General features: G+C 71.7%; 47 protein-coding genes (1 of these 47 only partly in view). 14 read left to right on the top strand and 33 right to left on the bottom strand.

The genetic code is table 11. The features are described 5' to 3' along the window. From ACZ45E_RS20815 to ACZ45E_RS20795, 5 genes are all read right to left on the bottom strand, one after another. On the bottom strand, positions 1-780 hold the 5' portion of the coding sequence (locus ACZ45E_RS20815) for an NAD(P)/FAD-dependent oxidoreductase (RefSeq protein ID WP_468222553.1). 408 nt of this gene lie to the left of the window's left edge; 780 of the gene's 1,188 nt are visible here — the first part of the coding sequence; it begins with the start codon at positions 778-780; its stop codon lies off the left edge, out of view. Between the two features lie 159 nt (positions 781-939). Continuing rightward, the gene (locus ACZ45E_RS20810) at positions 940-1,170 is read right to left on the bottom strand and encodes a phosphopantetheine-binding protein (protein WP_468222551.1); all 231 of its coding nucleotides are present in this window, start codon (positions 1,168-1,170) and stop codon (positions 940-942) included. Between the two features lie 31 nt (positions 1,171-1,201). Further along, positions 1,202-2,755, bottom strand: a complete 1,554-nt coding sequence (locus tag ACZ45E_RS20805; protein ID WP_468222550.1) for an amino acid adenylation domain-containing protein — start codon at positions 2,753-2,755, stop codon at positions 1,202-1,204. A 16-nt stretch (positions 2,756-2,771) separates the two neighbouring features. Then, complete coding sequence (locus ACZ45E_RS20800) at positions 2,772-3,467, bottom strand: LmbU family transcriptional regulator (RefSeq protein ID WP_468222548.1); 696 nt, start codon at positions 3,465-3,467, stop codon at positions 2,772-2,774. 93 nt (positions 3,468-3,560) lie between these two features. Beyond that, positions 3,561-3,776 (bottom strand): MbtH family protein, encoded by a 216-nt coding sequence (locus tag ACZ45E_RS20795; RefSeq protein WP_468222547.1) that lies wholly within the window; start codon positions 3,774-3,776, stop codon positions 3,561-3,563. A 365-nt stretch (positions 3,777-4,141) separates the two neighbouring features. Between ACZ45E_RS20795 and ACZ45E_RS20790 the strand changes: the two genes are divergently transcribed. The 3 genes from ACZ45E_RS20790 (at position 4,142) to ACZ45E_RS20780 (ending at position 6,979) form a co-directional block, all read left to right on the top strand. Next, complete coding sequence (locus ACZ45E_RS20790; protein WP_468222545.1) at positions 4,142-4,888, top strand: thioesterase II family protein; 747 nt, start codon at positions 4,142-4,144, stop codon at positions 4,886-4,888. Positions 4,889-4,947: 59 nt separating this feature from the next. Then, positions 4,948-6,123, top strand: coding sequence for a serine hydrolase domain-containing protein (locus tag ACZ45E_RS20785; RefSeq protein WP_468222543.1), 1,176 nt, complete (start codon positions 4,948-4,950; stop codon positions 6,121-6,123). 247 nt (positions 6,124-6,370) lie between these two features. Next, positions 6,371-6,979 carry an LmbU family transcriptional regulator gene (locus ACZ45E_RS20780; RefSeq protein WP_468222541.1) on the top strand — a complete coding sequence of 203 codons (609 nt, stop codon included), beginning with the start codon at positions 6,371-6,373 and terminating at the stop codon, positions 6,977-6,979. A gap of 56 nt (positions 6,980-7,035) precedes the next feature. On the opposite strand, the gene ACZ45E_RS20775 is transcribed toward ACZ45E_RS20780, so the two are convergent. Continuing rightward, the gene (locus ACZ45E_RS20775) at positions 7,036-7,680 is read right to left on the bottom strand and encodes an FMN-binding negative transcriptional regulator (RefSeq protein WP_468222540.1); all 645 of its coding nucleotides are present in this window, start codon (positions 7,678-7,680) and stop codon (positions 7,036-7,038) included. A 240-nt stretch (positions 7,681-7,920) separates the two neighbouring features. On the opposite strand from ACZ45E_RS20775, the gene ACZ45E_RS20770 reads away from it, so the two are divergent. Further along, positions 7,921-9,273, top strand: coding sequence for a lysine N(6)-hydroxylase/L-ornithine N(5)-oxygenase family protein (locus ACZ45E_RS20770; RefSeq protein WP_468222538.1), 1,353 nt, complete (start codon positions 7,921-7,923; stop codon positions 9,271-9,273). 17 nt (positions 9,274-9,290) lie between these two features. On the opposite strand, the gene ACZ45E_RS20765 is transcribed toward ACZ45E_RS20770, so the two are convergent. The 8 genes from ACZ45E_RS20765 to ACZ45E_RS20730 form a co-directional block, all read right to left on the bottom strand. Beyond that, positions 9,291-10,124, bottom strand: coding sequence for a 4'-phosphopantetheinyl transferase family protein (locus ACZ45E_RS20765; RefSeq protein WP_468222536.1), 834 nt, complete (start codon positions 10,122-10,124; stop codon positions 9,291-9,293). A 35-nt stretch (positions 10,125-10,159) separates the two neighbouring features. Then, positions 10,160-11,914: an acyl-CoA dehydrogenase gene (locus ACZ45E_RS20760; protein ID WP_468222535.1), complete on the bottom strand. Its 1,755-nt coding sequence runs from the start codon at positions 11,912-11,914 to the stop codon at positions 10,160-10,162. Positions 11,915-12,183: 269 nt separating this feature from the next. Beyond that, positions 12,184-15,933: a DUF5302 family protein gene (locus ACZ45E_RS20755; RefSeq protein WP_468222533.1), complete on the bottom strand. Its 3,750-nt coding sequence runs from the start codon at positions 15,931-15,933 to the stop codon at positions 12,184-12,186. A 50-nt stretch (positions 15,934-15,983) separates the two neighbouring features. Then, positions 15,984-16,247: a phosphopantetheine-binding protein gene (locus ACZ45E_RS20750; RefSeq protein ID WP_468222532.1), complete on the bottom strand. Its 264-nt coding sequence runs from the start codon at positions 16,245-16,247 to the stop codon at positions 15,984-15,986. 104 nt (positions 16,248-16,351) lie between these two features. Beyond that, complete coding sequence (locus tag ACZ45E_RS20745; RefSeq protein WP_468222601.1) at positions 16,352-17,308, bottom strand: aromatase/cyclase; 957 nt, start codon at positions 17,306-17,308, stop codon at positions 16,352-16,354. A 34-nt stretch (positions 17,309-17,342) separates the two neighbouring features. After that, positions 17,343-18,125: a 3-oxoacyl-ACP reductase FabG gene (fabG, locus tag ACZ45E_RS20740; protein WP_468222530.1), complete on the bottom strand. Its 783-nt coding sequence runs from the start codon at positions 18,123-18,125 to the stop codon at positions 17,343-17,345. Between the two features lies 1 nt (position 18,126). Next, complete coding sequence (locus tag ACZ45E_RS20735) at positions 18,127-19,893, bottom strand: FAD-dependent oxidoreductase (protein ID WP_468222529.1); 1,767 nt, start codon at positions 19,891-19,893, stop codon at positions 18,127-18,129. A 43-nt stretch (positions 19,894-19,936) separates the two neighbouring features. Continuing rightward, the gene (locus ACZ45E_RS20730) at positions 19,937-21,538 is read right to left on the bottom strand and encodes a class I adenylate-forming enzyme family protein (protein WP_468222527.1); all 1,602 of its coding nucleotides are present in this window, start codon (positions 21,536-21,538) and stop codon (positions 19,937-19,939) included. 161 nt (positions 21,539-21,699) lie between these two features. Here ACZ45E_RS20730 and ACZ45E_RS20725 point away from each other — a divergent pair, with 161 nt between their 5' ends. Further along, positions 21,700-22,185, top strand: coding sequence for a nuclear transport factor 2 family protein (locus ACZ45E_RS20725; protein ID WP_468222526.1), 486 nt, complete (start codon positions 21,700-21,702; stop codon positions 22,183-22,185). 47 nt (positions 22,186-22,232) lie between these two features. Here ACZ45E_RS20725 and ACZ45E_RS20720 read toward each other — a convergent pair whose 3' ends face one another. The 11 genes from ACZ45E_RS20720 to ACZ45E_RS20670 all read right to left on the bottom strand — a co-directional run bounded on the left by ACZ45E_RS20720 (position 22,233) and on the right by ACZ45E_RS20670 (position 35,055). Next, a complete protein-coding gene (locus ACZ45E_RS20720) occupies positions 22,233-23,150 on the bottom strand; it encodes an MBL fold metallo-hydrolase (protein WP_468222524.1) in 918 nt (305 codons plus the stop codon). A gap of 11 nt (positions 23,151-23,161) precedes the next feature. Continuing rightward, entirely contained in the window at positions 23,162-23,425 is a 264-nt protein-coding gene (locus tag ACZ45E_RS20715) for an acyl carrier protein (protein WP_468222522.1), read from the bottom strand. 100 nt (positions 23,426-23,525) lie between these two features. Further along, the gene (locus ACZ45E_RS20710; protein ID WP_468222521.1) at positions 23,526-24,782 is read right to left on the bottom strand and encodes a beta-ketoacyl synthase N-terminal-like domain-containing protein; all 1,257 of its coding nucleotides are present in this window, start codon (positions 24,780-24,782) and stop codon (positions 23,526-23,528) included. Continuing rightward, positions 24,779-26,044 (bottom strand): beta-ketoacyl-[acyl-carrier-protein] synthase family protein, encoded by a 1,266-nt coding sequence (locus tag ACZ45E_RS20705; RefSeq protein ID WP_468222519.1) that lies wholly within the window; start codon positions 26,042-26,044, stop codon positions 24,779-24,781. Before ACZ45E_RS20705 ends, ACZ45E_RS20710 begins: the two co-directional genes overlap by 4 nt. A gap of 62 nt (positions 26,045-26,106) precedes the next feature. Next, positions 26,107-26,865 (bottom strand): thioesterase II family protein, encoded by a 759-nt coding sequence (locus tag ACZ45E_RS20700; RefSeq protein ID WP_468222517.1) that lies wholly within the window; start codon positions 26,863-26,865, stop codon positions 26,107-26,109. 80 nt (positions 26,866-26,945) lie between these two features. Next, complete coding sequence (locus tag ACZ45E_RS20695) at positions 26,946-27,767, bottom strand: AfsR/SARP family transcriptional regulator (protein WP_468222516.1); 822 nt, start codon at positions 27,765-27,767, stop codon at positions 26,946-26,948. Positions 27,768-28,163: 396 nt separating this feature from the next. Further along, the gene (locus ACZ45E_RS20690) at positions 28,164-29,000 is read right to left on the bottom strand and encodes a 4'-phosphopantetheinyl transferase family protein (RefSeq protein WP_468222515.1); all 837 of its coding nucleotides are present in this window, start codon (positions 28,998-29,000) and stop codon (positions 28,164-28,166) included. 13 nt (positions 29,001-29,013) lie between these two features. After that, positions 29,014-29,757 carry an acyl carrier protein gene (locus ACZ45E_RS20685; protein ID WP_468222514.1) on the bottom strand — a complete coding sequence of 248 codons (744 nt, stop codon included), beginning with the start codon at positions 29,755-29,757 and terminating at the stop codon, positions 29,014-29,016. 78 nt (positions 29,758-29,835) lie between these two features. Beyond that, on the bottom strand, positions 29,836-30,477 hold the full coding sequence (locus tag ACZ45E_RS20680) for a ScbR family autoregulator-binding transcription factor (protein WP_468222512.1): 642 nt from the start codon (positions 30,475-30,477) through the stop codon (positions 29,836-29,838). Positions 30,478-30,525: 48 nt separating this feature from the next. Then, positions 30,526-31,356 (bottom strand): AfsR/SARP family transcriptional regulator, encoded by an 831-nt coding sequence (locus ACZ45E_RS20675; protein WP_468222511.1) that lies wholly within the window; start codon positions 31,354-31,356, stop codon positions 30,526-30,528. 432 nt (positions 31,357-31,788) lie between these two features. Continuing rightward, positions 31,789-35,055 carry a condensation domain-containing protein gene (locus tag ACZ45E_RS20670; RefSeq protein WP_468222510.1) on the bottom strand — a complete coding sequence of 1,089 codons (3,267 nt, stop codon included), beginning with the start codon at positions 35,053-35,055 and terminating at the stop codon, positions 31,789-31,791. A 415-nt stretch (positions 35,056-35,470) separates the two neighbouring features. Between ACZ45E_RS20670 and ACZ45E_RS20665 the strand changes: the two genes are divergently transcribed. Continuing rightward, positions 35,471-36,280 (top strand): dimethylarginine dimethylaminohydrolase family protein, encoded by an 810-nt coding sequence (locus ACZ45E_RS20665; RefSeq protein WP_468222508.1) that lies wholly within the window; start codon positions 35,471-35,473, stop codon positions 36,278-36,280. A gap of 114 nt (positions 36,281-36,394) precedes the next feature. Here ACZ45E_RS20665 and ACZ45E_RS20660 read toward each other — a convergent pair whose 3' ends face one another. The 3 genes from ACZ45E_RS20660 to ACZ45E_RS20650 all read right to left on the bottom strand — a co-directional run bounded on the left by ACZ45E_RS20660 (position 36,395) and on the right by ACZ45E_RS20650 (position 38,995). Further along, positions 36,395-37,036 carry a ScbR family autoregulator-binding transcription factor gene (locus ACZ45E_RS20660; RefSeq protein WP_468222507.1) on the bottom strand — a complete coding sequence of 214 codons (642 nt, stop codon included), beginning with the start codon at positions 37,034-37,036 and terminating at the stop codon, positions 36,395-36,397. A gap of 71 nt (positions 37,037-37,107) precedes the next feature. Further along, the gene (locus ACZ45E_RS20655; protein ID WP_468222600.1) at positions 37,108-38,688 is read right to left on the bottom strand and encodes an acyl-CoA carboxylase subunit beta; all 1,581 of its coding nucleotides are present in this window, start codon (positions 38,686-38,688) and stop codon (positions 37,108-37,110) included. 118 nt (positions 38,689-38,806) lie between these two features. Continuing rightward, positions 38,807-38,995, bottom strand: coding sequence for an acyl-CoA carboxylase subunit epsilon (locus tag ACZ45E_RS20650; protein ID WP_468222505.1), 189 nt, complete (start codon positions 38,993-38,995; stop codon positions 38,807-38,809). Positions 38,996-39,265: 270 nt separating this feature from the next. On the opposite strand from ACZ45E_RS20650, the gene ACZ45E_RS20645 reads away from it, so the two are divergent. Then, entirely contained in the window at positions 39,266-40,249 is a 984-nt protein-coding gene (locus ACZ45E_RS20645; protein ID WP_468222503.1) for a ScbA/BarX family gamma-butyrolactone biosynthesis protein, read from the top strand. Positions 40,250-40,355: 106 nt separating this feature from the next. Here ACZ45E_RS20645 and ACZ45E_RS20640 read toward each other — a convergent pair whose 3' ends face one another. After that, positions 40,356-41,213 (bottom strand): NAD(P)H-binding protein, encoded by an 858-nt coding sequence (locus ACZ45E_RS20640; protein WP_468222502.1) that lies wholly within the window; start codon positions 41,211-41,213, stop codon positions 40,356-40,358. Positions 41,214-41,385: 172 nt separating this feature from the next. Here ACZ45E_RS20640 and ACZ45E_RS20635 point away from each other — a divergent pair, with 172 nt between their 5' ends. Then, the gene (locus ACZ45E_RS20635; protein ID WP_468222500.1) at positions 41,386-42,051 is read left to right on the top strand and encodes a ScbR family autoregulator-binding transcription factor; all 666 of its coding nucleotides are present in this window, start codon (positions 41,386-41,388) and stop codon (positions 42,049-42,051) included. Here the strand turns inward: ACZ45E_RS20635 and ACZ45E_RS20630 are convergent. After that, positions 42,044-43,588 carry an FAD-dependent monooxygenase gene (locus ACZ45E_RS20630; protein WP_468222499.1) on the bottom strand — a complete coding sequence of 515 codons (1,545 nt, stop codon included), beginning with the start codon at positions 43,586-43,588 and terminating at the stop codon, positions 42,044-42,046. The genes ACZ45E_RS20635 and ACZ45E_RS20630 overlap by 8 nt on opposite strands. 426 nt (positions 43,589-44,014) lie before the next feature. Here ACZ45E_RS20630 and ACZ45E_RS20625 point away from each other — a divergent pair, with 426 nt between their 5' ends. Next, positions 44,015-45,448: a DNA primase family protein gene (locus ACZ45E_RS20625; protein ID WP_468222498.1), complete on the top strand. Its 1,434-nt coding sequence runs from the start codon at positions 44,015-44,017 to the stop codon at positions 45,446-45,448. A gap of 39 nt (positions 45,449-45,487) precedes the next feature. On the opposite strand, the gene ACZ45E_RS20620 is transcribed toward ACZ45E_RS20625, so the two are convergent. Genes ACZ45E_RS20620 through ACZ45E_RS20610 form a run of 3 tightly spaced genes read right to left on the bottom strand, consistent with a single transcriptional unit; the run spans position 45,488 to position 48,542 of the window. Continuing rightward, on the bottom strand, positions 45,488-45,895 hold the full coding sequence (locus tag ACZ45E_RS20620) for a DUF6009 family protein (protein WP_468222496.1): 408 nt from the start codon (positions 45,893-45,895) through the stop codon (positions 45,488-45,490). Further along, a complete protein-coding gene (locus ACZ45E_RS20615; protein WP_468222494.1) occupies positions 45,892-47,430 on the bottom strand; it encodes a DNA primase family protein in 1,539 nt (512 codons plus the stop codon). Before ACZ45E_RS20615 ends, ACZ45E_RS20620 begins: the two co-directional genes overlap by 4 nt. Next, positions 47,427-48,542 (bottom strand): bifunctional DNA primase/polymerase, encoded by a 1,116-nt coding sequence (locus tag ACZ45E_RS20610; protein WP_468222493.1) that lies wholly within the window; start codon positions 48,540-48,542, stop codon positions 47,427-47,429. Before ACZ45E_RS20610 ends, ACZ45E_RS20615 begins: the two co-directional genes overlap by 4 nt. Before the next feature lie 4,220 nt (positions 48,543-52,762). Between ACZ45E_RS20610 and ACZ45E_RS20605 the strand changes: the two genes are divergently transcribed. From ACZ45E_RS20605 to ACZ45E_RS20585, 5 genes are all read left to right on the top strand, one after another. Then, positions 52,763-53,689: a ParA family protein gene (locus ACZ45E_RS20605; RefSeq protein ID WP_468222491.1), complete on the top strand. Its 927-nt coding sequence runs from the start codon at positions 52,763-52,765 to the stop codon at positions 53,687-53,689. Further along, positions 53,686-54,330, top strand: coding sequence for a hypothetical protein (locus ACZ45E_RS20600; RefSeq protein WP_468222490.1), 645 nt, complete (start codon positions 53,686-53,688; stop codon positions 54,328-54,330). The genes ACZ45E_RS20605 and ACZ45E_RS20600 overlap by 4 nt, the downstream gene beginning before the upstream one ends. A 206-nt stretch (positions 54,331-54,536) precedes the next feature. Further along, positions 54,537-55,523 (top strand): Gfo/Idh/MocA family protein, encoded by a 987-nt coding sequence (locus ACZ45E_RS20595; protein WP_468222488.1) that lies wholly within the window; start codon positions 54,537-54,539, stop codon positions 55,521-55,523. After that, positions 55,520-56,527 carry a Gfo/Idh/MocA family protein gene (locus tag ACZ45E_RS20590; RefSeq protein WP_468222486.1) on the top strand — a complete coding sequence of 336 codons (1,008 nt, stop codon included), beginning with the start codon at positions 55,520-55,522 and terminating at the stop codon, positions 56,525-56,527. Before ACZ45E_RS20595 ends, ACZ45E_RS20590 begins: the two co-directional genes overlap by 4 nt. Positions 56,528-56,630: 103 nt before the next feature. Then, entirely contained in the window at positions 56,631-57,194 is a 564-nt protein-coding gene (locus ACZ45E_RS20585) for an NADPH-dependent FMN reductase (RefSeq protein ID WP_468222484.1), read from the top strand. The last annotated feature ends 92 nt before the right edge of the window (positions 57,195-57,286 follow it).

The raw sequence follows: 57,286 nt of genomic DNA, 5'->3' as shown, positions 1-57,286 counted from the left end.
CAGCTGCTCCTCGCGCCTGCCCGCGAGCATCCGCTCGTACAGCTCGGGCGCCGTCGTGCGGAAGGCGTCGAGGTAGGCGGGCTCCACGTCCTTGCGGATCTGCGCGAAGTCCTGCTGCGGGAAGTAGGCCATGAGCAGCGTGAGGTCGTCGTTGGTGGGCAGGACGCCGATCCAGCGCCCCGGCCGCTCGTACAGCTCGAAGTGCGCGGGGACCCCGGACCAGTAGCTGTAGTAGGTGCAGGTGAGCCGCGCGTGCTCGATGACGTTCGGCGCGCCCGCCTTGCGGGCCACCAGCGAGCGCATGCCGTCCGCGCCGACGACCAGGTGCGCCCGTTCCGTCGCCTGGGCGCCGCCGGGCGTCGTGTACCGGACCCCGGTGACCCGGTCGCCCTCCCACACGAGGTCGTTGACGGCGCAGCCCTCCTGGAACTCCACGCCGGCCGCGACGGCGCCGTCCGCGAGGATCGGGTCGAGCACGTACCGCCGGGGCGCGTACGTGGTGCGCAGCCCGTCGATCGGCAGGGAGAAGCCGTCGACGCGGACGCCGGGCGCCTCGTAGCTCTGGTGGTCGATCGGCCGGCAGCCCGCGTCGCGGAGCCTGTCGAGCAGCCCCCACCGCTGGAGCAGAGCCACACCCTGCTGATGGATGTAGTGCGAGGAAAGCGTGTCCTGCGGGAATCGCGCTTTCTCCAGGAGCAGGACGCGATAACCCTTCTTCGCGAACAGCATGGCCGTCGGCGAGCCCGCACAACGGGCACCTATGACAATTACGTCGTACATGGCGCCTCTCTTACCAGGTAGTTTATTGACCCAGCGCGAATTTGATGCTAGCCGATACGGACCAGCCACCTGAATACAATCAGAAGGAGAAATGCGCGTCGATGCTCTGCCGTGTCCCGCCGGCGGGACACGGCAGGGCTCGACCCGGCCGGACCGGCTCTACGGGGCCGCCGCGCCCAGGGTTTCGATGTACGCGGAGATCGACGCGACCGTCGGATGGAGGAACATCTGGTCCATCGTGACCTCGACTCCGAGCTCCTCGATGAAGGCGCCCTGAATTCTGGTCATGATCAGCGACTGGCCGCCGAGGGCAAAGAAATCGTCGTCGGCCGATATGTCGTCGCGCTGGAATTCCCGGCACCAAATTGCGTGCACACTTTCGGCGGTCATCACAGCCCTCTCTGTCGTCGAGGTCCGTCGACTACGCCGCGCCGACCAGTGCCGCGCGGTCGACTTTCCCGTGCGGACTCAACGGAATCCGCGGAATATTGATGAATCTGGCCGGCACCATGTTCCGGGGCAGCGTCTCCAGGAGGCGGCTGCGCACGTCGTCCGCGTCGAGTCCGTCGCCCGCAGGGACGAGGAAAGCGGTCAGCTCGGCCTCGCCGGAACCGGTGTACGTGACCACCACGGCGGCCTCCCTGACCCCGGCCAGCCTGCCGAGGGCGCGCTCGATGTCGGTGGGGTCGATTCGCATCCCCCGCACCTTCACCTGCGCGTCGATCCTGCCGAGGACGACCAGCTCCCCGGCCTCGCTCACATAGCCACGGTCTCCCGTGCGGTACAGCCTGCGCGGCTCGCCGTCGACCACGACCGTCGTGAACTTCTCGTTCTCGGGGCCCGCGGCGCCCAGGTAGCCGGCGCCGACGCCCGCCCCGGAGATGCAGATCTCGCCGCACTCCCCCGCCGCGACCCCGTGCGACCGCTCGTCGAGGAGGTGGATGTCGGTGTTGTACGCCGGCTTGCCGACCGGCGCGACGTCCTGTTCGCCGGGCCGGTACGCCGCCAGGTCGTACGAGGTCGCGACATCCGTGCACTCGGCGACGCCGTACTGGTGCAGGAGCGTGCAGGTGTTGCCCTCCTGCCGCGCCCACTGCGTGAGCCGTTCGGCCTTCAGCGGCTCCCCGCCGAAGAGCACGTAGTCGAGGCGGGCGAGCGCGTCCCCGCCCCGGGCCCGCTCCCACTCCACCAGCAGGTACAGCGTGCTGGAGGCGCAGTGCACCACCCGTATCCCGTGCTCGGCGAGCATGCGGTGGGCCAGCATGGCGTCGAAGTTCCGGCTCGCCATCAGGTGCTGGGTGGCGCCGCAGAACAGCGGTGTCATCAGGGCGCGTTGGGAGAGGTCGAAGCCGAACGCGCTGACGACCAGGTGGTGCGACCCGCTGTGCAGGCCGTACTCGAGCGTCAGCCAGTTCATCAGGTTGAACCAGCCCTCGTGCCGCACCGCGGTGAGCTTCGGTGTGCCGGTCGAACCGGACGTGAAGACCGCGTAGCACACGTCGTCGCCGGTGACGGTGGTTTCGGGGGCGGTCGCCGGGAGCTCCGCCAGCTGGTCGGCGAGCCGCTCCAGGTCGACGACCTCGACGGTCGCGGAGCCGACGAGCGCGGCCGTCGCAGGGGAGGCCACGATCAGGGCGAGACCGGGGATCTGCCCCAGCAGCAGCCGGAGCCGCTCCGAGGGGTAGGCGGGGTCGAGCGGCACGTAGGCCGCGCCCGCCTTCAGCGTGCCGAGGATGGCGACGAGCATGTCGGTCGAGTAGTCGAGGCAGACGCCGACCTTCGCGCCCCGGCCGTGTCCGCGCGCGGTGAGGAAGTGCGCGAACCGGTTGGCCGCCGCGTCCAGTTGCGCGTACGTCGTCCGCCGGCCCGCCCAGAAGACGGCGACGGCGTCGGGGGTGGCCTTCGCGTGTGCCTCGAACCGCTGGTGGACGACGGGCACCGGGGGCAGGGCGACCCGCTTTCCCTGAAGGATCATCAACTGACTCCGGCTTCTATGCGGTGCGCTTCTCGGCGGCGGGCGGCTCGGCGGTCTCCAGGACCTGGGTCACCCACTTGTCGACGGGCAGACCGTGCGCGGCGGCGGCCTTCGAGAGGTACTCCAGCTGACCGGCGGTGAGCTCGATGGTGAGCGTGGTGACCTTCCTGCGGCGCTTCTCCGCCGCCGCCGACGTGGCAAGCCGGGGCACCTCCTGCCGGTCGGCGACGCTCTCCGGCGGGGTCTCGGCCGCCGCCTCCTCCTGCGCGGCCAGGCCGGCGCGGACCGCCCTGCGCAGCTCGTTGCGCGACCACTTCTGCTGTTCGGCCTTGCGCAGCCAGTAGTCCTGCTCCGGTGGCGCCAGCCGGGTCACCTCGGCGTGGTGGGCGAAGCTGAGACTGTCCCGCCTGCGGTGGTGCTCGAACCGGCGGGCCACCCACGCGTAGTTGCGCAGGGTCTGGTAGTCGAGCCCCGTGCGCTCGATCGCCTCCTTGTAGCGGCGCCAGCCGTAGGTGGTCTCCCCGAAGATCAGCCAGTCGCCGAGCCACCACGCCGAGGAGTTCACCAGCTCGCGCAGGTTGGCCCCGATCCGTTCCCAGGACCGCTCCGGCAGGTTCTGCGGGAAGATCATCCCCGACTTCCGCACGGTGGCCTGCGACCCGACGAAGGGCAGGACCACATCCCGCTGCGCGGGCTCGCCGCTGTCGGCCACCGGCCTCGCCTTGTACCTGCTCGCGGTTCTCACAGCGCCCGTCACCACTTCATCTCCCCCATTCAGAGTCTCTTCCCGGGATCCGGCCGGCGTTCAGTCCGCCGCCATGGCCTCCCGCAGGCCCTTGGGGCGCAGGTCGGTCCAGTTCCGCTCGACGTACTCCAGGCACTCGGCCCGGGCCGCCTCACCGAAGACAACCCGCCAGCCCGCGGGCACCTCGGCGAACGCCGGCCACAGGGAGTGCTGCTCCTCGTCGTTGATCACAACGTAGAAGCGGCCGGTCTCGTCATCGAAGGGGTTCGTGCTCAACTGGCACCGTCCTTAAGCGTCGTGGTGTGTCCGGGAATGGGGCATCGCCTGGCCGGATGCGGGACCGCACCGGGCGTGGACGCGCCGATCGGCGTTGTCCGGTCGACGGGACACCCGGGCGTCCGGTCGAGCAGGACGCCCGGCGTCGGTGGCGACCCCGGCGTGCCTCGTCACCGTAAGGAACCGGCCATCGGCGCTACAAGGGCGGCAGGCCCGCCGGGTGCCCGATCCCTGCCCGCATCCGCACCCCGCCGGGATTTCCTGTACCGGCCCGGGATCGTGTGCCACGATGCCGGTCCCGTGGCCCGAGGACCGGCCCGTCGTGGGCTCTGGCAGGCCGCGACGGCCCGATCCGAGGGAGCGCCATGGAGACCGCACGACCTGCCTTGCGGCTGTTCGTCCTGCATCACGCGGGAGGTTCGCACCTGCTGTACCGCAGCTGGCCGGCCGGGCTGCCGCACACGTGGGACGTGCGGCTGCTCGACGCTCCCGGCCACGGTCTGCTCCTCGACGAACCGCAGATCGCGGACGCCGGCCGCCTCGCCGACTTCCTGCTGCGCGCCATCGAGCCCGAACCGGCCGTCCCCTACGCTCTTTTCGGGCACAGCATGGGCGCCCTGGTGACGTACGAGATCATCCGGCGGGCCGCCGACCGGGGTCTGCCGCTGCCGGTGTGGGCCGGGGTCTCCGCGCGCTCCGCACCGGGGGCGGCGGGGCCGGGGACCCGTCTGCACGAGCTGTCCGGCGCCGAGTTGCGGACGCGCCTGAAGAACCTCGGCGGCACCCCCGACGAGGTCTTCGACGACCCCGAGCTGTGGGCCCTGTTCGACCCGATCATCCGGGCCGACCTGCGCCTGGTGGAGACCTGGCGCCCCGCGCCCGGCGGTGGCCCGCTGCCCGTCGCGCTCTCCGCCTTCGCGGGCGCCGATGACCGCTCGGCCGCACCGGCGCTGATGACCGGCTGGGCGGAGCACACCACGCACTTCCTCGGCCTGCGGGTCCTGGACGGCGGCCACTTCTACTTCCAGGACGACCCCGGTCCGCTGCTGCGGCAGATCGAACGGGACGCGGCCACGGCGCTCGACGCGGCGGGCGCGACCCGCTCCCGCTGAACCCGCACTCCCCCACGCACATACGCATTCGAAGACGGACGACTCCCAAGGAGCGGAACATGAGAACAGGCAAGAGACCGAGGGCCGGCGTGGTGGGTCTGGCGGCAGTGGCGATCACCGCCACCGCCTTCACGGGTCCCGCCCGGGCGTGGCAGGAACCGGCTCCCGCGGCGGCCGGACACCAGGCGACGCAGCGCGCGATCGACGCGGCCGTCGCGGCCGGGGTGCCCGGCGTCACCGCGGAGGTACGGGACGCCGACGGGGTCTGGAAGTCGTCCTCCGGCGTGGGCGATCTGCGGACCGGCGCGCGCCGCGGCCCGAACGACCGGTTCCGCGTCGGCAACATCACCAACACCTTCGTGGCCACCGTCCTGCTGCAGATGGTGGCGGAGAAGAAGCTCGGGCTCGACGACACCGTCGAGCGCCATCTGCCCGGCCTGGTGACGGGCCACGGCAACGACGGCCGCGAGATCACCGTACGACAGCTCCTCAACCACACCAGCGGCCTCTTCGACTACCTCGCCGACACGGAGTACGCCGAGACCTACCTGATGGGCGACGGCTACCTCCAGCACCGGTACGACACCGTCACGCCTGAGCAGCGGGTGCGGGTGGCGCTCTCCCACGAGCCGCTGTTCCGGCCCGGTGCCAGGCACGGGTTCTCGCACACGAACGACGTCCTGGCCGCGCTGCTCGTCGAGCGGATCGGCGGCAGGTCGTACGAGGAAGAGGTGCGCGCGCGCATCATCAGGCCCCTGGGGCTCACGGCGACGTCCAATCCGGGCACCGGTGCCACGCTGCCCCGGCCGAGCGGCCGCGGCTACTCCAAGCTCTTCGGCGCGCAGCCGGACCGGATCGACGACGTCACCGAGGTGAACGGGTCGCAGAGCTGGGGCAACGGCGACATCATCTCCAGCGTGGGGGATCTGAACCGGTTCTACAGCGCCCTGATGCGCGGGAAGCTGCTGGCGCCCGAGCAGTTGCGGGCGATGCGCACGACCGTCGACAACCCCGGCTTCCCCGGCTCCGCCTACGGGCTCGGCATCGAGCGGCTCACGCTGAGCTGCGGCACGACCCTCTGGTACCACGACGGCGGCGCGGTGGGATGGCTCTCCCTCGCCGCCTTCACCGAGGACGGCAGTCACCAGCTCGCCTTCAATTACAACAGCAATTGGGGAGCGGAGACCATCCTTTCCGTGCTCAACGCCGAATACTGCGTTACGCCGTCCGGCTGAGCGGGAAGATAACCGAGCCGTCTCACCGGCGGGAATTCCTCTATTCGCCGTGCAGGCGTTTTCAAGCGCCGCTCAAGACCGCACGGCAAGACTTCTCGCCGGTTATGTGCACCCTTCTCATGGAGGCATGATGGCGCGTCAGGCCGGACAATCCGCGGGGTCGCATGGCGGCCCGCCAACCGTTCTCCCACCACCACCCCCGCCGCGGCAGCCCCTCACGCCTGGCCCCGCCCCGCGCCGCGGCCAGGTGCTGACCACCAAGGTGGGCCTGCAGATGCCGGCCGGGCTGGTCTACGACGAGTGGGAGCGGGCCGGGCGTCAGCTCGCCGACGTCCTCGACTCCTCCTCCTGGTGGCTGGGCGACTGGCTCGTGTACGGCAAGGACCATTACACCGACCGGTACCAGCGCGGGATCCGCGCCGCCGGTCTCTCGTACCAGACCCTGCGCAACTACGCCTGGGTCTCCCGGCGCTTCGACCACCACCGGCGCCGGGCCGCCCTGAGCTTCCAGCACCACGCCGAGCTGGCCTCCATGCCCGTCGAGGAGCAGGACCTCTGGCTCGACCGCGCCGAGCAACGGCGGTGGAGCACCAAGCAGTTGCGCGGCGCCCTGCGCGCCACGCGCCAGAGCGAGCAGCAGCCGCGCGCCGCGGTCGTGCCGAGCCGCAGCCTGGAGGTGCCCGGCAGCCGGCTCCAGTGGTGGAGCAAGGCCGCGGAGCGGTTGGGCGTCGACTTCGAGCAGTGGGTGACGGCCACGCTGGACAGCGCCGCCGCCAGCGCTCTGGAGAGCCTCGGCAAGCCGGCGGAGCGCGAGGACCTCGCCGAGCGGACGCGGCCGGTCGCCATCAGCGCCTGATCCGTCCCGCCCGGACCGTCAGCGCCCCGGGTCCCCGCCCCGGTGCCCCCGGCCCGTCACGGCAGTTGGCTCATCAGCCCGGCCGTCTCGCGCTTGTACGTGCACGCGCTCTGTCCGAACGACTCCCGCACCCGGGCGCGCACCTCGCCCGGCTGCTCCTGGCTGAGCTTGAACATGCCCTCGGCCCCGGTCACCGTGAACCGGAAGGCGCCCACGGCCGGCACGATCTTGCGGAAGTAGTCGAGCGACTCGGTCATGTCCCAGCCGTTGCCGAACGCCCCCTCGAAGGCGCGCACGGTCGACTGCACCACACCGAGCGTCTCCTCGGTCGAGTCGATCTTCTCCACCACCCCCCGGACATGCACCGACGTGAAGTTCCACGTCGGGGCGGCCGGGGTCTTCTCGTACACGGTGGGTGACACATAGGAGTGCGGGCCGGTGAACGTCAGCAGCAGGACGCCGCCCGTCTCCAGCGCCGCCCAGTGCGGGTTGGCCCGGTTCATGTGCCCGAGGAGCGTGACCCCCGGCAGTTCACCGGTGTGGTCGCCGGACGTCTCGGGGTCGAAGATCACCGGCAGGTGCGTGGCGAACGGACCGTCCTCGGGGCGGCCGTTGGAGGCCGCGAGCGCCAATGGGTTACCGCGGATCAGGTCCACCATCCAGGAATTGTCCGGTTCGCGGTAAAAGCTGGGCACGAACATCCGTATCCACCCTTTCAGCAACCATCGGCCGCATCGTGCGGGGATGTTGAAAATTTGCGCCGACCGTACCGCCGTCCCGTCGACGGGACAACGCTTTCGGATATCGAGCGCCTCGATCGGCACTCGATCACCGCTCGTGCCGTCTTCGAGTTGATTTCGAGGCGCTCCACGGGGCAACACTGGGGAACGGGTCTCTCGGGCCACCGGACGAGTTTTCCAGACGCAAACGGGAGAAGTTCTATGGGCATAACGGGTAGGCGCAGTCAGGAGATCTACGACGTGGTCGGTATCGGGTTCGGCCCGTCCAACCTGTCGCTCGCCATCGCCCTGGAGGAGCACGGGACGAGCTCTCCGCAGCATCCGGTCAGGTCGCACTTCTTCGAGCGGCAGCCCTCGTTCGGCTGGCACCGGAACATGCTGCTGCCGTCGACGACCATGCAGATCTCGTTCCTGAAGGACCTGGCGACGTTCAGGAACCCGATGTCCCGGTTCAGCTTCGTCTCGTATCTGCACGCCTCGAACCGGCTGGTGCAGTTCGTGAACAACCAGGACTTCTTCCCGACCCGGAAGGAGTTCCACCAGTACCTGGAGTGGGCGGCAGCCGGCCTGCGCGACCGGGTCAGCTACGGCGCCGAGGTCACCTCGATCAGGCCCGCCACCGAGTCCGGGGTCCCGGCGCCCGACCTCCTGGAGATCGAGGTGCGCGACGGCGACGGCGCCACCAGCGTGGTCAGGGCCCGCAACGTGGCCATCTCGACGGGCCTGGTGCCGCGCCTGCCGAAGGGGGTGACCGCCGACGAACGGGTGTGGCACAGCTCGGAGTTCCTGAGCAGGTTCAACGCGCAGGCCCCGGACGATCTCAAGAGCGTGGCGGTGGTCGGCGCCGGCCAGAGCGCGGCCGAGATCACCCGGTTCCTCTACGACGCGCTGCCGCACGCCCAGGTCTCCGCGATCGTCCCGTCCTACGGGTACTCCGTCGCCGACGACACCCCGTTCGCCAACCAGGTGTTCGACCCCGGCGCCGTCGACGAGTACTACTTCGGCACCGAGCAGGCCCAGGACGCGTTCTGGCGCTACCACCGCAACACCAACTACTCGGTGGTGGACGCCGACGTCATCCGCGCCCTGCACCAACGCGCGTACGACGAGCAGGTGCAGGGCGAGCGGCGGCTGCGCTTCCGCAACCTCACCCGGGTCGCGGAGGTCAAGCGCGCCGGCAGTGGGACGCGCGTGGTCCTGCGTTCGCTGCTCGACGACCGGACGGAGGAACTCGCCGTCGACGCGCTGGTGTTCGCCACCGGCTACGACGGCCTCGACCCGTCCCATCTGCTGGGCGACTTCGACCAGCACTTCGCGCGCGACGCGGCCGGCCGCCACCGGGTGGAACGCGACTACCGCCTCGTCTCCGCCTCGGGTCTGGCCTGCGGCGTCTACCTTCAGGGCGGCACCGAGCACAGCCACGGCCTGTCGTCGTCGCTGCTGTCGAACATCGCGGTACGCAGCGGCGAGATCGCCGATTCGATCGTGCTGCGGCGCACCGAGCGGGAGCTGGAACGCGCCTGCCCCCTGGAGGCCGCGCCCTCGACCGCCTGAGACGGGCGCGCCGGGCGTCAGTCCAGGAGTTCGCTGACGGCGCCCATGAACCCCTCGTCGAGCATGGTGCGGGCCGCCGTGTCGCGGGAGCTGTCCAGGCCCGCGTCGTGGCGGGCCACGCTGAGCACGTAGCGGCCGAGGACGCGGTGCGTGGCGAAGGCCCATTCGCCGCGGGCGGCGGGGCTGCCGTCCGGGGCGAGCAGGTCACCGCTGTCCACCCCGAAGCCGAACTCGGTGAAGCCGAGCCGCAGGCCCTGCCCCAGCGCCTTGGTGTAGGCCTCCTTCAGGGTCCAGACGCGCAGCATGGCCGCGGTGCGCCCGGCGTCGTCCAGGTGGTCGAGGGCGGCGCGTTCGGCCGGGGTGAGGACATGCCCGCTCAGCAGGTCGTACGACATCCGGCGGTCGGCCGGTTCGGCGTCGACACCGATGCGCCCGTCGCGGCTGACACCGACCGCGATCAGGTCGTCGGTGTGGGTGAGGCTGACGTCGATCTGGTCGAGGCCGCGCAGGTACGGGCGGCCGCCGATCTTGTACGCGAGGTCGAGCTCCACCGGGTCGGTCTGCAGGGCGGCGGCGGCCGTGTACTTGGTGGCGAGGCGGGAGGCGACGAAGCGGTAGCGGACGGTGGGGTCGGCGGTGCGGCGGTAGCGCTGCCAGTCGCGGCCGAGCAGCGGGCGCAGGGCGGGCTCCGCGAGGGCGGCGGTGAGCCATTCGCCCCAGGTGGTGTGGACGACGGCGTTGCCGTAGCGGTCCATGGCCTCGCGCACCCGGTGCCAGGGGGCGCCGGGGCCGCTGACGTGGACCGGCGCGCTGATGCGTTCCGCGCCGTCGGTGGGGGTGAGGGTCGTCAAGGGGCCTTCCTTCCCTGGAGCGTGGTGCCGGCGGGTCACGGCGCGTAGGAGACCGCGTCGAGGTCGCAGCTGCGGCCCTCCCGGTAGCGGCGGAGGAGTTCGTCGAGCACCTGCTCCTGGACGCCGTCGGGCAGGTCGGGCGCCGGGACCCCGTGCCGGCCGGCGAGCCGGGTCAGGGCGAGGACGGCCCAGGCCGGGTCGGCGAGGAACGGGTCGCTGCCGTCCTGCTGCTCCCAGAAGCCGAGGACCCCGGCGGCGCCGACGACTCCGGCGTAGCGGTCGCTGAGCACGGCCACCGCGGGGTCGGCGAGGGCGGCGCCGGAGGTCGGCAGGCGCCGGCACTGCTCGCGCAGGGCGCGCAGTTCGGTGACGAAGGCCTCGGCGAGCCCGGCGAGGGCTCCGAGGGCGCCTCGGCCGCCCCGCGCGGGGCCGAGCCGGGCGGCGCTGCCGACGAGCGAGGCGGCCATGAAGTCGCCGCCGCCTGCGATGCCGAGCAGCCCGTGCTCCAGGTCGGGCAGGTCGCTGCCGGACCGGAACAGCTCGGGCGGTGGCTCCTCCTCGGCGAACCAGGACCGTTCGGCGAGGCCGCGCAGCTGGGGCACGAGCACCGCCTGGCAGGAGGCGCTGCCGGCATGGCCGAGTCCGGCCACGGGCAGATCGCGGACGAGCTTGTCGAGCGCCCCGTACGCGGGGTCGGCGTGGTCGTAGCCGCGGGCACCGAGGACCGCGGCCAGTTCCTCCAGGTCCTCGCGGAGCAGGTCGGGCACGACGTACTTGACGGCGGCGGCGTAGAGATGGGCCTGCGTGGGCAGCAGCGACAGGGCCCGCAGGACGATCGTGGCCATGGCGTCGCAGGCCAGCAGGTCGGCGAAGACGCCGGTGAGCGGCTTGTGCCAGCGCTTGGCCACGGGCCCCGTACGGCCGTCGGTCGTGGCCCGCACGGCCGAGTGCAGCACGGTGCCGACGGCCGAGGTGACGACGCCGCAGATCACGCTCCGGTTGACCTGGAACACCCGGAGCGCGACGCCCACTCCGTCGCCCTCGGCGCCGACCAGCGCCGTGGCGGGGACGGGGCAGTCGGTGAACTCCAGGCCGGAGAAGAGCGCCCCGCGCATGCCGGGCATCGCGACGCGCGGCAGGTGCCGCACGTGGCCGGCCCCGTCCCGGGCGGGGTCGAGGAGCAGCACGGAGTGGCTGCGCGGTCCGCGGGCGGTGTCGGTGCGTGCGTAGACGACCCGGAGGTCGGCGCGCGCGGCGTTGATGATGACGTCTTTGCGGCCGTCGAGCCGGTAGCCGCCCGCGGTGCGGCGGGCGCTGAACTCGTGGCGCAGGATCGCGTTGGCGTGTGCGAGTTCGTGGTGCAGGATCGTCGCACGCCCGCCGCCGAGCAGCAGGTCGGCGACGTCCTGGCGCTGGCGTGCGGTGCCCGCGGTCCAGACGGCGCCCGCGGCGAACAGGGACGTGATCCCGTAGCCGAAGCCGAGCGCGACGTCGCGCCGGAAGACGGGGCGCAGGGCGCGCGCCAGCAGGTCGGCCCGGGTGAGCAGGCCGCCGTGGGCGGCGGGCACGAGCTCGGCGCCGAACCCCGCCCCGGCGAGCAGTGCCTCGGTCTCGGCGGGCGGTTCGCCCCGGTCGTCCGCGGCGAACAGCGCCCGCAGGCCGTGGGGGTTGCCCGGGTCGTACGGGTCGCCCAGCAGCGCCTCGAGCCGCGCGGCCCGCGCGCGGGCGTCCGCCTCCGTCCGTCCGAACGGCGCGCCCGGGGGGTGGATGTTCTCGGCGGTGATGGTCATGGCGGCGGTGGTCAGCTCCCTCGTCGCGGTACGGGGCGCAGCGTGCGCACCCGTACCCAGACCCTGAACGCCTCTCCTTGAGCCCGGGTGGAGGTGCTCTCGACACATCCTCCGGTGTTCCTGCGGCGGGGCTCCGACGCGCCGGAGGCGTTTCTCCGTCGTTTCTCGAGCGGTCTCGATCGGCGCTGACGGGTCCTGCGCGGCGCTCTTCGGCACACGAAAAAGCCGCGGCACCCCGTGGTCGGGGTGTCGCGGCGTCCGGGCTCCGGTCAGCCGGTCTTACGGCGGAAGTTACGTTTCTGACCTGCGGGGTTGCCCATGTTCTTGACCTTCGCGCGGCCCTCTTCGTGCGCCTGCTTGGCGCGTGAGACCTGCGACTTGCGCTCCAGTGCCTCTTTGAATTTGGCGCGTACCGGGTCCGCGTCCGCGTTGTCGCCGCGGTTGCTCTTCGGAGTGTCAGTCATACGGTTCTCCTTGCCGTAAAGAACAGCTTTGCCGGAGTTGCACGGCAGCACCACTGTCACGACCGGAGCTGGACGGTCACTCGAGCGGCGCTGGAAGGCGTAGGTCGGCAGATCGACCGGGACGCCGGTGCCGAAGACCCGCTCCCAGCCGATGTCCTGCCCGGCCACGTGCAGCGTGCCCAACGCCCTGACCATGGAGCGCACTTCAGCCGTGGGTCCGTCCGGCTCGCGCGCGGTGCCCTGCGACGCCACGAACACCGCGGGCTCTCGCACGCAGGACGCGCCCATCGTGGTCAGCACCTCGGCGGGACCGCACTCCACGTAGCGGCCCACCCCCGAGCGTTCCAGGGTGCGCACCGCGTCCGCGAACCGCACGGGGCCGCGCGCCTGCCGCATCCAGTACGCCGGGTCCGACACCTCACCGGCCGTCCCGGTGCGGCCCGTCACCGTGGACACCCACGGGATCGACGGCGCGTGGAACGCGCACTCCGCCACGGCCCGTGCGAACTCCCCCAGCATCGCGTCCATGTGCGGGGAGTGGAACGCGCGCGGCGCCGTCAGCCGCCGCACCCGGCGCCCCTCCCCCACGCACCAGGCCAGTACCGTCTCGACCGCGTCCGCGTCGCCGCTGACCACGGTCTCCGCTCCGTTCACCGCGGCGACCGACACCCGGCCGCCGATGCGCGTCAGCACCTCGATGGTGTCGGACTCCGAGGCCAGGACGGCGGCCATCGCCCCGCCCGGCTCGCACGCCTGCATCAGCCGGCCCCGCGCCGCCACCAGGCGCGCCGCGTCGGCCAGTTCCAGCACTCCCGCCGCGTGCGCCGCCGCCACCTCGCCCACCCCGTGCCCGGCCACCGCGGCCGGCACCACGCCCCAGGACCGCCAGAGGCGGTACAGCGCCACCTCGACCGCGAACAGCGCCGGCTGCGCGAACTCCGTCTCGTGGACCAGCGCCGCGTCCGGGCCGTCCTGCGCGGCGAACAACACCGCGACCAGCGGCAGCCGCAGGTGGGGGTCGAGCGCGGCGCACGCCTCGTCCAGCGCCCGCCGGAACGCGGGGAACGCGGCGTACAGCTCCCTGCCCATGCCGGTGTGCTGGCTGCCCTCGCCGGTGAAGAGCAGGGCGAGGTCCTCTCTCGCGGCGGCCGCACCCGCGACGAGGGCGGGGTGGGCGCGGTCGTTGGCCAGGGCGCGCAGGGCCGCCGCCGCCTCCGCCGACGAGGCGGCCACGACGCTCGCCCGGTGCTCCAGGTGGGGGCGGTGCCGGGCGGCGGTGTACGCCACGTCGGGCAGGCCGGCGTCGGGGGTGCCGTCGAGCCGGCCGGCGAGCCGGGCCGCGTTCTCGGCGCGGGCCCGCGCGGTGCGGCCCGAGACGGTGAGGGCGACCGGGGCCGAAGCGGCGCGGCGGCGACGGCCGGTGACGGCGCCCCAGTCCACGTCGGACCCGTCGCACCACAGCGCGGCGGCGACGTCCTCCAGGGCCCGGCGGGCGGGCCGGTCGCGGTGGCCGGTGCTCAGGACGTCCGGCTGGTCGCCGCCGAGGGAGTCGAGGCCGCGTCGCAGCGCGTGGCCCGCCACCGGGTGCGGCGTGATCTCGACGACGCGCAGGCGCCGCCGGTCGCCGAGCGCGCGGGCGGCCTCGGCCAGGCGGGGGTGGGTGCGCGGGGCGCGGGTCCAGTAGGCGGCGTCGAGGTCCGTGCCGTCGACGTAGCCGCCGGTGACGGTCGACCAGAACGGCACGGTGGTGGGGCGGGGCCGCAGGGCGTCCAGGGCTTCGGCCGCCTCCGGTGCGGGCCGGGACCTGGCGGCGATCAGGCGGGCGCCGTCGGTGAGCGCCAGCGCGCCCGCGAAGACGGCGGCGGCCACCTCGCCCGTGCCCTGCCCGAGGACGACGGTGGGCTCGACGCCCCAGGCGCCCAGGGTGCGGGCGAGGGCCGTCTGGAGGGCGAACAGGACGGGCTGGACGACGTCGGCGCGCGCCAGGCGGGACGTGGCCCGGTCCGCGAGGAGTTCCGCGGTGACCGACCAGCCGGTGAACGGCCGCAGGGCCGCGTCGCACGCGTCGAGGGCGGCCCGGAACGCGGGTTCGCCGAGCAGGTCGCGCCCCATGCCGAGCCACTGCGAGCCGCGGCCGGAGAAACAGAGGGCGAGCGCGTCCGGCCGCACGGCGCGGTCCGGGCCGGTGGGTGCGGCGAGGCCGGTGCGCAGCGCGTCGGCCAGTTCACCGGCGTGGCCGACGGCGGCGACCGTGCGGTGCCCGCCGGTGGCGCGGCCGAGGAGTTCGGGCGCGTACCAGGCGCCGCCCGCGCGGATGCGGCCGGTGAGCTCGTCGGCGGCGGTGCGCAGGCCGGCCGCGCTGTCCGCGGCGAGCGGCACGAACAGCCGTCGCCGGTGCGGTGGTTCCTCCAGCGCCACCTGGGCGTCGGCGCCGTCGGGGCCGATGCCGCCGACGGCCGCGTAGCGGCGGCCCCCGCCCGGCCATGGCGTGCGCTCGGTGACGACGTGGAGGCGGTGCGCCCCGGCGTCGGCGCGTGGGGCGCGGGTGGCGGGGAGTTCGCCGTGGTGCAGGGCGAGCGCGGTCTTCATCAGGGCGACGACTCCGGCGGCGGCTTCCAGGTGGCCGAAGTTGGCCGTGGCGGAGCCGACGCGCACCGCTGCGGTGCGGGCGCCGGTGAAGACGGTGCCGAGGGCCTCGGTCTCGGCGGGGTCGTCGGGGGATCCGTCGCCGCCGTGGGTCTCGGCGTAGGAGACGTGTCCTGGGTCGACGCCGGCGTCGGCCCAGGCGGCGCGCATCACGTCCGCCCGGCCGCCGGGGGCGGCGGCGACGGCGCTGCCGCGGATCACGGCGTAGACGCGGTCGCCGGCGGCGAGCGCGTCGGTCAGGCGGCGCAGCACGAGGACGCCACAGCCCTCGCCGCGTACGGGCCCGGCGGCGTGCGGGCCGAGCAGCACGTGGACGCCGCCCGCGAGCGCCAGGTCCACCGCGCCGTCGCGCAGGGCGCGGACGGCCAGGTGGGCGGCGGTGAGCGAGGAGCCGCAGGCCGTGGCGACGGCGAGCGGCCGGCCGTCGCGGCCGAGGGCGCGCGCGATGTCGGTGGGGACGGCTCGCGCCGTGGTGCCCATGAAGACTCCGGTACGCCCCTGGGCGAGGGCGTCGTGGACGACCCGGGCGTCCTCCAGCGCGGCCCAGGCGGTCTCCAGGGCGATGCGCCGCGCGGGGCCCATCCACCGGGCCTCGTCGGGCGGGATGCCGAACAGGCCCGCGTCGAACCCGGTGATGTCGTCGAGGAAGGCGCCGCTGCGGGCGGCCGCCGTACCGGAGGGCGGGGCGTGCCACCGGCCCGCGGGCACCTCGCCGACCGTGGTGACGCCGTCGAGCAGGCCCTGCCACAGGGCTCCTGGGGTGTCGATGCCGCCCGGCAGCCGGCAGCCGATGCCGACGATCGCGACCGGCTCGGGGGTGCGCGTGGCGCCGCGGGCGGGCCGCGCGGCGGGCGTGGGGTAGCGCCATACGGTCGAGGTGGGCACGGGCCGCTCCAGCCACTGGGACATCTGCGCATCCTTGAAGTTCGTCGAACCGGACCGTCGGGACATGGCCCGGCCTAACCCGCCAGGGAGGCGGAGAGCTTGCGCAGGACGAAGGCGTCGAGGGCGCTGATGGAGCGGAAGTGGTCGAGGTCCAGATCCTCGTTCCCGACGGTGATGCCGAACTCCTGCTCGACGAAGGCGACGAGCTGCATCGTGAACACCGACGAGACGAAGCCGAGTTCGAAGATGTCGGCGTCGTCGTCGAGGGCGTGCACCGGGAAGAAACGGGAGAGGTACTGCGCGATCCGGTCCCGAGGCTCGGTGGTGTCCGTGTGCATGTCTGGTTCCGCCCTTCCGCCGTGTCGTCGTCCGTGACCAGGCCGGTACCACCGGCGTCACCAGCCTGGTCGCTACGGCTCGAGCGCGACCGGAGCGCGGGATGTCACAGCACGCGGATCGCCGACTCCGCGTGCGCCCTGGCCAGTTCCATGGTGGCGGTGGAGTTGCGGCCGAGCGCCTGGCGCACGTACCGGCGGGCCGTGGTCAGGTCGGCGGCCGGGCCCAGGACCCGGGTGACCGCCTCCTCGCGCAGCACCACGCTGTGCTGCGAGTAGACCGTCACGCCCGTCTCGTCGGGTACGACCGACCATTCGCCCGTGTGCGCCTCCATCAGCGCCGGCGTGGCCGTCTGCTTGTAGACGATGCGTCCGGCGTGCGGGAAGCAGACCCGCACCGATTCAGTGGTGTGCCTGCTGCCGTCGGCCGTCAGTGTGTCCATGGACATGGTCTGGACGCCGGGGCTCTCCTCGGTCAGGTCCACGCGGGAGACGTGCGGGATCAGGTCGGGCCAGTCGCCCACCCGGTACAGGAAGTCGTAGACCAGCTCGGCCGGCCCCTTGACCCGTACGGAGTCCTCGAAGGACAGGACCAGCTCGTCCAGGCGCGTCCAGCGCTCCGCGAGCCGCTTGATGTTGTCCAGTTCGGCGCGGGAGTTGCTGTCGCAGGCGCTCTCCACCCACGCCACGTCCTCGGGGCGGTCGCCGGGGACGGTGAAGTCGTGCAGCAGGGTCAGCAGGCTGGCGCCGCCGGGCCGTTCCTCGACGATCCAGGTCCCGTGCATGGTCTGCACCGGCGCCTGCGGCCGGGTCTGGTGGAACTCGATCCGCCGCGTCCGGGGGTCCTGCTCCCGGTGCGAGATCCATGACCGGACCTCGCCGTTGGCGAGGGCCCACATCCGCAGGCGTTCGTGTGTCCCGTCGAACTCCAGCCGTTCCACGTGCACGTTCGGCGGGAAGTACAGCGGCCACTGCACCGCGTCCGAGATCAGCCCGTAGACGACCCCGGGTCCCGCGTCCACCTCGACGGAGTGCACCGTGCGGTGCACGCGCTCGCTCGTCACCACGTTCACGTCTTCCTCGTTTCCTTGACGGAGGTCAGTAGTTGCCCAGGCCGCCGCAGACGTTGAGCGCCTGCGCGGTGATCGAGGCCGCGGGCCCGGAGGCCAGGTAGGCGACGAGGGCGGCCACCTCCTCGGGCGTGGAGTAGCGGCCGAGCGGGATCTTCGCCTCGAACTGCGTCTGTACCTCCTCCTCCGTGGTCTCCCAGGCGGCCGCGTACCCCTGGCGCACGCGCTGGGCCATGGGCGTCTCCACGTAGCCGGGGCAGACCGCGTTGACGGTGATGCCGCGGGGGGCGAGCTCCCGGCCGAGCGCCTTGGTGAAGCCGACGACGCCGTGCTTCGAGGCGCTGTAGGGGGCGCCGAGCAGGACGCCCTGCTTGCCCGCGGTGGAGGCGATGTTGATGATCCGGCCGTACGCGGCGTCGGCGAGGCCGCCGTTGCGGAGCACCTCGCGCGTCACCAGGAACACGCTGTTGAGGTTGGTGTCGATGACGTCGTACCAGAGCTCGTCGGTGAGGTCGGCGGTGACCCCGCCGCCGCTGCGCCCGGCGTTGTTGACGAGCACGTTGACCGGTCCGTACGTCTCCACGGCCGCGGCCACGAGGGCGGCCACGGACTCGCGGGAGCGCACGTCCGCCGCCTCTCCGGCGACTTCGAGGCCCTCCGCGCGCAGATCCTCCACGGTCTGCTTGACGTCCTGGGCCGTGCGGGCGCACAGGAAGACCCGGTGCCCGGCGCGGGCCAGCTGCCGGACCGACTCCAGGCCGATGCCGCTCGTGGCTCCGGTCACCAGGGCGACGGGGTGGGTGGCAGACATGTCAGTGCTCCTCGAGGTGGTGGGTGGCGGCGCGCAGGGCGAGTCCCGGCTCACGCCGTGCCGCGTCGGCGAGCGGTGCCGGCGGCACCAGCGGGGCCAGGGCCCGGCGCAGGGACGGCCGGGTCAGCAGGGAGCCGCGGGCCGCGACATAGCCGTCGGGGCGTACGAGGACCCAGGCGCCGGGCGGCAGGCCGAGCGCGGTGCGCAGCCGCCGGTCCGGGTCGGCGAGCGGTGCGGGCCCGTCGGAACCGGCGCCGCCGACGGTCCTGACCGACAGCCACTCGCCGTACTGGGCGGCCGCGGTGACGGCGACGCCGACGGGGACGTCGCCCGGCCCCTCACCGCCCGCGGCGAGCAGCAACGTCCAGCGCGGGTCGCGCAGTTCGGCCCGGAAGGCACGGAAGGCGGGGTCGGGTTGGTCCGGCGTCGCGACGGCGGTGACACGGCCGCCCGGGCCGGGGACCGGGGCCGGGGTCCGGGCGCTCATCAGGACGGATCCGGCGTCCGCGAGGTAGCCGAACCGGTCGGTGTCCGGGGTGGTCAGCGACGAGGCCGCGTACCCGATCTTCAGCCCCGACATGCCGCCCAGCACCTTGCGCTGCACGGCCCTGCGCAGCGGCCGCACCGTGTTCACGACGCGCAGTGCGATCGGCAGGACCACGCCCGCGAGCGCGTTCTTCAGCTGCACCAGGGTGGTGGCGGTGCTCGTGGAGCCGAGCAGGGCGGCGCCGACGGGGACCCGCTCCTCGCTGTACGTCTCCAGCAACTCCTGCCCGGCGTGGCCCTGTTCGACCATGGCGAGCTTCCAGGCGAGGTTGTACGCCTCCTGGATGCCGGTGTTCATGCCCTGTCCTGAGGCGGGGCTGTGCACGTGCGCGGCGTCACCGGCCACGAGGACGCGGCCGTCCTGCATGCGCTCGACCATCCGCTGCTGGAAGGTGAAGACGGACGTCCAGGACGCCTCGCCGATCCGTACCCGGTGGCCGAGGCCCGCGCTGAGCTTGGCGGCGAGCAGCTCCTCCGCGCGGCCCGGCAGGTCCGCGCCGGCGGTGGGCACGGTGTCGAGGATGCGCCAGTGCCCGTCGCGGGCGAAGGGCACCATCATCAGGGCCTGCCCGTCGGTGTGCGCCCAGTAGATGCTGTCGGGTTCCACCTCGGTCTCGACCGGGACGTCCGCGAGCATCCACGTCTCGCTGCTCTCGCCGACGAGTTCGAGGCCGAGCTGTTTGCGTACGGTGCTGTGGCCGCCGTCGCAGCCCACCAGCCAGGACGTCGTGCAGGTCTCCTCGCGGCTGTCCGCGTGCACCAGGCGTGCGCGCACCTCCCCCGCGTTCTGCGACAGTTCCGCGAGGCGTACTCCCCATTCGACGCGGACCCCGAGCCGGGCCACCGCCGAGCGCAGCACGGCCTCGGTCTCGGTCTGCTCGATGACCAGGGTGAACGGGTAGCGGGTGGGCATCGTCGCGTAGTCGGCGCGCAGGCGGACCCGGCGCCGACCACCGGCGTACATGGTGAACGCCCGGTTGCGCCGTCCCCGGGGCAGCACGTCGTCGACGATGCCCATCTGGTCGTACGTCTCCAGGGTGCGGGGGTGCGTGGCGACGGCGCGGCTGGTGCGGGCGGGTCCCGGTGCGGCGTCGATCAGCCGCACGCGAAGGCCGCGGCGCGCGAGTTCGTGGGCTGCGGTCAGCCCGACCGGGCCCGCGCCGACGACCAGCACCTGGGCCGAAGGGGTGGGCTCGGCGGACCGGCCGGCGGGGTTCACCATGGTGTGCTCCAGGGTCGGTTGCGGGTCGCGGGGGCGGGGCCGGTCATGCGGCGGCCCGGTGTCTCAACTGCGCGCGCACGGAACGCCGTTCGGGTTTTCCGGTGCGGGTGCGCGGTACCGCGTCGATGGCCTCCGTGAACCGGATCCGCTCGAAGGAGGCGAGGTGTTCGTTGGCGCGCGTGGTGATCGAGTCGAGGACGTCGAGGATGCCGAGGCCCACCAGGTCGTTCCCGGCCGTGTGGGCGTCGGCCGCGGCGCCGTCGGTCAGGATGATGCCCGCCCAGACCACCGCGCCGTGCTCGGCGTCGGGCCAGTCGGCCACGATGCAGTCGGCGACGCGCGGGTCCTCGCGGATGACTTGCTCGACCCGGCTGGGCGCGACGATCTCGTTGTCGTGCTTGAAGACGTCGGCGAGCCGGTCCACCAGCCGCAGGGCGCCGTCGTCGTCGAGGTAGCCGACGTCGCCGGTGGAGAACCAGCCGTCCGCGTCGATCCTCTCCTCGTGCCCGCCTTCGAGATACCCGGCCATCACCTGCGGCCCTCTGACCTGGACCTCGCCGGTCGCCCAGACGTCGACGGGGCGGCGCGTGGTCAGGTCGACGAGCCGGCACTCGGTACCGGGCACCACGTCGCCGACCATGCCGGGGCGGTAGTGGTCGGGCTGCTGGCAGTGGGTGAGCGGGGAGAGCTCGGCCATGCCGTAGCCCTGGATGACGGGCACGCCGAGCCGTTCGCGCAGCGCGCTCGCCACCTGCGGGGCGAGCGCCGAACCGCCGGACAGCACGGCGGTCAGCCGCGGCCCGGGGCGGACCGCTTTGGTGAGGCGTCCGTCCCTGGCCAGGGCGTGCAGCCGGGCGGGCAGACCGTAGTAGTGGGTGGCGCCCGCCTCTGCGGCGGCAACGAGGGACGCGACCGGGTCGGGGTCCTGGCACAGCACCTGGCGGGCTCCGGCGTACATACCGGAGTTGAGGTGCATCACGTGGTAGAGCGGCAGGTGGTTGAGGGTGACCGAGCCGGCGTCCAGCCGGTGTGCGAGGGCGGTCTGCTTGGCGTTGGCGACCAGGTTGCGGTGGGTCAGGAGCACGCCCTTGGGGCGGCCGGTCGTCCCGGTGGTGAACTGCACGCAGGCGACGGCGCCCGGGTCGGCCGGTGTGCCTGCGCGCGGGGCCCGTACCCCGGCCAGGGCCTGGTGCAGGGGCACGGTACCGGCGGGCACCACGCCGTCGGCGGCGTCCGTGACGACGATCGCGCGCAGCGCGGGCAGGTCGCCGCGCATCTTGGCGAGCTGCCCGGCGGTGGCCGCGGGCACGAGGGCGATCTCCACCTGGGCCGAGGCGAGGACGTGGCGCAGGCCGTCCTCGCTGATCAGCGGGTTGACCAGGACGACCGTGGCGCCGCTGCGGGCGGTGCCGTAGTAGGCGGCGGCGAAGACCGGGTCGAGGACGCTCGCGACACCGACCCGGGCGCCCGCCGCGCCGCCGAGTTCCTGGCTCAGGTAGGCGGCGATCCGGTCGGCCCACGCGTCGAGCTCGGCGAAACCGACCGACCGGGCCGCGGTACGGATCGCGACCCCGTCCGGGTTCCGCCGGGCGGCGCGCCGCAGCAGTCCGTCGACGGGGAAGTCTGGGTGGGCGAAGTTCGGCAACGCTCGTTCTCCTCCGGCTCCGGCTGCGTGGCGTGGGCCACTGGACGGACTCACCGTCCGCCGGGGCGCTTGAGGAATGTTCGAAGGGCGCTCGATCGGCGCCACAGAGAGTGTCGGGGACCGGTGCAACAACGGACCGGTGACGAAGGAAAGGGACGGGCATGGCCACCGAGGTACTGACAGCTGTCGAACCCGCCTCCACGCAGGAGGGGTTCGGCGCGCTGCACGCGACGATCCAGCAGTTCTACGCGCACCAGATGCAGCTCTTCGACCAGCACGACGCCGAACGCTGGGCGGGCACGTTCACCGAGGACGCGGTCTTCGTCGTCCCCACCCTCGACGAACCGGTACGCGGCCGCGCCTCGCTCGCCGCGAACGTGCGCCGCAACCGGGAGCAGCAGGAGCGCACCGGCGAGCAGTTGCGGCACTGGATCGGCATGCTCGACGTGCAGCCGCAGGCCGACGGGACGGTGCGCACCCGGGCCTACGCCCTGGTCTACGCGACGCCGCGCGGCGGCGAGTCGAGGGTGTCGCGGGTGTGTGTGATGGAGGACGTGCTGATCCGCTCCCGCGGCAAGTGGCGCGCCCTCTCCCGCCTGGTGACCCGCGACGACCTCACCCTGACGGTGGAGGCGCAGGCGGCCTAGCGCCGGCCCCCGGGGCCGTCCGGCGGACAGGCTCCGGGGCCGGCCGCTCAGGCGTGGCAGGCCGGCAGGCCGCCGTGGTGTTCGGCCATCTCGCGGAAGAGCGCGGGGATGTCCAGCGGGTCGCCGGGCGCCGCGCCGAGCGCTTCGGCGTAGGCGCGGTGCAGGTTCGGCACGAGGCGCTCCGCGTCCAGCAGCTGCGCGTACGGTCCTGGCCCGGCCTCCCGGGCGGTCTCCAGCGGGGTGAGTCCGGCCGCGATGCCGTCGGCGGCGAGGCGCTGGAGGCGGCGCAGGTAGCCTTCGTTGACGTCGAGGAGTTCGGGGCCGCCGACCGGGCCGTGGCCGGGCACGACGGTGTCGGCGCCCAGGGCGCGCAGCTGCGCGAGGGCCGCCAGCGACCCCGACACGGAGCCCATCGGGCAGAACGGGGTGGCGCCCGCCATCACCAGGTCACCGGCGAACAGCACCCGCTGTGCGGGCAGCCAGACGACGGTGTCGCCGGTGGTGTGGGCGGGCCCCGGGTGCAGCAGCCGGGCGTGCCGGGCGCCCACGTGCAGGTCCATCCGGTCGCGGTAGGTGACGGTGGGTACGACGATCTCCAGATCGCCCCAGCACACGTCGGGCCACAGGCCCGTCAGATGGGTCCCGGCCGCGGCGGCCTCCACGCGGGCCCGCTCGTGGCCGACGACCGTGGCCTCGGGGAACACGAAGTTGCCGAAGGTGTGGTCGCCGTGGAAATGCGTGTTGACGAGGAACCGCGGCGGCAGCCCCGACACGCGCAGGACGTGTTCCCTGAGCCTGCGGGCCCGCGCCTCGGTGGCCACCGTGTCGATCAGGAGGCACGCGCCGTCGGCGACGAGGAGCCCGGCGTTGTTCAGGCACCAGCCGCCGTCGGGCTGCACGTAGGCGTGGACGCCGTCGGCGACCTCGTCGAGCCGGCCCTCGGGGAGGGGGTGTCCGGAGCGCACCGCGTCGCCGGTCAAGCCGCGGCGCGCGCGGCCAGCGCGTCGTTGACGAGGTCGAGGTACTGGCGCGGCGTCTGCGCCTCGGCCAGCGCGTCCTCGTCGAGCATCAGGTCGTGGTCGCGCTCGACGACGCCGGTGACCTGCAACAGCGCCAGGGAGTCGTAGCCCAGGTCCATGAAGGAGACGTCCAGGGTGCTCTCGTCCAGGACGGTCCCCTCGTCCCCGCCCGCGGCATCGCGCAGCAGGACGGCGAGTTCGGTCAGCTCCAGCCGGTCCATGATGTTCCTCATTCCTCGGTTGCCTGAGATTCGGGTGACTCGGGGGGGGCTCGGGTGGCTCGGCGGCGCAGTGGTCTCCGGGCCGGTCGCGCGCGGGCCGTCAGCGCCCGGCGCGCACGACCGTCGCCGCGTTGAAACCGCCGCGTCCCCTGGCCAGGACCAGGGCGTGGCGCAGCCGGGCCGGGCGCGGTGCGCCGGTCACCAGGTCCACGGGGCAGTCGTCGGCGACGCGTACGGCGCCGGCCGTCGGCGGGATCACCTGGTCCCGCAGCGCGCACAGTGCGGCCGCGAGGTCGAGTGCGGAGCCGCCCGAACCGAGGCGTCCGGTCAGCGACTTGGGCGCGGTGACGGCGACGCCGTACGGGCCGAACAGCTCGGCGAGCGCCGCGGCCTCGGCCCGGTCGGCGTCCCGCTCGCCCGCCGCGTCGGCGAAGACCACGTCCACGTCGGCGGGGTCGATCCGGGCGTCGGCGAGGGCGAGCCGGGCCGCGGCGAGCAGCCGCGGGGCGCCGGTGCCGGGCGCCGGGTCGAAGGTGGCGGCGCAGCCCTCGACGGTGCCGAGCACGGTGGCGCCGCGGGCATGGGCCGCGTCCGTGTCCTCCAGGACGAGCAGGGCGCCTCCCTCGCCGGCCACGTGCCCCGACGCGTCGGCGTCGAACGGCAGGTAGGCGCGGCGGGCGTCGCCGCGGGTGGTCATGGAGCCCGCCGCCAGCAGCGCGGTCCAGCCCCACGGGCACAGGGCGGCGTCGAAGCCGCCGGTGAGCACGGCGCGTACGCCGCTGCGGAGCCGCCGGCGGGCCTGCGCCACGGCGTCCAGGCCGCCCGCCTGTTCGCTGACGACGACGCCGCTCGGCCCGCGCAGGCCGTGCTGGATGGAGAGCTGCCCGGAGTTGGCGGCGTAGAACCAGGCGAAGGACTGGTAGGCGCCGACGTGGCGGCGGCCCTTGCTCCACAGCGCCTGCAGTTCGCGCTGGCCGAACTCGAAGCCGCCCATGGCGTTGGCGGTGACGACGCCCATGGCGTAGTCGGGCAGGCTCCGCGGGTCCAGGTCCGCGTCGCGCAGCGCCTCGGCCGCGGCGGCGAGCGAGAGCCGCGTGACCCGGTCGGTCTGCGGCAGCAGCTTCGCGGAGACGTGGTCCTCGTCGACGAAGCCCGTGACCTCGCCGGCGAGCGTCGCCGGGTATCCGGTGGCGTCGAAGCGGGTGACGGGGGCGATGGCGGACTCGCCGCGCAGCGTCGCGTCCCACCAGGCGCGGACGCCGATGCCGCCGGGGGCGACGACGCCGAGCCCGGTGACGGCCGCGGTCACGCCGCGCCACTCGATCAGGCCGGTGTGCTCGGGGGCCACGGCGGTCATGCGGCCACCCCCAGGTGGCGGGTGCTGAGCACCATCGCGCTCTGGAACCCGCCGAACCCGCTGCCGACGCTGAGCACGGTGTCGGTGCGCTGTTCGCGTGCGGTCAGCGGGGTGTAGTCCAGGTCGCAGGCCGGGTCGGGTTCGTGCAGGTTGGCGGTGGGCGGCACGGTGTCGTGGGCGATGGCCAGTGCGCTGGCGGCGATCTCCAGCGCGCCGATCGCGCCGAGCGAGTGGCCGATCATCGACTTGATGGAGCTGATCGGCACCCGGTGCGCGTGCTGCCCGAGGCTCCTCTTGAAGGCGGCCGTCTCGTGCATGTCGTTCTGCTTGGTGCCCGAACCGTGGGCGTTGACGTAGTCGACGGCGGTGGCGTCGAGGCGGGCCTCGTCGAGGGCGAGCCGGATGGCCTCGGCCATCTCGCCGCCGTCCAGGCGCAGTCCGGTCATGTGGTACGCGTTGGAGCGGGTGGCGAATCCGGCGATCTCCGCGTAGATGCGGGCGCCGCGCCGTACCGCGCGGTCGTGTTCCTCCAGGACGAGCACCGCGCTGCCCTCGCCGAGCACGAACCCGTTGCGGGTGCGGTCGAAGGGGCGGGAGGCGGTGCCGGGCTCGTCGTTGTGGACCGACGTCGCGCGGATCGCGTCGAACGAGGCCAGGGTGATGGGGGTGATGGGCGCCTCCGCCGCGCCCGCGACCATGATGTCGGCGCTGCCCTCGCGGATCAGCTCGACGGCGTGGCCGAGCGCGTCGAGCCCGGAGGTGCAGCCGGTGGAGACGACCGCCACCGGGCCCAACGCGCCCGCGTCGCGCGCCACTTCGGCCGCGATCGAGCTCGGCGCGAGGTAGTCGCCGAGCCGGGCCTCGGCCCGGGTGTGGTCCAGGAGCCAGTGGCTGCCCGCCTCGCTGACGTGCGCGTACACCTCGTCGAGGCCGCTGCTGCAACCGACCGCCGTCCCCAGGGTCACTCCGGTTCGCTCGCCGTCGGCGGCGAGTGCGACCCCGCTGTCGGCGACGGCCTCGCGGGCCGCGACGAGGGCGAACTGGGCGACGCGGTCGAGGCGGTGTGCCTCGGCGGGGGCGAACCCGTGGTCCGCGGCGTCGAAGTCGGCCTCCGCGGCGATCCGCGAGCGGAACGTGGTGGCGTCGAACAGGGTGATGGGACGGGTCGCGGTGCGCCCCTCGGTCAGCAGTGACCAGAACTTCCCGGTGCCCACGCCGCCGGGTGCGACCACCCCGATCCCGGTGATGACGACTCGTCTCATCGGTTGCCCCCTCATGTCAGTCGGCTCCTGTGCTGTTGCTCGGCCGGGCCCTGCCGGGCGGTTCACCGGCCGGCCGCGACGGGCGCGAGGCGCCGCACGACCCGGCCGGCGCGCCCGATCAGCCGCGGCAGTTCGTGGCCCCGTACGAAGAAGTGGTCGCCCGGCACCGTGCGCAGGGCGAAGGGGCCGGTGGTCCAGCGCCGCCAGCCGGCCAGCGCCTCGGCCGGGGCGAGGGGGTCGTCGCGGCCCGCGACGGCCACCACCGGCACATCGAGGGGCCCGGCGGGTGACGGCCGGCGGGCGGCCGTGCGCAGGGCGTCGGCGAGCTGGAGGTCGGCGCGGAGCACGGGCATCACGACGCGGTGCCAGAGGCCGCCGGGCGCCGTGCCCCCCGGGAGGCTGACGAACCCGCCGAGCAGGCGCAACAGCTCCTCGTCCTTGGCGCGGCAGTCGTCCGCGGGGCCCAGGGCCGCGTCGGGCGGCGGGCAGGCGCCGAGGACGAGCAGTGCGGGGGCGGGCAGTCCCGCTTCGCGCAGGGCCCGGGTGACCGTGTAGGCGACCAGGGCGCCGAGGCTGTGCCCGTAGATCAGGTACGGGTCGGGCCCGTTTTCGTCGGCGCCGGTGAAGTGGCGCAGCATGTCGTCGAGCAACTCCTGATGCCCGGTGACGCGCGGCTCGCGGCGCCGGCTGTCGCGGCCGGGCAGCAGATGCGGCACGGTCCGCGCGCCGCTGCCGAGGTCGCCGCTCCAGCCGGCGAAGGAGGAGACGCCCGCGCCGGCGTGTGCGAAGCAGTGGACCCGTACGGGCTGTTCGTCGGACATGCGGCGTACTCCTCGGGGTCGTACGGAACTCGCCGTTGGGGGCGCGAGGCTGCCGGGTGCGCCGCGCCGGGCGCTCGGGCTCAGGCCGCGTACAAATTGAAGGTGGAGCCGCGGCGCGGTCCGCAGATGACGTCCAGGGCCGGATCGACGGCGAGCATCGCCTGGTGCAGGCGCTGGAGCTGGGGCGAGGGCTCCACCCCGAGGTCCTCGACGAGCCGCAGGCGCAGCCTGCGGTAGACGTCGAGGGCGGTGGCCTGGCGTCCCGAGCGGTACAGGGCCACCATCGCCTGCGAGTGCAGCCCTTCGTGCTGCGGATGCCGGGCGATCAGGTCGGCGAGCTCCGCGATGACCTCGGAGTGGCGGCCGAGCCGCAGGTCGGCGTCGATACGGCGCTCGACGATGACGAGGCGGCTCTCCTCCAGGCGCATCACCTCGATCTCCAGGATCGGCCCCGTGCTCACATCCACGAGGGCGGTGCCCTCCCACATGCCGAGCGCCTCGCGGAACTCCGCGGCGGCCTGCTCGTCGTCGCCCGCCTCGAACGACGCCTGTCCCGCGGTGACCAACTGCTCGTAGCGGTGCACGTCGACACATTCGGGGGACACCTGGAGCAGGTATCCGCCGTGCCGGGTGGCGAGAACGTCCTTGGCGCTGCCGGGGGTGCCGGGCCCCATCGCGGTGCCGAGGCGCCGGCGCAGTTGCAATATGTACGTCTGCAGTGTGGTCATCGCACTCTGGGGCATGTTGCTGCCCCAGATCTCTTCCATGAGCGTGGACACGGGGACGACCCGGCCCGGATAGAACGACAACAGCGCGAGAATCTGCCTCGGTTTGCCGGCGGTCGGCACGATGGACACCCCGTTGACGTCGGCGCTCAACGGGCCCAGAACCTGAATTTGCACGGCTTCCTCCCATACCCGGTCGAGTCCGCGGTGGTTCGAAACCACCGGCGCGTCGCACCGTAGCGGTGTTCTCAGGGCCGCTTCCCGTATCTCCACCGCAGTTCAAGCCCGGCTCCAAGAGGGCCGACCGGGCACATGGACATGGCCGAACGCCCCAGGGGCGTTCGGCCTCACAGCGGTGTCCGGTGGGTGTCTAGGGCGTGTTTCGAAAGTCCCTCCCCCAGCCTCCGGCCGGGAGGTGCCCCCAGCCCCGCGGCGTCTGGCACGCACGCTCGCCGCGTTGCCGGAACGCCCGCATAGCTCCGCTATGAGGGCGCCCCGGCGCCTTGCGATCGCACGCACCAGACGCCGCGGGGCCCGCCCTTCGGGCGGACGACGGGACTTTCGAAACACGCCCTAGGGGCGCTGCCCCGGGGGGCCCACCGGCTGCGGCAGGAGCACCTGCCGCGGTGCTTTCCGGCTCCAGGGGAAGCCGTGGTACAGGTCGAGGACGGGGTCCTCGTCGGGGCTCGTCATGACGGTGACGGCGACCAGCACGTCGGGTTCGGGTTCCAGTTCGGCGAAGCGCCACTGTCCCGGGGGTTCGTCGTCGGGCGGCTGGAAGGCGAGCACACCGCGGTCGTCGGCGAGCGTGAACACGAAGGAGTCGAAGGGGAGTCCGAGGCCGAGTCCGCGCGCCTTGGCGTACGCCTCCTTCAGCGTCCACAGCCGCAGGGTCCTGCGGTCGCGCGCCCGGCCGGGGGCGGCCTCGGCCACCCAGGCGCGTTCCTCGGGGGCGAAGCTCTCCACGATGGCGTCGAGGGCCCGGTCGCGGTCGAGGCGCTCCACGTCGACACCGACGCGGTGGCGGCGCACCACGCCGAGCAGGTTGTACCCGCCCGCGTGCGACAGGTTGAAGTCCAGCTCCCGCCCGCCGCGCGGCAGTCCCTCCACGGGCTTGCGCAGGAAGGGCCGGCCCCGCGACGAGCGCCAGAGCACGGCCTCGGCCTCGGGGATGCCGCTCTCCAGGGCCAGCACCCGGCGGACGAGCGCGTGCGCCACCAGGTACTGCCGCCGGTCGCGGTCGAACAGGAAGCGCCCGGCGGTCTCCTGTTCCTGCTCGTCCAGCCAGTTCGTCGCGAGGACGGCGGCGATGGCGGGGGCGAGCGCCTCGTTGGGGCAGAACCACAGCTTGACGGGTGCCGCCGTGCGCGGCACCCGTCCGGGCCGGTCCACCGGTACGGAAGACGTCATGCGTTACGCCGCCTCAGTCCTGCCGGGGCAGCAGGGACATGGCCTGGTCCACGGTGACCCGCCCGTCGCGCACCGCGTCGAACAGCTCCTCCAGCGGCATCGGCCCGGTGCCCAGGGCGCGCGCCACGGCGGCCGGGTCGGGGCCGACGGGCAACTGCGCGGCGATGTGCGCGGCCAGCGACGTGAGGTCCGGGTGGTCGTAGAGCACGGCGGCGCGCTCGCGCAGCCCGTAGACGAGGTTGATGACGGAGACGAACTCAGCGGCCAGCGCGGTGTCCACGCCCATGGCGACGAAGGGTTCGGCGGTGTCGACGTCCCAGGGGTCGCAGCACAGGATGCGGGCGATCTCCTCGCGCAGCACGTCAAGGACGGGCGGCGCGGGCATGGAGACGGGGGACTCGGGGGCGGGCATCGCGGGCGCCGCCGCGGGCATCGGCGCCGTGGCCGCGGGGGACGGCGCGGGCAGCGCGCAGGCCGGGGACGTCTCGCGCGCCACGTACCGGGCGAACTCCAGCGGAGTGGCGTGGTCGATGAGCATGGCCGGCTTGATCGCGGTGCCGTAGTGCAGGTTGACGGTGGCCACGTACTCGACGGAGAGCAGCGAGTCGACCCCGCAGGTGCGGAACGTCTGCTCGGGGTCGATCTTCTCCGGCTTGATACGCAGGACGTCGGCGAGTATGCGCACGACCTGGGCGAGCACGTCGGCCTCGTGGGCGGCGGGCGCCGCCGTGAGAGCCATCTGTCGTTCACGGGGCATGGTGGGGCTCCAATGGTCCTGGGTCCTGGGTCCTGGGTCTGCGGAGGGCCGGGCCCTCGTCGTCCGCGGCCGTGCGGGTCATGCGACGCCCACCGTGTCGGCGAGGCGGTGGGGTGCGTGGGTGCGGTACCGGCCCGCTTCGTCCGGTGGTACGAGCATGGCGAGGAGGAGCTGCCACGACGCGGCGAGCCGCCGGGTGAGCTCGTCGGCCGGCAGGGCCTTGGCGACGGCGGCGAGCCAGCACACCATCGCCCACAGCAGGGTCGCGGCGCCCTCGCCGCGGCCGGCGGGCCGCAGGTCTCCCGCCTCGGCGGCCGAGCGGAGCAGGCGCAGCACCTCGCGTTGCCACACCCGGTAGAAGTCGGTGACCGGGGGCTCCCGGTCGACGCACTCGTGGGTGATCCGCACTCCGGCGCCGATCAGCGGATCGTCGCGCAGCGCGCGGGACAACCAGTGCGTCATGTCGATGAGTACCTGTACGGGCGCGGAGCCGGAGTCCTCCAGTTGCCGCAGGAAGCCGACGAGCCGCGCGCTGCCTTCCTCCTGTACCGCGTCGGCGAGTACGTCCTTGGAGGCGAAGTGGAAGTACAGCGCCCCCTTCGTCACGCCGGTGACCGAGACGATCCGGCCGAGGGTGGCGCTGGCGTACCCGTGCTCGTCGAACATGCGCGCGCCCGCCTGGATCAGGTTGTGTCGCGTCCGTTCCGACCTGGCCTGCATCGCGGCTCTTCTCTCCCGATTCTCGACGTCAGGAACCCGGTGCGGTCCTCAGCCCACCCGGCTGAGGCGCTCGCGGTCGGCGCCGAGCGTCTCCGTGGTGTGCTCCGGGTTGGCCATCAGGATCGACCGCTGCAGTCGGCGCAGACCGGAGGAGGGCTCGAGGCCCAGCTCGCGTACGAGAGTTGTCCGCAGCCGCTGGTACACGTCGAGCGCCTCGCTGCGGCGCCCCGAGCGGTGCAGGGCGAGCATGAACTGGGCGTGCAGGTTCTCGTGCGTGCGGTAGCGGCTGACCAGGACGGTGAGTTCGCCGAGGATCTCGCGGTGCCGGCCGAGCCGCAGGTCGGCCTCGATGCGCTGGTCGAGCGCGCACAGCCGGGTCTCCTCCAGGCGCCTGGTCTGCATCTCCAGCTGCGGGCCCGCCTGTACGTCGGCGAGTGCGGAGCCGGTCCACAGTTCGAGGGCGTTGCCCAGCTCGCGGGCGGCGCGTGGGAAGTCGCCGCCGTCCATGGCCCGGTAGCCGAGTCCGGCGAGCCGGTCGAACTCGTGGACGTCGCTGGTGCCGCCGGAGGTGTGCAGCACATAGCCGCCCGGAGCGGTGGCGAGCACCTCCTTGGGCGTACGTGCCGGGGCGCCCTCCGGGTCCTTCTCCAGCGCCGTCGCGATCATTTCCCGCAGTTGCAGCACGTAGGTCTGCAGAGTGGTCCGCGCGCTGCGCGGCGGGCAGTCGCCCCAGAGTTCCTCGATGAGCGAGGCGACGGGCACGACCTGATCGGCGTGGAGTGCCAGCAGAGCCAGCACCTGTCGCGGCTTCGGCGCCCGCGGCGTCACCGAGACCCCGTTCTCCCTCACGGCCAACGTCCCCAGTACTTCGATGTCCACGCCGTTTCCCCTCTTCGTGCATGAGTCATCAGTCGCCCGAGGCCGTGTCCAGCTCCCTGTCTCGGTGGGTTCAGTTAAAAACAGGACGGACGGTTTGTCAATACCAAACCGACCGCGCTGTTTTAATCAATCCTCAGGCGTCCTCAAGGACCCCTCAGGTGAGGGAATCGCTCATGTATGTCCCTAAAAGCCATCTATGTACCGGAGTTGAAGAAGGGGGCGCGTCGAACTCCGCACCACAAAAGCGCAGGTAAAGAGACCTTGTGGTTTGTTTGTAGGGGGTGCGGGCTGCCCGTGGACCGCAAGGGCCCTGTTCCGGGGGGTGACCCACGCTCTAGTTCGTCACGAGTACGGGACGCTCGAATGACGGAGGTGCGCACAGTCGGCTTCCGGCGCCACTCGGGCCGTCCTCGCGTACGCGCCGCGCGCCGCTCAGGCGACGCCCGGCTCCCGGGCCGCGTCCCCCACCAGACGTGCCAGGTCACCCGCGGTCCCGTCGCCGCCGGTGTCGTCCGACAGCACCACGGTCCGGGTGCGGTACCCCTCCGCCGCGAGTCGGCGGGACGTCTCGTAGGCGCCCGCCCCGCCGCCCGAGAAGGCGACGAGCAGCAGCGACTTCCCCGTCTCCGCCAGGACACGCAACGCCCCGGGCCACGCCCGGGGGCCCTCCGGCGAGAGGCGCAGCAGGATCACCGTCTCCGGCCCCGCGTACTGCCGGGCCAGCCGGGCGTACCAGGCCCGGGGCACACCCGGCGAGGGCACCAGTACGACGACCCCGCTCTCCCCCTCCCCCTGCCGCAGTGTCACCAGGGAGGGCCGGGCGGCCGCCGTCGCCGACAGTTCGTCGAGGAGCTCGGCGATGGGCGTCGACTCGTCGGCCTCGTAGGGCAGTTCACGCAGCAGATCGGCGCAGTCGGTCAGCAGCCCGGTGCCGTCCGCCAGCCTGGCCCGGTCGTGGATCACGGACAGCACCAGTCCGCCGGCCCCGTCGCGGCGCGAGACGAGCGTGACGGGGAAGGCGTTCGCGGCGCCCGTGGTCTCGGGGAACTCCATCCGGATGCCGTGCGCGGCGAACGAGGGTTCGAGCCGGCGCAGCGGGTCCAGAGCGCTCTCGAAGACGAGCAGGCTCTCGGTGGCCCGCCCCTGCCCGTCCGGCGCCGTACCGGTCCAGCCGTCGATCTGACCGGCCGACACCCACTCGTACGACGACAGGTCGATGGCCTGGTCGCGCAGGACGGCCAGCAGATCGGGCACGGTGGCGGCGGGGTCGACCTCGACCGAGACGGGCAGCGAGTTGCGCAGGGCGCCGGGCAGCAGCTCCACGCCCTCCAGCGGGATGCCGCGCCCGGAGACCGCCACGCTGAACCGCACCGGCATCGAGCCGTCCGCCCCGGCGGCCCGGTACAGCAGCAGCGCCCAGGCGGCCTGCAACGCGCCGTTCTCCGTGGCTCCCCAGCGGGCGGCCCACGCGTCGAGGCGGGCGGCCTCGGCGGAGGTGAGCCGCACCCGCGCCCGCCCGGAGCCGGTCTCCCAGGCGACGGGCGAGGAGGTGACACGTGCCGACACCGATGCCGCGGGCCTGAGTTCGGAGCGCAGCCAGAAGTCCCGGGCCGCGGCGAGGTCCTGGGCCTCGATCCAGCGCGCGTAGTCGCGTACGTCGGGGCGCCGGTCGCCACCGGGCAGCGGGCCGTCCGCCAGATAGGCGCGGCAGAACTCCGCCACGAGCAGCCGCACGCTCCAGGTGTCGAGCAGCGCCAGGTGGTACGTGAGCAGCACCCGCGTGGCCTGCACGGCCGCGCCGTCCTCCCGGGGGCCGTCGAGCAGCGTGATCCGCAGCGGGCCCGGGGTACGCGGGTCGAGCCCGCGCTGCCGGTCCTCCAGGAACGCGTCGGGCCGGGCGCCCGCGTGCGTCCTGCGCACCACCTCCGGCACGATCCGGTCGTGAATGGTGATCATGGGGTCCGGGCCGTGGTCGAAGGCCGACCGCAGGGCCGCCTCCCGGTCGAAGACCGACTGCCACGCCGCTCTGAACCGGCCGATGTCCAGCGGCCCGTGCCAGACCCAGCTGAGCTGCTCGATCTGCCGTCCGGTCCTGGGGTGCGCGTCGGCGTCGGCCAGCAGCTCGCGCTGGACCGGGGTGGCGGCGACGGTGCTCGTCGTGGCGGGCGCGGCGCCGTTGCCGCCCGCCAGTTCGTCCAGGACCTCCCGGAGCACGGCGAGGAGCCGGGCCGCGGACTCCTCGTCGACGCCGTCGCGGGCGGCCGGCAGCCAGTCGAGCCCGAGGCACAGCCGGCCGCCGCGTATCCGGGCGTCGATGTCCAGGGCGTACGAGACGGAACCGCGCCGCGGCTGCCGGGCCCCGCGGACATGTGCGTCCGGGGTGAACCGGACCAGCACCGGCACGGGTTCGCGCAGCGCGAGCCGGAGCATCGGGTCGGCGGCGTACTCGCGGCAGGCGCCGAACGCGCCGCGTCCCAGGTCGCCGAGGTCCGCGGCGACCCGTGCGAGGAACTGGCGCGCGTCCTGGCCGCGTCCGCCGTCGAGCAGCACGGGTTCGGTCTCGACGAGCGGCCCGACCGTCCGGGCGAGCGCGGGGCCGCCCTGGCGTCCGTCGACGCGTACGTCGAAGGAGGCGCGTTCGGTGCCGCGCCACCGCATCAGGGCCAGCCCCATGGCGCCGGTGAGCAGTTGGGCAGCCGTGAGGCCGAGGCGGCGGGGCACGGCGCCGGTGAGCCGCCCGGTGGCCGCGCGGCCCAGGGCGAACCCGGGGTGGCGGTGCGGGTCGCCGCCGGGCAGTGGGGCACGCGGGCGGAACGCGCGAGCGGCCGCGCGGCCCTCGGCGACGGCGTGCCAGCGATCGGTCTCCCGGGGGTCCGTGGCCACCACGGGCAGCGCGGCGCTCCAGTCCGAGTACCGCACGTCCTCGGCCGCGGGTTCCTGCCCGGGGCGGGTCAGCGCGGCCCGGAGGTCGGCCATCAGGATGTCCAACGAGGGCTGGTCGACGACGAGTTCGTGGGCCACCACCACGAGCCTGCGCCGTTTGCGCAGCAGCAGCACGCGCAGCGTGTCGCCGATCGTGGGGTCCAGGCGGCGGGCCGCGGCGGCGACGGCCTCGTCCTCGCGGGCCCGCGGCACGCCGACGAGGTCCGTGCACGCGAGCGCGTGCAGCAGCGGCACGGCGTGGATGCCGCCCGCCTCCCTCACGTCGATCCGGGCACCGAGCAGCGGATGCGCCCGGGCCAGGGCCCGCAGGGCGCCGTCCACGACGGCGGGGTCGAACGGCTCGGCGGTGTTCAGCATGGCGCGCAGATGGCGGACGGGAGCGTCCTCGGCGCTCCGGACCAGGTCGAGCTGGGCCGGTGCGAGCGGAACGGCCGGCCCGCCGCGGGAGGTGAGCAGGTCGGCCACGAGACCGGCCGGGAAGAGGTCGCGGCCCTCGTGCCGGGCGGCCGCGCCGGGCCGCGGCTCGACATGCAGCAAGTGGTGGTCGGGCCCGAGCCGTTGCAGCGTGTGGCGCCAGGTGCCGCCGCCGGGTGTGCGCGCGGCGGCATGGTCGAGCGCGGCGGCGACCCGGCCCGCGGCCAGTGGGCCCCGGACCTCCAGGACGGGCGGGACGTGGTGGGGCGGCTGCCCGGGGTCGACGACCACGGTCATCGACCCATCGGTGCAGCGCTCGGCGGTGGCACGGCCTTGGTTCATCGGCTTCCGGGGCGGGGCCCCTGCCCCCTCTCACGCAACGAGACGCTTTCGCCCTGCTCGCCACGGTAGCCGCGCTCACGGAGGGCGCCGGATTCCTCCAGCGTCCCTGCACTGCTCCCCCATCGGCGCTCAGCCGGACGGGGCCGCGGGGACCGATGTGCCGCCGCGCACCACAGTGACACGGCGTCCTCGAAGCGCGCTTGAGCCCCTCTACAGCAGAAGACGCCGCGGCGCACCGGCCCCCGGAACCACGGGCCGGCGAGCGGGGGACGGGACCGCGGGGGATCTCGCCCCGGCACCATGAGGTGTCCCGCCGGCGGGACGGCCGCCGGACGTCCCTGACATGGCCCCCTTCCCCTCTCCTGCCCTCGGTCGTGCGCGGACACCGGGCACGCACAGCCTTCTGGAGGTCTCTTTGAACACGGAACTGCTGATGTGCGATGCCACGCATTTCCGCATCGACTACGTCATCAACCCGTACATGGACACCGGCTGTCAGCCGGACCGTCAAGCCGTCCTCGCCGAGCACGAGGCCATCGAGAAAGCACATGCCGCGGCCGGCCGGATCGTCAGCCGGATGGAGTCCGCGCGGGAGTGCCCCGACATGGTCTACACGGCCAACGGCGCCTTCATCAGCGCGCGGCGCGCGGTCCTCGGCGCTCCCCCGGCCGCCCGCCGCCCGGAGATCCGGCACTTCCGGGCCTGGCTCCAGGGGCGTGGCTTCGACGTGCTGGACGCGCCGTACGACTTCAGCGGCCAGGGCGACGCGCTGCCGTGCGGGCCGCTGCTGTTCGCCGGGTACGGGCAGCGCACCGACCGCCGGATGCACGGGGTGCTGGCCGATGTGCTCGGGTACGAGGTGGTGCCGCTGCGCACGACGAGCGAGCAGTGGTACGACCTCGATCTCGCCCTCGCGGTGATCGACGCCCGTACCGTCGCCTACTGCCCGCAGGCGCTGGACGGCCCGAGCGGAGCGCGGCTGCGCGCCCTGGGCCTCGATCTGATCGAGGTGGACGTCGAGGAAGCGGGCATGTTCGCCCTGAACCTGATCAGCGACGGTTCCACGGTGACCATGGCCACCGGTGCGCCGCGCCTTCGGGACACGCTGCGCGAGCGCGGCCTCGAGGTGGTCGAGCTCGACACGACCGAGTTGCGCAAGGGTGGCGGCGGCGTGCGCTGCACCGCGCTCACGCTCGACAACAAGTCGCCCCTTCAGGCCCGCTGAGCCCCTTCGGCAGCGGTGGTCCTGGCCGCCGGCCAACCGGCGGGCGGCTGTGTGTCGCCGGGTCCTCGTCCTGTCGGCGGGACGAGGGCCCGGGGGACGGGGCGGGCCGGTCCGTCAGGTCCTCGTGGGGCGGGGGCGCTCGCGGTCACCCGCGCCGGGCCGGGCGGACACCAGTACGTCACCGGTCGCGATGCCGGGCAGCAGCAGCTCCCAGAATCCGACGACCCGCCGCTCGGCGAGCCACTGCGGATCGTTCCCGGCCAGCACCTCGACGCCCACGGTCATCGCCACGACCGCCGCCGCGGCGTCGTCCGGGGAGACGCCCGGAGCCAGGTGCCCGTCCGCCTCCGCACGGTGCAGCGTCTCCTCGACCCACGTGTGCCAGGTCCCCACGAGACCGGTGTCGCTCCCCAGTGCGCGTTCGGCGCTGAGGTCGAACCCGGCCCGTACGACGATGTCGTCCGAGAGGCGGCCCACCAGCCCGTGTGTCGCGTCGACCACCGCCTGCAACGCGCTCGTCCCGGCGCTCCCCGAGACCTCGACGAGTTCGTGGATCGCGTCGGTGGCCGCTTCTTCGACCGCGTGCGCGAGCGCCCTCTTGTTCTCGAAGTGGAAGTGCAGCGCTCCGTTGCTGACACCTGCCCGCTTGCTGATCGTCGCGAGTGACGAGGGCACGTACCCCTCCTCCGCGAACACCGCGGCCGCCGCGTCGATCAGCGACTTCCTCGTGCGCACCGCGCGTTCCTGCTTGACCATTCAACTTCTCCTGTGGCCTTCGGCGGTCGACGTGGCTACGACCTCCGTGGTGATGCGGGGGGTGCGGGGGTCTACTGCGGGGGGTTGCCGTGCTTGCGGGAGGGCAGGTCGGCGTGTTTGGTGCGGAGCATCGCCAGGGAGCGGATGAGCACCTCGCGGGTTTCGGCGGGGTCGATGACGTCGTCGACCAGGCCGCGTTCGGCCGCGTAGTAGGGGTGCATGAGTTCGGCCTTGTACTCCTTGACCATGCGGGCGCGCATGGCTTCGGGGTCTTCGGCGTCGGCGATCTGGCGGCGGAAGATGACGTTGGCGGCGCCTTCGGCGCCCATGACGGCGATCTCGTTGGTGGGCCAGGCGTAGGTGAGGTCGGCGCCGATGGACTGGGAGTCCATGACGATGTAGGCGCCGCCGTAGGCCTTGCGCAGGATGAGGGAGATGCGCGGGACGGTGGCGTTGCAGTACGCGTACAGCAGCTTCGCGCCGTGGCGGATGATGCCGCCGTGTTCCTGGTCGACGCCGGGCAGGAACCCGGGCACGTCCAGGAGGGTCACGATGGGGATGTTGAAGGCGTCGCACATCTGGACGAAGCGGGCCGCCTTCTCGCTGGCCTCGATGTCCAGGACGCCGGCGAGTGCCTGGGGCTGGTTGGCGACGATGCCGACGACCTGGCCGTCCAGGCGGGCCAGCGCGCAGATGATGTTGCGGGCCCAGCGCTCGTGGACCTCCAGGTAGTCGCCGTCGTCGACGAGCTCCTCGATGACCTTCGTCATGTCGTAGGGGCGGTTGCCCTCGGCCGGGACGAGATCGAGCAGGGTGTCCGAGCGCCGGTCGGCCGCGTCCCCGCTCCACACCATGGGCGCGCTCTCGCGGTTGTTCTGCGGGAGCATCGACAGGAGGTAACGGACCTCGGCGATGCAGGTCTCCTCGTCGTCATAGGCGAAGTGCGCGACGCCGCTCGTCTCGGCGTGGACGTCCGCGCCGCCCAGACCGTTCTGGGTGATCTCCTCACCCGTGACCGCCTTGACCACGTCCGGGCCGGTGATGAACATCTGCGAGGTCTCACGGACCATGAACACGAAGTCGGTCAGGGCCGGGCTGTAGGCGGCGCCGCCCGCGCACGGGCCCAGCATCACGCTGATCTGCGGGATGACACCCGACGCCTTGGTGTTGCGCTGGAAGATGCCGCCGTACCCGGCCAGCGCCGAGACGCCCTCCTGGATACGGGCGCCCGCGCCGTCGTTCAGCGAGACCAGCGGCGCACCCGCCGCGATCGCCATGTCCATGATCTTGTGGATCTTCGTGGCATGCGCCTCACCCAGGGCACCGCCGAAGATCCGGAAGTCATGCGCGTAGACGAAGACCGTCCGGCCCTCGACCGTCCCCCAGCCGGTGATCACACCATCGGTGTACGGCTTCTTCGCCTCCAGGCCGAAACCGACCGCCCGGTGCCGGCGCAACTGCTCGACCTCCTTGAACGACCCCTCGTCAAGGAGCAGCTCGATACGCTCACGCGCCGTCAGCTTGCCCTTGGCGTGCTGGGCCTCGGTCGCCCGGTCACTCGGTCCACGCAGAGCCTGCTCACGGATCGCGTGCAACTCTGCTACCCGTCCACGGGCGCCCGTGGGCTGCGATACCGGCGGGGCACTCACCATCGCCATAACACTTCGGTCCCTTTCTGCGACTTGGCCAAGGAGGGCAGAACCAGGGCCGCAGAAGACTGTAACAAACCGCGCATGCGGTTTATAGAGGCGGCGCAGCCCTTTTGTCTGGTCAGCGCCAGTCTCCGGGGGCGGAGTAGGTCCGAGTGGGCCGCCACGCCCGAGGACGCTTCACGGTCACCGGCACCTCCTCACTCCGTCTCGCCCTGCTGCGGGCGAACAGCACCGCGGCGATGGCGGCCAGCTCGTCCGGGTCCGCGCGCCCGCGCTCCACCCGCAGTACGCACTCTTCGTCTCGCATACGCTCGGCACTCCCTTCGTTCCTCTGTGAACCGAAGGTGCGCCAGTGCGCTCGAGAGCCACTAAGGGGTCGCTGGAGATCCAATAGAACCGCACAGGTCCCGACCGGTGCCCGAACGGGCATCGCCCCTGGTCTCCGCTTGTCGAACCGAGGATCACTCAAGTGCTCGCCTACGAACACTACGAACCATCTGGAAATTAAACCGGATGGTATGTATCTTTGCCGCGGGCTCTACTTCAGCCCACAAAACCGTGAAACCAGGGGGAATCCGTGTCCACTGAGACCTTCCGTATGACCCGCGCGATACCCAGCACGGCACACAACGCGAACGGCCTGACGGTGTCCACCGGTTCCGCCGCCCTCTCGCGCTTTTCCACGCTGACCACGACCGTCCCGAAGGAATTCGTCCACCGGGCAGGCGTCGCCGAGGTGATGCTCACGGACTGGGCCCGCAAGGACGACCTGCACTTCTCGGTGGCGGCCCAATTGCCGCGAGGTCACGCGTTCTTCACCCCCGTGGCCGGCTGCCACGACCCCCTGATCACCGCCGAGACGATCCGCCAGGTCGGGTCGCTGCTGGCCCACGCGGAGTTCGACGTGCCGCTCGACTTCCAGTTCGTCATGTGGAACCTCACGCTGGAGACCCGCCCCGCGCAGCTGACGGTCGGCGGCGCGCCGGCGTCCCTGGACATGGATGTCACGTGCACGGACGTCAAGAGACGCAACAACGCCCTCGCGGGCTTCCGTTACGACGTCACGATGTACCGGGACGGCCAGGTGGCCGCCACCGGAGGCGCCAGCTTCACCTGCATGCCCCCGAAGGTCTACCGCCGGGTCCGCGGCGGCCGGCTGGCCGACACCGTGCGCGCCCTGCCCCTCACCGCGCCGACGGCGCCGCAGGCCGTCGGCCGCGTCTCGCCGATGGACGTCGTCCTCTCCGCGACCGCGCGCGAGGACCGCTGGCAGCTGCGCGTGGACACCCGCCACCCGATCCTGTTCGAGCACCCCGTCGACCACGTACCGGGGATGACGCTCCTCGAGGCGGCCCGGCAAGCGGCGATCTCCACGATGGGCCAGAACTCCCTGCCGCTTTCCTTCGCCAGCGAGTTCATGCGCTACATCGAGTTGGACCAGCCGTGTTTCATCGAGGCACGCCGCATTCCCGGCGCCGGTAACCGCGTCCTCGTGACGGGCAGCCAGAACGACGAACTCGCCTTCTCGTCCTTGGTGACGATGGGACTCCTCCCTCTCTGAGACCGAAATGCCGGGAGCCCGGAATCGAGAAGAGAGTTCCGGGCTCCTGGCATTTGCCGGAGTCACTCCTCCCGCCAAAGATCCCCTTTCATCTTCTCGGTACCGGTCACAAACCGGGCCCGGCGGCGAAAGCGTTTCGATTGTCCTCGGCCCACTTCCGGAAAGTGAACGCGGGACGGCCCGTCAGCGAACGCACCTTGCCGTCCACGCCGGACTTCGCCCCTGCCCGCTGTCTGCCCGCACTCTCCAGCAGCGCCTCGACCACCGGCGCCGGGTAACGCCGGGCCAGACCCGCACGGGCCTGTTCGATCGTCAACTCCTCGAATTGCAGCGGCACACCCAGTACCCGCGCGAGGTGCCCGGTCTGCTCGACGGGAGTGATCGGCTCGGGACCGGTCAGCGTGTACGCCTTTCCCGCATGGCCCTCCTCGGTCAGGACCCGCACCGCGACCTCGGCGATGTCCCGCGGATCGACACAGGCGTTGGGCGACGTCCCGTGCAGCGCCCGCACGACCCCTTCGGACCGTACGGAAGCCGCCCACGAGAGGGAGTTGCTCATGAAGGCACGCGGCCGCAGCACCGTGCATTCCAGGCCGGATCCGCGCACGATCTCCTCGGTCGTGCGCTGCCACCGGGTGATGAGATCGACGGCGTCCGGGTCGAGCACGGCCGCCGCCGACAGCTTCACCAGCCGTCGCACGCCCGCCGTCCGCGCCGCACGGACGAACCGCAGATCGTCGTCGCCGCCCACCCGGCTGGTGATGACGAGCGCCGTGCTCACCCCGCGCAGCGCGCGCTCCAGCGACCGGGGATCGTCGTAGTCGGCGGCCACGACCTCCCCGGTCGGCCCGGGGGCCACGACCTTGTCGGGACGCCTCGTCATCAGGCGGACCCGCACGGTACCGGGCAGTCGCCGGACCACCTCGCGCCCCACCGTCCCCGTCGCTCCGGTCACCAGAATCATCAGGTCCCACCCCCTGGAGGAGTACGGCGATCACCACCGTCTCTTCCGGCCACGGACGCCCAGGACGGCGTCACTTCACTCGGACACATGGGCCGTATACGGCCGTGAACCAGTAAGATACCCACTGGACGGTTTTTATTGGCTCCAGATCCATCAACTGAAAGAGACCCTCATGGCAAAGCAAGACCGGGCCATCCGCACACGGAGGGTGATTCTTTCCGCTGCGGCCAAGGTCTTCGAGGAGCGTGGCTTCCAGGCGGCGACGATCAGCGAGATCCTGCGGACCGCCGGTGTCACCAAGGGCGCCCTGTACTTCCACTTCCCCTCCAAGGAAGACCTGGCCCAGGGGGTCCTCTTCGAGCAGGACCAGCAGAACGCTGTCCAGGACCAGGCCTGCAAGGTGCAGCAGCTCATCGACACCGTGATGTTGCACGCCTACCGGCTGCAGACCGATCCGATGGTGCGGGCGGGCGTCCGGCTCTCGCTCGACCAGCAGGCCCACGGCCTCGACCGGAGCGGCCCGTTCGTGCGCTGGTCCCAGATCGTCCGGAAACTGCTCACCGAGGCCCAGGCACAAGGTGAGCTGCTCCCCCAGGTCGTGATCACGGAGACGGCGGACGTCACGGTGGGCGCCTTCGCCGGTGTGCAGGCCATGTCCCAGGCCATGTGCGAGCACAACGACCTGCTGATCCGGGTCTCGGCGATGCTGCGCCACCTCCTGCCCAGCGTGGCGCACCCGTCCGTCCTGACGACCGTGGAACTCGGCGCGGAGCGGGGCGAGGTCGTCGCCCGGGCGGTCGCCGAGTCCGCCGCCCCGCAGCCGGCCGAAGTCAGCTGACGGCGTCGGCCAATTCGCCTTCCAGTGCGCCGCGCGGACCTGGCTCCCGAGCCCGGCCGCGCGCACCGAAGTAGACGGTCAGGGCGCTCGACAGCGCGCCGCCCCCGGGAGCCCAGGCGATGTACCCGTCGGGCCTGACCAGCAGCGCCTCGCACGGCAGTTCCGGTGTCATTTCGGCCCGCACCACGTGGAGCAGACCCCCCCACGCCTGTGCGTGCCGCCGGTACTCCTCGCGGCCGTCACCCGTGAGCAGCAGCAGCGGACGCCCCTGGCGCAGCAGGGCGATGACGTCCGTACGCCCGTCGGCGGTCTCGACGACGGCGTTGTTGAGGAATCTGCCCTCCCAGTGCGAAGGGTTCCCGGTCAGCGACGGGAGCACCGTGTCCTGGGCGCTGACCATCGACGCGAGGGCGTCGCCGAACGCCCCCCCGGTGAGCATCCCCGCGAACATGTCGCGCAGGGGGTCGAACTCGGCTCCCGGGCGCATCAGGGCGAGTTGGGCCCGCGCGTTGTCGATGATCCGGCGAGCGGCGGGACGGCGTTCCTGCTCATAGGTGTCGAGCAGCCCGGCTCCCGCGTCGCCCCGGACCGCGAGCGCGAGTTTCCAGCCGAGGTTGAGCACGTCCAGCAAGCCCGTGCTCAGCCCCTGGCCGCCGATCGGGAAGTGCACGTGCGCCGCGTCACCCGCGAGCAGGATCCGCCCCGCGCGGTAGGCGGAGGCCAGCCGGGAGTAGTCGCTGAAGCGGCTCAGCCACGCGGGCTCCGTCATGGCGATGTCCTCGTCGGTGATCCAGGAGACCTCGTCGCGGAACTCGGCCAGGGTGAGCGGCACATGGCGCGCCGTGTGCGGCCCCGCACAGTTCAGGGTGCGCAGCCGGGTGACGCCCTCCCCCGCGTCCTTCACGATGACCCAGCCCCGCGGTGTGCGATGCCATCCCGGACGCAGCGCGCCCTCGCGGACGAGGCGGACGTCGCCGGCCATCGCAGAGATGGTCGCCGGGGTCGAGCGGGAGGCGATGCCCGCCCACGTGCGCACGGCGCTGCGTGCGCCGTCCGCGCCGACCAGATACCCGGCCGTGAAGGACGCCCGCCCCGCCGGTCCCTCCGCGACGACGTGGACCGCGTCCCGGGACTGCTGGATCTCGGTCACCCGGTGGTCCCGCAGGACGCGTGCGCCCGCGGCCCGGGCCCGCTCCTCAAAGAACCGTTCGAGGGCCTCCTGCGGGTACTTCAGGAGCGGATCGGGCTCGGCGGCCGGTGCCGAGAGGGTCAGCCCGGGGATCCCCGCGAAGTGGAACGGGCTCGCCCGGTGCGTGGCGCCCGTGGGGCCGCCGGGCACGGGCAGATGGCCGCGGCGCCCCAGGCACTGCACCGTGCGGGCGTGCAGGGTGGTGGCCTTCGGCCGGCGGGACACCGCTCCCCGGGCCTCCAGGACCACCGTGCGCACGCCCAGTCCTGCCAACTCACAGGCCAGAAGCATGCCTACCGGCCCGCCCCCCACTATGAGAACCTGTGGCTCGCTGTCATTCTCTGTCATGTCTTCCCCCCACTGCCCGGGCGCGCCAGTCACTTGCTGTGCGTAAGCACCCCGCTGCAGACCGGAAAAATATACCGGTTGGGCGGTTCTCTGCAACGCTCTGGAGAACGATGCCTTTCAGCCCCGACTGACCTACTCCCGGCCCGAGTTGGCCGTTCGCTCTCCTCACGCGCCCCACCCTCCCTCCGGAACCCCTCTTGAATACAAAACCGGATGGTAGGTATCTTGTGTGGCTGATACTGAAGCCGTCGCGGAGGACGCAGCGACTGAAGCGACGCTGACTACAGACAGGGGGCGGCACCGCTGCCGGCGTCCGGCACTCTTACGGGGGAGTCGAGTCGCTTGAGTCGCTCGGGTCGCTGAACGGGGGAATGACATGGCTTCTGAGCTGCGAAAAAGACGCCACGACTCAGGGCGTAGCACCGCATGACCTCACATTGCAGTGAGACGCTTCTCGCCCCGGACACCCCGGAGGGCGCGGCCCAGCGACTGCTCCCGGCGAGTCTCAGTGACCGTGGGAGCGCCAAGCTCTTCGTGAAGCTCTACGCCAATGACTTCCGCCATGTCCCCGGCCTGGGCTGGTACCGCTGGGACACCACGCGCTGGCAGGCCGACGAGGACGACGCGGTCCTGTGGGCGGCCGGTGATCTCGCGGAAGCGATCGCGACCTGTGATCCGCGTGGTCTGTACTCGGATGCCGCGCTGCGGCAGCACCGGTCCCGTGCCTTGAGCACGACGGGGATCAACGCGATGCTGACGCAGGCCAAGTCGGCTCCCGGCATGGTCCTGAATGCGTCCCGTCTGGACGCCGATCCGTATGCCCTGTGCACTCCGCAGGGCATCGTCGACCTGCGCACCAGCCTGATCAAGACCCCTGACCCCAACAAGGACTTCCACTCCCGCTCCACCACCGTGGGGCCGCAGTCGGTCGGGACGCCTCGTTGGGAGAAATTTCTGGCCGATACCTTCGGCGATGATGCCGAGGGCCGGGAGATGGTGGACTTCCTGCAACTGCTGCTCGGCTACTCCGTCACCGGGGACGTCGGCGGACAAGTACTGCCGTTCCTCTTCGGTTCCGGCAAGAACGGCAAATCCGTCCTCCTCGACGTCCTGATGAAGCTTCTGGGCGACTACGCCGACGCGGCTCCGCCCGGGTTTTTGATGTCGCGTCCGCGTGAGGGGCATCCGACGGATCTGGCCGAGCTGCATGGTCGCCGCGTCATCGTGTGCAGTGAGGTCAAGCACGGCGACCGGTTCGACGAGGCCCGCATGAAGCTGCTGACGGGCGGCGACCGGATCAAGGCGCGGCGTATGCGGCAGGACTTCTTCAGTTTTCAGCCGACGCACAAACTCTGGCTGCTGGGCAATCATCGTCCCGAGGTCGGCACCGGCGGCTTCGCGTTCTGGCGCCGCATGCGCCTCATCCCCTTCGAACGCGTCGTCTCCGACGAACGAAAAATCGACAACCTGTCGGATGCCCTGGTCCGCGAGGAGGGGCCCGGGATACTCGGCTGGCTGATCCGGGGCGCCGGCCGGTATCTGGCGGGTGAGAAGGGGCTCTCCGGTCCGGAGCGGGTCCGGGTCGCCACCGCCGCGTACGTGGAGACCGAGGACCACACCGGGCGCTTCCTCGCGGAGTGCTGCGCGCTGGGTCCCGCTCTGAAGGCCGAGCAGACCCGGCTCCATGCGGCGTACCGCTCCTGGTGCCGGAGCGAGGACCTTCCGCCGATCGCGTCGCGTGCGCTGGCTACGAGGGTCCGGGAGACCGTGGGGCTGGCGTCGCCGAGGGCGATGATCCTGTCGAACCAGCGCAAGTACTACCCGGGTATCGGTCTGCTCGCCGGGGCGCCTGCAGCCTGAGCGTCCGCTTCGCCGCGGGTGGGCGACGTGTGCGGCGGCTCAGGCCTGCGGGCGCAGCGTTATGTCCAGTTCTTGCATGGCCGTCGACGGGGGTCCGCCTTCCGACCGTTCCGTCTTGTAGCCCTTGACCCGTGCGGCGAGTGTGCGCGGGTCCACGGCCTCGGCCGGCGCACCGGTGGCGTAGAGACCTTCGGGGGCGCAGTCGCGGTCGTGCGGCAGCAGCCAGAAGACGCGGCGGCGGAACGTGCCGGAGGAGCGGGACGCCTTGGCCTTGGGGCCGAGGAGCGCGTAGCCGACCATGCGTCCGTCGCGGTGGTAGGCGGGCCTGCCACGGCGGGTCGGGAGCCGGTCGAGGCTCTGGCGTACGTAGTCGAGGTCGGTGATGTCTTCCAGCCAGACGAGCTCGGCCTCGTGGCTGATCTCATCCTCGGTGATCAGGGAGCTCATGCCCTTGCTTCCCTTTCCTCGTCGGTGAGCAGGCCGATACCCGGGTAGTACTTGCGCTGGTTGGACAGGATCATCTCCTTGGGTGAGGCAAGTCCGGCCAGCTCGCGGGCGCGTGCCGCGAAAGCGCGTGAGGACATGGGAGGTGCTCCCTCATTGTGGCACCACGCTTTGTAGGCGGCGTAGAGACCCGTCTGCTCGGCGCGATGGTCGGGGGCAAGGGTGCAGCACTCCTCGAAGAAGCGTCCGGTGTGGTCCTCGGTCTCGGCGTACGCGGTGGTGGCGATCCGCACACGCTCGGGGCCGATGAGGTCCCGCTCTCCCCCCAGGTAACGGCGGGCGCCGTCGATGAGCCATCCCAGGATCCCAGAACCTTCCTCGGTTACGAGGATGTCCGCGAGGTTGTCGATTTTTCGTTCGTCGGAGACGACGCGTTCGAAGGGGATGAGGCGCATGCGGCGCCAGAACGCGAAGCCGCCGGTGCCGACTTCGGGGCGGTGGTTGCCCAGCAGCCAGAGTTTGTGCGTCGGCTGAAAACTGAAGAAGTCCTGCCGCATGCGGCGGGCTTTGATGCGGTCGCCGCCGGTGAGGAGTTTGACGCGGGCCTCGTCGAACTTGTCGCCGTGCTTGACCTCGCTGCACACGATGACGCGGCGGCCGTGCAGTTCGGCGAGGTCGGTGGGGTGACCTTCGTAGGGGCGGGACATGAGGAAGCCGGGTGGGGCGGCGTCGGCGTAGTCGCCGAGGAGTTTCATGAGGACGTCGAGGAGGACGGATTTGCCGTTCTTGCCGGAACCGAAGAGGAACGGCAGTACTTGTCCGCCGACGTCCCCGGTGACGGAGTAGCCGAGCAGCAGTTGCAGGAAGTCCACCATCTCCCGGCCTTCGGCATCATCGCCGAAGGTGTCGGCCAGGAAGCGGTTCCAGCGCGGGGTGTTGACGTGCTGGGGGCCGACGGTGGTGGAGCGGGAGTGGAAGTCCTTGTTGGGGTCGGGGGTCTTGATCAGGCTGGTGCGCAGGTCGACGATGCCCTGCGGAGTGCACAGGGCATACGGATCGGCGTCCAGGCGTGACGCGTTCAGGACCATGCCGGGGGCCGACTTGGCCTGCGTCAGCATCGCGTTGATCCCCGTCGTGCTCAAGGCACGGCGACGGTGTTGTTGGAGGGCTGTCGTGGTGAACAGGCCTCTGGTGTCGTGCGGCGCGATGTTCTCGGCGAGGTCTCCGGCGGCCCACAGGACCGTGTCGTCCTCGTCGATCTGCCAGCGCGTGGTGTCCCAGCGGTACCAGCCGATGCCGGGGACGTGGCGGTAGTCGTTGGAGTAGAGCTTCACGAACAGTTTGGCGTTGCCGCGGTCGGTGAGGGTGTCGGGCAGCAGCCCGCGCGGGGTCGCCGGCGCGTCGGATGCCGGGGCGGGGGATCCGGAGGCATCGCCCTGGGTGGGCAGGGGGACGGCACCGGCTCCTCGGATCTGGGCGGCCACGGCTGCGGGGTCGAAGTCGAAGAGCGTCTCGTTGCCGGGGGTGGGTGAGGTCACGGGCATCCTCCGTCGGCGTAGAGGGGCCGTTTGAGTCCCGCGGTCAGGCCGCTGAGGATGATCTGCTCGGCGCGCCGCTCCTGTCCCGGGCGCGCGGCCGCGGCGGCCTCGCGCAGTGCCTGCTCCGCGGCCTCGCGGGACAGCCTGTCGGCCGCGACGAGTCCGCCCAGGGTGAAGGCGGCCCGGTTGAGCGCGTCGGAGAAGCCCGCTCCTTCGGGTACGCGACCGCACTCCTCGATCGGGGCCAGGATGGCGGCGAGGGTGTGCCCGGCGCCTGGCCGTTCTCCTCCAGCCGCGACCACGGCCTGCTGGGCGCGGGGCGGGACGGGGCGCGGGGCGGGGATGTTGGACGCGGGGAGGTGTCCGGTGCGTTCGAGTTCCTGAGCGAGCCACTGGGGCAGCGCGGCCGGTTGCCTGACCTCCCCGATGGGGGTGTAGGTGCCCGCGGCGGTCGTGGTGCCGGGGGCGATGATGTAGCCGCCGTGGGCCCGGATGTCGACCTGCCAGGCGAGGGCACGGCCCTGGCCGGAGCCGGTGGAGCACTGCCAGCGGCGGTAGTCCTCCGACCGGTACCAGACGTGCAGCCCGCCCGAAGGGGTGCGCACGCGCAGGGTGGAGGCGTCCTCCGCGGGGCTGGGCTGGTCGCGCAGCGCGGCCAGGACCGCCAGGGAGTGGTAGCCCGTGGCGAGGCCGGTGAGGTCGATGTGGTCGGCGATCGGGATGCCCGGCAAAATGCGATGCCTGCTGGGCGGAGGGGCACTGTGGGCATCTACGTCGACGACGACCAGGCCCGCGGGACCGCACGCCACACCGACCCCGAAATCGGGCTGTGCCGTCCACCATTGCTGGATGCGCCGTTGGTCGAGGGTGGCGGCGTGGAAGCCATGACACCAGCGGCCTGCGGGCAGGCAGGGGCAGTCGGCTGCCGGGTGCGAGGTGTTGCGGCAGCGGTCGCAGTTGCGTGCGGGTGTCTTGCGGCCCGGTGACAGAGGGTGCACCGGCCAGCCTCGGCGAGCACACCACAAGGCTGTGGCCAGCGGGGAGCCAGCGACTGAGGGCTCAGGCGCGGGGTGTCGCGAGTCGCTGCGGGGAAAACGCAGCTCAGAGGGCATGTACATCTCCTATCAGCGACCGAAGCGACTCAACAACAGACACAGCCTAGCGAAAGTGTCGGGCGGGGCTGGGAAGCACGGCCAAAGAGATGTGTTGGCCGTGTCGACAAAACAAGCCTGCTGGGGCGCCAGCGACTGAAGGAAAACGCGCAGCGACTGGGGCGTCTTTCGGTCGCTGCTGAGTCGCTTCGAAAAACTGCTGGTCAGCGACGTGCAAACAGCCAAACAGCGACTGAAGCGACTGAAGGTCTCTATCTATGACGCACACGAGAACACCTAGATGAGCTCATATATAGGGCTGTTGAGTCGCTTCAGTCGCTGTCTGTCCGTAGTGACCTCTCTGACCTGGGCCTTTGCGGAGCGACTGAACAGCTACCGAAGGACTCCCCGGTCGCTGGGCTTCAGTCGCTGTGCTCAAATGAGCGCGGAACGACAGCGACTCAAGCCCAGTCCGAGCGACTCAAGCGTCGGACCCGAGCGACTCAAGCGACTGAAGCGACCGGCGGACGACTACGGCTGGTCGCTGCCACGAGTCGCCGCCTTGTCAGGCTGTGGTTTTACGGGTGGACGGAAGGGTGAGCGGGCCGGATGGTCGATGGATCACCTCGGCCGAGGCCGGCCCGCTTTCGCTGGGCCAATGTTTGTGGGCGCGCCCAGAGTCGGCTGAGGTGTGGGCCGGGTTTTCGGGTGACGAGGCGTGAAGACGCCGTAAGGGGTCCGGAGGAGGAGCCCCGACTGGCCGAGTGTGAACCGGGGGCACCAACTACCGGAACAAACAGGGTGTAACGGCTGTATCAGCTTAAGACCCTACGTACCGTCCCCCCACGTCAGGTTCCACGGCAGCAGCAGGTCCCGGGGCGCGGATGCGCTCGACAACACCTCACTGAAGAACGGGCGTAGGCCCCCAGTAACGCCAATGAGGCCCCCAGTGACCGTCGGTGGCCTCTCGGGTGCCCCAGAGCCTCAGAGGCCCCTTCAGGGCGCTCTGTGCCCGTCACCACGTGACCACGGTCAGTGCTTTGCCCGCGGGTAGGTCCCCGGTCGTCAACCACCAAGCCTTCGGCCATCTCGAAGTACTGCAACATTCAATGAATTCTGTCAGCGGCGTTGAGCGCTCCGGCCGGACTCGTCGAAATTCTGGTTCCGAGGGCTTCTTCGTGGCTGTCGGTGCTTTCCGATGACCGAGGGGCCCCCGCCATGTCAGCGGACCCTCTGGGCGGTACCACTCCCCCACTGCCGCCCTCATGGGCTCCGAGCCGGGTTGCTCTGAGCACGGTCGACGCGGCGTACCTGGTGGCGAGGCTCCCGAGTGGCGGTGCGTGCGGACAGCGCGGGCCCATGGATGGACGTCCATCCGTAGCCGGCCTTCCCGGGGGCGCTTGAGCGTCTTGTCGGGAGGCGGACCCCGCCCTGGCCGCGAACGGTTACGGCCCACCGACAACCTGGTGTGCGGCTGCTGACGGAGTTCTGTCGCCCCGCCTCGCGGTAGCGGAGACCGGGCTTCTTGCCGTCCGCTCCAGAGAACTGGTGAACCCCGTCGAAGACGAAGTCACTGATCGCAAACGTGCCGGGGACGATCAGCACGGACCCCTCGACGGAATGAGCCCGGCGTCCGCTCGACCTGACGAACTTTCCACTCCCCCACTATGGCCCGCGCGAGGACGACAGCGAGCGCTGCGCGAGTGATCTACTCCGTTGCCTTTCGCCCCGTGCTGGTGGCGTGGCACGAAGCTTTGTCGATCTCGATGCTAGGGAGGGCAGGCCATGCCGCGCGCCGGTACTGGTTGAGGAAGACGAGCCCGTATGGCGTGAGGTCGTGCCACTGCCCTGTTCTGAACCGCTGTCACGACTCCACCGCGCGCGCTGTGTCGAACGTTCCGTGCTCGACGCCGCTCCACTTGAAGAGCACGCTCTTGCTTCATCCGATGCGGTCAGAAGGGCGATGCTTGCGGAGTGACTGTTGCGCCGGGGCGGGTTTGTGACGTGGCATGTCGATGCGGGTTCCAGGCTCGTCATGCCGCCCGTTGTGGGCCACGGCAGCGAGGTGAGGGCCGGTGCGTCGAGCTGGCAGCACAGTGCGCTGGGACCGTTCCCGAGCCGCAGCGATCCCGTGAGCGGCACGAGGTGTGCGGGCAGCGCGCAGGCTGAGGTGAGAGCAGCTGGCGCCCAGCCACTCCCCCGGTTCCCTTCGTCGAGGTACGCATACTCCACGCGCACTGGTGTTGTACGAACGCCGAGATCTCACAGACGGAGTTGTCACGCGAGTCGCCCCGCGCGCTCACCCAAGTCCTGCCATCCAGAGAGGGCCGAAGCCAGTCTGAGTGCGCGCCGACACCACGCCCGCGCGGGCATGTCAGGTGAAAGTCGGCTGGGCGCACTTCAGCAGGGACCCCCGATTGACTGCACTCCAGCGCGGCATAGTCCGGGAGTCGGGCTCGCACGTAAGAGCTGGCTGGAGGGGTGCCAGGCCGGGATAGCGCTATCGATCGGGAGCAGCATGAACGGGAACGCCGGTAGCTGGGCGCTCCATCCGTAAGTCCCACTACTCAGGTGCCGTGTACCCGGATCACCCGTATCGGAGGAATGCCTGAACCCAGGCATCACACGAGGCATAGGGAGGGCGCTGAGTCTTGGGTGAGTGGGCCGATCAGAGACCCAGAGGAGGGCGACAGCCGATGCGATAGCAACTATGCTTGCGCTTGCCTTGTCGAGGAGAAAAAGCGCCTCTGACCAGGCAAAATAAACATCACTGCAAACATCGCCGCAAGCTTGCGTGCAACTAGGGAGGAGGGTATGGCTGTGTGTCTTACCTCCTGCCTGGAGAGCGGCCGGTTGCATCGTTGTGTCGTGCGTATCGCGCTAGATGATGAGCGAGGCATTGAGAAGCACCTCGTTGTACGCCAGGCTGTAAGCCTCTTCCAACGCACTCAGCTACGTGCCACATCAAGTCTGTTTGGCTGCCTGTTCACAGGCCAAGCGACAAGCCAGTACGTGTGCTGGCGACCTGGCCTAGTAAGTAATGGAAGGACGGGTCGACACGCGCGGTTGGTTACCGACCTGTTCGACGGTCTGCCTACAAACCCGCACGTCCGCCTGACTGGTGATGGATTTGCAGCTCCGCCCACACGCCAGCCCAACCGCAAGCAGACGCACTCATCTGGCCGCCTGCCCCTCCCCCTGCGAGTTAGTTCGATTACCGGCTTGCTGCCAGACTCGCCCGCAACGCCATCCGCCAACAGGGCTAGTTGCCTGCCCCCAGACAGGCATGGCGACTACTCTGCAGACCGGCCTACTCGCCAGCACACCAATACATCCGCTCGGTTGATGACGTACCTGCGTACCAGCGAGAACGTCTGCCAGGTGCTCAGTTCGGAGCCAGGTGAACAGGCGAGTCAGTCAGTAGACGTGCCTGCCGGTAGGACCCGTCATGGACCTGCCCGACAGCCCGTAAGTGAATTCACCTATCCGTGTCCCAGCCGACACACCAGCATCCCTGCCGATGTGTCCACTGGTACGTGCCCGGATAGGCGTGGCTGTCAGAAGCGCAACCAGTCCCCACGCCCGCCCAGTTATCCGCAGACGAACAGGCGTCGACCCAAGCCCGCACCCCCGCACGCAAGTCGAACCGACTGCGCACCTCCCTGTGAGTCGCCAGACCTGCGAGACACGTTGCGGGCAGACACGCACGGCCGCATGACTCGCCACGTACGCGCCTGCTGATCGGGCGACCGGCCCAGTCGCTGGCGGGGCTGCGGAGTCGCAGCTGAGACTGTCGGCAGGCATCCCCGTCCGGTCGGCTCCCTGAACGCATGCCCGTATGCCGGTGCGTCGGGCGACATGAGTCATGATCTTCCTGGTAGTGTGCCCATCGCCTTGTGACACAACTGCTCTGGAGGTGACTGTTCTTGTGGAGGCGTCAGATGGTGCCCTTGCTTGGCAGTCGACCGGGACAGCAGCGCGGATCCACGTATGCCGAGCGGCCGGAAGCACCACGTTCGCGCTCGCGGCTCCGCAAGCTTGTCGCCCATCCCGAAGTGCCCGGTTGACCTGCAAGGCAGGGGAGCGAGGGGCCGATCCAGGGCCCGATCGGTGCCTTCGGACCCTACCCAGACCCCTTGTGCGGGCCCTGCGGAGCGCAGGATCGTTCTGAGCGAACTTTTGACCCTTCAAAACAGCGCAAATAGGGCAACCCATCCCGGCCTGAATCAGAGTGAGGACCCATGGCCAGCCCCTTCGAAGCACCTGACGCGCATGCGCAGCAGCCCGGCATCCCCTGGGAGGCGCTGTCGCACATCTTCATGTTCGGCAATGGCAAGGGCGGCGTCGGGAAATCCTCCGTCTCCGCGAACGCCGCCGGCAAGGCGGCGCGAAGCGGTCTGCGGACGCTCATCATCGACTGCAACGCGCAGGGCAACATCGCGCGCGAGCTCGGGTACAAGCGGGCCGAGTGGAACGACGGCGGGACAGGGCTGCTCGAATCACTGCGGACCGGCGCGCCGCTCACGCCGCGCGAGAACGTCCGGGAGAACCTCGACGTTGTCATGGGCGGCCCCGCCCTCGGCGACGACTTCGGGATCTTCTTCCACACGCTCCTCGCGAAGGAGGGCCCGCACGCCTATCTGCGGCTGCTGATGTGCCTGCTGCCGATCGCGCACCGGTACCAGATCATCATTCTGGACACCCCGCCGGAGAACCCGTCGTTGCAGCGCCTCGCCCTCTCCACCGCGCGCTGGCTCGTCATCCCCGTGAAGAGCGACGGAGGGGCGGAGGACGGGCTCGCGCAGATCGGCCTCGAGTTCTCCTACGTCAAGTTCGTCAGCCAACTCAACCCGCACATCGCGCTTCTCGGAGTGTTGCTCTTCGACACCGGCCGTACGTACACCGGGATCCACGCCGACGTGCGGCGCCAGGTGCAGAAGGTGCTGGGCGAGGAGGCCCACATGTTCAAGCACCTGATCGGCCACACGGAGTCGGTGGCACGGCTCGTACGCAAGCGTGGGCTCCTGGTGCAGGAACTGGCGGACCGGCGCGTCAACGGGGACCGGTCGATTCCCGAGACCGCCGAGGGACTTGCCGCAGACTACGAAGGATTCACCGAAGAGATGTTCGCCAGGGCGCTCGAACTGAGGAAGGAAGCCGCGGCATGACACCGCCGAAGAACAAGAAGACCCGAGTCGACGAGGACGACGAGCAGACCATGTCCGACGAAGGCGTCGGCAACCTGTTCAGCGGGGGAGCGGGGCCGTCCACCGCGCTCGCCGGATGGGCCACCCCGCAGACCTCGGCACCGGCCCCCGCCGCTCCGCTCCAGCCGGCGCCGGTCCAGGCCGCTCCGATGGCACCGATGGCACCGGTGGCCGTGGTGCCGTCGCCGTCGCGCGAGCTGGTCGACGAGGCGCCGCCCGCCCTCAACGACGCGGACACCGCCAAGCCGGTCGGCTTCTACGTCTCGACGAACGTCGCCAACCGCTTCCGGAAGCTGCGCAAGCAGAGCGACCTGACCCACACCCAGATCGTCTTCCTGGCCGTCGAGGCAGCCGTCGAGAAGGGGCTCGCGCAGGTCGTCGAGGACGCGCGCAGGGCGCCCAAGTTCCAGTCCAAACTGTTCGCCGTGGCGCCGGACAACACGGACCTGCGCGGTCTGGGACCGGTACAGCTGCAGTACAAGCCGACACGGGCACAGCGCGCCGTCATCGACGGACTCGTGGCCGAATCGGGGCTCCCGGACCACACGAAGTTCCTGGCCGTCGTGCTCGACCAGTACCTCCCGGGCCGCCGGGACGCCTGACACCGGACCCGCGCCCACCCCGCGCCCACCCCGCGTCCGACCTGCGCCCACCCCCGCCCGACAGGACTACTCACGTTGGTGATGGTCCCGGTGAGCGGTGCGGGGGAAACTGGCGGACCTCGGATGTGTGGGACGTCGGCGGCCTCTCGGGGCGCCCGGATCTCCCTGCGCAGACGGCCAACAGGGAAGAAGGGCTGGGGGATGCCATGCGGCGGCTCGAGGTAGCACTGATCGGCGCGGGGCTGATAGCACGGCTGCACCTGGAGGCGTGGACCGCCGAAGGAGCGTCCGTGCGCGTCCACTCCCGGGACGGGCGCGCCGCGGACCTGGCCGCCGAGTTCGGCGCCAAGGCGGTCGACACGCTGGACGACGCGCTGGACGGCGCGGACGCCGTGGACATCTGCTCACCGACGGGCACCCACCGCGACATCGCCCTGGCCGCCGTCGCCAGGGGAGTGGCGGTGGTGTGCGAGAAGCCGCTGGCGGCCGATGTCGCCGAGGCCGAGGAGATCGTCGAGGCCGCGGACCGGGCCGGAGTGCCCCTCTACCCGGCGCACGACATCCGCTTCGCCCCCGCCTTCGCCCGGCTGCACGAGCTGGCGGCCGGCGGACACCTGGGCGCGGGAACGGTCGCCAGGTTCACCGTGGCCGGCTACCACCCCCGGGCCTGGGACGGCCACGCCTCCGCCGAATCGGGCGGCATCCTGACCGACCAGATGCTGCACGGCGTGGACATCGCCTACTGGCTCTTCGGGGACGTCGTACGGGTGTACGCCCACTACCAGGGCGAGATCGCCGCCCCCGCCCCCCAAGGGACCTCGGCGGTCGGAACGGCCGTCCTCACGCACGCCAGTGGCGCCCTCAGCCAGGTGGTGAGCCGGTGGACACCGACACCGCAACCGCCCATCCGCGTCACCTACCACGTCTCCGGCACGGGCGGCACGATCGTCCACGACTCCGAGTGGCCCCAGGAGATCCAGGTGTCCGGCGGCCCGGGCGGAGCCTTCGGCTACTACGGGGAGTCCCCGTTCACCGCCGAGATCCGTGAGTTCGCCCGGGCACTGCGGGGCGGCCCCGACCCGCGCCTGGTCTCCCACGACGCCCTGGCCGCCGTCCGTATCACCCAGGCCGCGGCACGCTCCGCATGGACGGGCCGCGCCGTCGAACTGCCCGTGAAGGGGGCTGCCGCATGAAGGTCGCCGTGTTGTCGTTCGCCCACGAGCGCGCCGCGACGTACGCCCAGGTGCTGCACGGCCTGCCGGGCGTGGACCTGGTCATCGCGGACCCCGACGGCGCACCGGACGATCCGGCCCGGGGGAGGGAGACGGCCAGGCGGCTCGGCGCGACGTACGCGGGCGGCTGGGACGAGGTGTTCGCGCTGCGGCCCGACGCCGTCGTCGTCACCAGCGAGACCGGCCATCGGCCCGAACTGGTCGCGCGGGCGGCCTCGGCCGGCGCCCACGTGCTGTGCGAGCATCCACTGGCCGCCGACGAGGCCGACGCCCTGGACATGGTGCGGGCCTGCGAGGACGCGGGCGTGCGCCTGAGTCTCGCCTCCCCGGCCTGTTACGGCCCGGCCTTCGCCGCCGTACGCGAACAGCTCGCCAAAGATGACGTCCTCGGCACCCTCACGACCGTGCTCGGCGCGTACAACAGGCCACGTCCGGCCCGCTCGCGCGGCACGGAGAGCGGAGCGCTCGCCTCGGGCGCGCCCCTTCTGCTCGACATGGTCGACGCGGTGCTCGGCGGGACACCGGCGCAGCAGGTCTACGCGCAGGCGAACAGCGTCCTCAGCGGGGAGCCGGACATCGAGAGCGCGGCACTGGTCACCGTGGGCTACGCGGACGGAACCGTCGTGTCGCTCGACTGCAGCTGGGGCCCGGCGCAGAGCGGGACGGCGGCGGGCGGCCCGGCCATGACGTTCATCGGGGACCGGGGGAGTGTGGAGTACACCGTCTCCCCGCGGCTGGTCGGCGGCTTCGACTCCGCCACATCCCGTGAGCGGTGGGAGACACGTGGGGACGACCCGTGCGCGGTCATGCTCGCCGAGTTCGTCGCCGCGGCCGGACAGGGCGGCGGCGCAGGTCCTGACGGTGCGGCAGGGGTGCGGACGCTGCGGATCGTCCAGGCGGCCCGTGAGTCGGTACGCACCGGCAGCCCCGTCGATCTCGCCGGTGCGCAGCCGGCACCGGCGTAGGCATTCGCGGCATTTCCGCGTGGCCGGTTCCGACCGTACGTCCCGGTGGGAACCGGCACTCTTTTGACCTTGCCCATGACACTCGTCGTACTTGGAGACGCGCATGACCACCATCGGCATCATCCTCGGCAGTACCCGTCCCGGACGTGTCGGTCCGCAGATCGCGCAGTGGATCGAGAAGACGGCCGCCGCCCGGGAGGACGCGGAGTTCGAGGTCGTCGACATCGCCGACTACCGCCTGCCCCTGTTCGACGAGCCGCGCTCGCCGCGGATGGGTGATTACGAGCACGACCACACCCGCGCCTGGGCCGCCAAGATCGACGCGCTCGACGGTTTCGTCATCGTCACCCCCGAGTACAACCGGTCGATCCCGGCCGCTCTGAAGAACGCCATCGACTTCGTCTACAACGAGTGGAACAACAAGGCCGTCGGCCTCGTGGGATACGGCAGCAACGTCAGCGGCTCCCGCGCCGTCGACCACCTGCGGCACATCGTCGGGGGCGTGCAGCTGACCGCCGTGCACACCCAGGTCAACCTGTCGCTCAAGACCGACTTCGAGAAGTTCACGACCTTCGCGCCGGCCCCGGGCCACGAGGTGATGCTCCAGCAGATGCTCACCGAGGTGGTCACCCTGACCGAGGCCCTCGCTCCGCAGCGACAGCGCTGACCTCTTCCCCCCCAACGGCGGGGGGGGGGGGGGGGGGGAGGGAGGGGGGGGGGAACACCACGGCAGTAGTGTTCCCCCCCCGCCCGTGACCC

The sequence above is a fragment of the Streptomyces sp. NPDC030991 genome, from assembly GCF_055571235.1.
Note: the sequence above shows the minus strand (reverse complement) of the source record. Positions and strands in the feature narration are given on the sequence as shown.

Bases quoted from the DNA above. Each gene is read 5' to 3' on its own strand.
- ACZ45E_RS20710 (WP_468222521.1), bottom strand. From the start codon at position 24,782: ATGACCGCCGTGGCCCCCGAGCACACCGGCCTGATCGAGTGGCGCGGC.
- ACZ45E_RS20600 (WP_468222490.1), top strand. From the start codon at position 53,686: ATGACACCGCCGAAGAACAAGAAGACCCGAGTCGACGAGGACGACGAG.
- ACZ45E_RS20690 (WP_468222515.1), bottom strand. From the start codon at position 29,000: ATGACGTCTTCCGTACCGGTGGACCGGCCCGGACGGGTGCCGCGCACG.
- ACZ45E_RS20700 (WP_468222517.1), bottom strand. From the start codon at position 26,865: ATGTCCGACGAACAGCCCGTACGGGTCCACTGCTTCGCACACGCCGGC.
- ACZ45E_RS20640 (WP_468222502.1), bottom strand. From the start codon at position 41,213: ATGATTCTGGTGACCGGAGCGACGGGGACGGTGGGGCGCGAGGTGGTC.
- ACZ45E_RS20715 (WP_468222522.1), bottom strand. From the start codon at position 23,425: ATGGACCGGCTGGAGCTGACCGAACTCGCCGTCCTGCTGCGCGATGCC.
- ACZ45E_RS20680 (WP_468222512.1), bottom strand. From the start codon at position 30,477: ATGCAGGCCAGGTCGGAACGGACGCGACACAACCTGATCCAGGCGGGC.
- ACZ45E_RS20805 (WP_468222550.1), bottom strand. From the start codon at position 2,755: ATGATCCTTCAGGGAAAGCGGGTCGCCCTGCCCCCGGTGCCCGTCGTC.
- ACZ45E_RS20790 (WP_468222545.1), top strand. From the start codon at position 4,142: ATGGAGACCGCACGACCTGCCTTGCGGCTGTTCGTCCTGCATCACGCG.
- ACZ45E_RS20635 (WP_468222500.1), top strand. From the start codon at position 41,386: ATGGCAAAGCAAGACCGGGCCATCCGCACACGGAGGGTGATTCTTTCC.
- ACZ45E_RS20775 (WP_468222540.1), bottom strand. From the start codon at position 7,680: ATGTTCGTGCCCAGCTTTTACCGCGAACCGGACAATTCCTGGATGGTG.
- fabG (WP_468222530.1), bottom strand. From the start codon at position 18,125: ATGTCTGCCACCCACCCCGTCGCCCTGGTGACCGGAGCCACGAGCGGC.
- ACZ45E_RS20650 (WP_468222505.1), bottom strand. From the start codon at position 38,995: ATGCGAGACGAAGAGTGCGTACTGCGGGTGGAGCGCGGGCGCGCGGAC.
- ACZ45E_RS20755 (WP_468222533.1), bottom strand. From the start codon at position 15,933: ATGTCCCAGTGGCTGGAGCGGCCCGTGCCCACCTCGACCGTATGGCGC.
- ACZ45E_RS20705 (WP_468222519.1), bottom strand. From the start codon at position 26,044: ATGAGACGAGTCGTCATCACCGGGATCGGGGTGGTCGCACCCGGCGGC.
- ACZ45E_RS20590 (WP_468222486.1), top strand. From the start codon at position 55,520: ATGAAGGTCGCCGTGTTGTCGTTCGCCCACGAGCGCGCCGCGACGTAC.
- ACZ45E_RS20725 (WP_468222526.1), top strand. From the start codon at position 21,700: ATGGCCACCGAGGTACTGACAGCTGTCGAACCCGCCTCCACGCAGGAG.
- ACZ45E_RS20585 (WP_468222484.1), top strand. From the start codon at position 56,631: ATGACCACCATCGGCATCATCCTCGGCAGTACCCGTCCCGGACGTGTC.
- ACZ45E_RS20660 (WP_468222507.1), bottom strand. From the start codon at position 37,036: ATGGTCAAGCAGGAACGCGCGGTGCGCACGAGGAAGTCGCTGATCGAC.
- ACZ45E_RS20610 (WP_468222493.1), bottom strand. From the start codon at position 48,542: ATGCCCTCTGAGCTGCGTTTTCCCCGCAGCGACTCGCGACACCCCGCG.
- ACZ45E_RS20670 (WP_468222510.1), bottom strand. From the start codon at position 35,055: ATGAACCAAGGCCGTGCCACCGCCGAGCGCTGCACCGATGGGTCGATG.
- ACZ45E_RS20595 (WP_468222488.1), top strand. From the start codon at position 54,537: ATGCGGCGGCTCGAGGTAGCACTGATCGGCGCGGGGCTGATAGCACGG.
- ACZ45E_RS20685 (WP_468222514.1), bottom strand. From the start codon at position 29,757: ATGCCCCGTGAACGACAGATGGCTCTCACGGCGGCGCCCGCCGCCCAC.
- ACZ45E_RS20605 (WP_468222491.1), top strand. From the start codon at position 52,763: ATGGCCAGCCCCTTCGAAGCACCTGACGCGCATGCGCAGCAGCCCGGC.
- ACZ45E_RS20620 (WP_468222496.1), bottom strand. From the start codon at position 45,895: ATGAGCTCCCTGATCACCGAGGATGAGATCAGCCACGAGGCCGAGCTC.
- ACZ45E_RS20630 (WP_468222499.1), bottom strand. From the start codon at position 43,588: ATGACAGAGAATGACAGCGAGCCACAGGTTCTCATAGTGGGGGGCGGG.
- ACZ45E_RS20750 (WP_468222532.1), bottom strand. From the start codon at position 16,247: ATGCACACGGACACCACCGAGCCTCGGGACCGGATCGCGCAGTACCTC.
- ACZ45E_RS20625 (WP_468222498.1), top strand. From the start codon at position 44,015: ATGACCTCACATTGCAGTGAGACGCTTCTCGCCCCGGACACCCCGGAG.
- ACZ45E_RS20655 (WP_468222600.1), bottom strand. From the start codon at position 38,688: ATGGTGAGTGCCCCGCCGGTATCGCAGCCCACGGGCGCCCGTGGACGG.
- ACZ45E_RS20760 (WP_468222535.1), bottom strand. From the start codon at position 11,914: ATGACCATCACCGCCGAGAACATCCACCCCCCGGGCGCGCCGTTCGGA.
- ACZ45E_RS20770 (WP_468222538.1), top strand. From the start codon at position 7,921: ATGGGCATAACGGGTAGGCGCAGTCAGGAGATCTACGACGTGGTCGGT.
- ACZ45E_RS20810 (WP_468222551.1), bottom strand. From the start codon at position 1,170: ATGACCGCCGAAAGTGTGCACGCAATTTGGTGCCGGGAATTCCAGCGC.
- ACZ45E_RS20785 (WP_468222543.1), top strand. From the start codon at position 4,948: ATGAGAACAGGCAAGAGACCGAGGGCCGGCGTGGTGGGTCTGGCGGCA.
- ACZ45E_RS20735 (WP_468222529.1), bottom strand. From the start codon at position 19,893: ATGGTGAACCCCGCCGGCCGGTCCGCCGAGCCCACCCCTTCGGCCCAG.